The organism is Micromonospora sp. NPDC049204 (assembly GCF_040647935.1).
Classification (GTDB): Bacteria; Actinomycetota; Actinomycetes; order Mycobacteriales; family Micromonosporaceae; genus Micromonospora.
On the sequence record NZ_JBEZDC010000025.1, the window covers coordinates 1 to 56,716 of the forward strand.

Consider the following 56,716-nt stretch of genomic DNA (forward strand, 5'->3'; position numbering starts at 1 on the left):
GTGGTGGGGGCGCCCCGGGACCCCTCCCGGGTTCCAAACTTCTACCCCCCCCCCGGGGGGGTGGAGGGGGTGGGGCGGGACAACAGGCCCCGGCCCCGACTCGACCTCGCCTGGCACAGCCTGGAGACCAACGCATTCGGGCTCGACGAGTTCATGCGCTGGCTCGGCCAGGCCGACCTCGAACCGATCATGGCGGTCAACCTCGGCACCCGCGGCACCGCCGAGGCGGTCGACCTGCTCGAGTACGCCAATCACCGCGGCGGCAGCCACCTCGCCGACCAGCGGCGCGCCAACGGCACGGACGACCCGTACGGCATCCGGCTGTGGTGCCTGGGCAACGAGATGGACGGCCCGTGGCAGGTGGGCCAGCGCAGCGCGACCGAGTACGGCCGCCTGGCGGCACAGACCGCGAAGGCCATGCGCCGTTTCGATCCCGAACTCGAACTCGTGGCCTGCGGCTCGTCCCACCTCGGCATGCCCACGTTCGGTAGCTGGGAACGCGACGTGCTCACCGAGGCGTACGACGACGTCGACCTGATCTCGCTGCACGCCTACTACCAGCCGGTCGACGACGACCTGCCCAGCTTCCTCGCCTCCGGCGAGGACATGGACAGATACATCGACGCCGTCACGGCCATCGCCGACTCGGTCGGGGCGATCCGCCGGTCGACCAAGAAGATCATGATCGCGTTCGACGAGTGGAACGTCTGGTACCAGTCCGCCACCCCGTCGACCCCACCGAGCGGTGACGACTGGCCGGTCGCGCCGCGGCTGTTGGAGGATCACTACAGCGTGGCCGACGCCGTCGTCGTCGGTGGCCTGCTGATCAGCCTGCTCCGCCACAGCGACCGGGTGACGGCGGCGTGCCAGGCCCAACTGGTGAACGTCATCGCACCGATCATGACCGAACCGGGCGGCTCAGCCTGGCGGCAGACCATCTTCCACCCCTTCGCCCGCACCGCCCGGCACGCCCGGGGAGCGGTGCTCGACGTGCTCCGCGACGGCAGCACGACGACCACCGACCGCTACGGTGAGGTGGCCGCGGTCGACGCGGTCTCCACCTGGGACGACGACAGCGGCGAGATCAGCGTGTTCCTCGTCAACCGCGTCACCGACACTCCGGCCGAGGTGACCGTCGACGTCAGCGGCGCCCACCTGACCGGGATCATCGAGTGCGTCACCGTCGGCGGCACCGACCTGGCCGCCAAGAACACCGCCGACGGTCCGGACCACGGCGCACCGCGACCCAACGACACCGCGCGACAGGCCGATGCCGCAGTTCGGCTGACGCTTCCGCCCGCGTCCTGGACCATGCTGCGGATGCGGGCCACGGAAGCAACCCCGTAACCGCCCTGAGCGGGAAGCGCCCGGCCGCCAGGGGTGGCGGCCGGGCCTTTACCCCGCGATCTTGCACTTTCTGTCCCGACATAAGGGTCACATGCCCCCGAATCAACGACAGAAACTGCAAGATCGGCGCACTCCTCGAGCGCGGGGTGGGCTGCGGCACAGCGCGCCGGTCCTAGCGGCGCGAGGGTTTCACGGGTGGCTCCAGCTCTCCGTTGACTCGGCGGGGAATGGCGGTGCAGCCGTCCTGTAGTTCCTCGGGAAGGATCCAGGCCGGGGCGTCCTGCCAGGCCAGCGGGCGCAGGAAACGCCGGATCGAGGTGGCGCCGACGGAGGTGTGCACGGCGTTTGTCGAGGGCCAGGGTCCGCCGTGGTGCTGGGCCCACGAAACCCGGACGCCGGTGGGATAGCCGTCGAAGACGATGCGACCCGACCGACCGGCGAACAGCTCGACCAGCCGGCGTACGACAGCGGCGTCGTCGTCCGGCGCGCTGTGGATGGACCCGGTCAGCGACGGTGGAACGGCCGCCAGCGCCGCGTCCAACTCGGCGACGTCGTCGTAGCGCACCACGACCAGGAGCGGGCCGAAGCACTCGTCGGTGATCTCGGCGGTGAGGCCCGACAGATCGACCTCCAGGAGCGTCGGCGCGACGCGGAAACCCGCCTCGGCGTCGATCCGCGCTCGCGCCGAGACCCGGGCGCCGGCCTGCTCGAAGGCCGCCGCCTGCTGCTCGTACGCGGCCCGGATGCGGTCGTTCAGCATGACCGCACCGCCGGTGGCGGCGACCTTCTCGCGCAGCGCGTCGACCAGGCGCGCGCCGCTCGGATCGGACGGGACGAACGCCAGACCGGGCTTCGTGCACAGCTGGCCGCCCGAGTTGGTGAAGGAGGCGAACAGTCCCTCGGCGATCTGCTCGCCCCGGTCGGCGGCCGCGCCGGGCAGGACGACGATCGGGTTCACGCTGCTCAGCTCGGCGTAGAGGGGAATGGGATCGGGTCGCTCGTCGATGGCCGCCTGGATGCCGCGGGCGGCCCCGACGGAGCCCGTCAACGCGGCGGCGCGGATCGCGGGGTGGCGTACCAGCGAGCGGCCGGCCTGCTCGCCGTACACGGTCGCGATCACACCGTCGGGCCCGCCCAGGTCGCGGACGGCCGCCGCGATGGCCTCGGCCGAGGCGTGTGAGGTCAACGGGTGCGACGGGTGGGCCTTCAGGACCGTGGGACAGCCGGCGGCGAGCGCGGCCGCGGTGTCACCTCCCGCGACCGAGAAGGCGAACGGGAAGTTGCTGGCGCCGAAGACGGCGACCGGCCCGAGGGGTACGAGCATCCGCCGCAGGTCCGGGCCGCGTCCGAGCGGTGTGTCGGCGGCGTGGTCGATGGCGGCCTCGACGTAGCCCCCGTCGCGCAGCACGTCGCCGAACATCCGGAACTGGACCGCCGCCCGGGTGAGTTCCCCGTCGAGTCGCGCGTTGCCGAGGCCGGTCTCCGCCTCCGCCGTCGCCACCAGGTCGCCGCGATGGGACTCCAGGGACGCGGCGATGACGTCCAGCAGGTCCGCTCGGCCGAGTCTGCCCAGGCCGGACAACCACTGCGTGGCGTTGACCGCCTGGCTGGTGATCGCTTCCAGCCGCGGCCCGTCGGTCTCGCGGAGATCCGTCGTACGAGTGTGACCGTCGCGCGGGTCGACCGTGCTGACCATGTTCACAGCAGTCCTCTCCTCACCAGATTGCCCATCAGATCCCGGACGCCGAACTGCCAGGGCTCACACTCCTGGGCGTGTCGCACCCGGTTGACCAGGGTGCCCAGAGCCGGGCAGCCGATCCGTACCACATCATCGATCTTGTGGGTGAAGCCCTCGTCGGGGCGGTCCCGGTCCTGGGTGGGCGCGAACATCGTGCCGAGCATCAGGGCGGCGCCGTCGGGATAGCGGTGGTGCGGCCCGATCAACTGCCGCACCAGTTCCGCCGGGTCGCGCGACATCCGCGTCATCTCCGAGACCGCCTCCAGGTGGAAGCCGTCCACGCCCTCGATGTCCAGGCTCACCTCAAGCTCGCGCACCCGGTCCAGGTCGAACCGTTCGTCGAACAGCCGGATCAGGGGACCGAGGGCGCACGAGGCGTTGTTGTCCTTCGCCAGGGGAAGCAGAAGTGCCGAGCGGCCCTCGACGTCCCGCAGGTTCACGTCGTTGCCGAGGGTGGCGCCGACGATCCGGCCGCTGGACTGGATGATCAGCGTGACCTCGGGTTCCGGGTTGTTCCAGGTCGACGAGGCGAGCACCCCCACCGGGACGGCGGTGCCGACGGCGGAGAGGACCTGGCCCTTGGTGAAGATCTCCGCGTCCGGCCCGATCCCCACCTCCAGGTACTGGCTCCAGATGCCCTCGGCGACGAGCAGGCTCTTGAGCCGGTCGGCCTCGGCCGAACCCGGGGTCAGGCTGTGCAGGTCGGCACCGATGTCGGCGAGCATTCGTTGCCGGATGTCCGCCGCGAGCGCCAGGTCTCCACGGGCCCGTTCCTCGATGACGCGCTCGATGAGCGAGACGGCGAAGGTCACGCCGGCGGCCTTGAGCGCCTGAAGGTCGACCGGGGCGAGCAACCAGGGTCGGCTGTGGTCGCGGGTCGTGGCCGCCGTGTTGGCGAGTATCTCGCCGAAGTCGCCCAGCCGCGGCCCGTCGAGCCCGGCCACCGTCGCGGCGGGGTCGGGCAGCTCGCAGATGTCCCGGACGGTGGGGAACCGCTGGCTGAGGTCGATGACCTGACCGTCTCGGACGGTCACGGGTGACGGGCCGTCGCCGGCCGGATCCCAGATCCGGCCGATGAGGACACTGTCGTCGACGTCGTCGGGCAGCGCCTCGGCGGCGGTCCCGAACCAGTCCGCGCCGTCGGGCTGTCGCCGGGGCTGGGGCACCGTCATGAGCCGCTCTCCAGGTTGAAGAAGGACCGCTCGTCTCGCGGACGGATGTCGTACACGGCGTCCTGGAACATGCGCAGCGGGTGCGGTGTGAACGGGTGCCGCTCGATCGCGGCGAGATCCAACTCGATGCCGAGTCCGACGATGCCGGTCGGGATGAGCACGTCGCCGTCGGCGGTCAGCACCAGCCGTTCGTTGGTGATCTCGGGTCGCCACGGCACGTCCGTCGCCATGATCTCCAGGTAGCGGAAGCTGGGCAGTGTCGCACCGAGTTGCAGCGTGGCGGCCGTACTGAGGGGGCCGCTCGGGTTGTGCGGCGCGAACCCCACGTAACTTGTCGCCGCGAGCGTCGCGATGAAGGCCAGCTCGGCGATCCCGCCGGCATGGGTCACATCGGGTTGGACGAAGTCGACGGCCTGCCGGGCGAGGGCGGGCGCGAAGCCCTGGCGGCCGTACCACCGCTCCCCCGCCGCGATGGGCACCGGCGACGCGCGGCGGATGTCCACAAGCGCATCGAGGTTGTCCGGCGGGCACGGCTCCTCGAACCACACCGGGTCGAACTGGGCGATCTCCTTCGCGACCTTGATCGCGTGGCGGACGTCGAAGCGACCGTGGCCCTCGACGAACAGCTCGACGTCCCGGCCCACCGCGCCCCGGACAGCGTCGATCTGGGCGAGCACCCGATCCAACTGCGCGGTGGTGATGGTCAGGTCGTAGTTCTCGAACGGATCCCACTTGAGGCCGCGGAAGCCGGACTCCACAGTCCGGCGCGCCGCCGCCGCGTAGTCCTCCGGCGTGACGGCACCGGAGAACCAGCCGTTGGCGTACGCGCGCACCCGGTCCCGGGTCGCACCGCCGAGGAGCCGCGAGACGGGGACGCCGAGGTCGCGCGCCGAGATGTCCCACAGGGCCATCTCCAGCGAGCTCAACGCGGTCATGATGACCGGCCCGCCACGCCAGTACCAGTCCCGCGCCAGGTCGTAGAGGATCTTCGAGATGCGTGTGGGGTCCAGGCCCACGACCGCCTCGGCCAGCTCGGCGATGGCCCCCTGGACGGCCCGTTCCTTGCCCTCCAGGGTGGCCTCACCGAGCCCGATGATCCCCGCGTCGGTGTGCACGCGCACGATGACGAGGTTCGTACGGTAGAAGTCGACGACGAGCGTGTCGATGGAGACGATCTTCATTCTTCGGCTCAACCCTTCACCGCGCCGGCGGTCATGCCGGACACCACGTACTTCTGCACCAGCAGGTAGAAGGCGACGGCGGGCAGCGTGAACAGGAATGCGACGGCCATCACCGTCTGGATCGGCGTACCCAGCTCACCGATGAAGTTCGCGATGCCCACGGAGGCCGGTTGCAGGTCCGGGTTGAAGATGAACGTCACCGCGAACACGTACTCGTTCCAGGCGTGGAAGAAGGCGATGACCGCGGTCGCCGCGATCGACGGCGCGATCAGCGGAACGTTGATCCGGGTCAGGGTGGTGAAGGGCCGCGCGCCGTCGGCGCGCGCCGCCTCCTCCAGCTCCTTCGGGATGCCGTCGATCGCCCCCTTGAGGATCAGCGCCACGATCGGCAGGACGAACGCCGAGTTCACCAGGATGAGACCGGTCAGCGAGTCGAGCAACTCGAATCGGCGGAACAGCGCGAACAGCGGCACGACCATGAGCGCCTCGGGAAGCATCTGCGTGAACAGCAGCACGACGGTCAGCACGGCCTTGCCCCCGAACGAGAACCGGGACAGCGCATAACCGAGCGGGATGCCCAGGCCGACCGAGAGGACCATCGTGCCCACGGCGATGATCAGGCTGTTCAGCAGCCACCCGGCTGCCTTGCCCTCGGCCAGCGCGTCGACGAACACCCCGAACTGGCCGAGGTCCGGCGTGAGGCGGGGCTGGTCGGCGAAGAGGTCGCTGTTGCTCGACAGCGCCGTGACGAACATCCAGTACAGCGGGAACACCGCGACACCGAGTACGACGAGCACGGCGACGATCCGTGCGGTGACACCGAAACGGAAGCGCCTCATCGGGCGTGCTCCTTCTCCACGGCACGGGCGACCAGTCGGCTGCCGATGACGACGATGAGTGAGATGACGACGCCGACCATCCCGATGGCCGCCGCCGATCCGAGTTCCTTCGAGTCGAACGCCTGCGAGTAGAGGTCGATGACGAGCGTCTCGGTGGCGCCGACCGGCCCACCCTTGGTCATCAACCAGATCAGCTCGAACCGCCGCAGCGACCAGATCGTCATGAGCAGCGCCAGGAGCCCCACGGTGGGCTTGATGACCTGCCAGGTGACGGCCCGGAAGGTGGCCCATCGCCCCGCGCCGTCCACGGTCGCGGCCTCGTTGAGGTCCTGCGGGACGGACTGCAACGCGGAGAGCAGCACCACCGAGGTGAACGGGAACAGCTGCCAGATGGTCGTGGCGAGCACCGCCGGCAGCGCGTAGCGCGAGCTGTCCAGGATCGCGCCGCCCGGCACACCAAGTCCCACCGCGTCGAGGAACCGGTTCACGATCCCGTACTGGGCGTTGAGCATCCAGGTGGCGATGAGCGCGACCGCGATGCCAGGAGCGGCCCACGGGACGGTGATCAGCGCCCGCGCCACACCGCGGCCCCGGAACTTCCCGTTGAGCAGGAGCGCGACGCCGAGCCCGGCGCCGATCGCGACGACGACGCAGGTGATCACGTAGACGACGGTGATCAGCAGGGTGTGGCGGAATTCCGGATCGCCGAAGATCCGGTTGAAGTTGTCGAACCCGACCCACTCGCTTCTGGTCGGGTTGAGCAGTCTCGTCCGGGTGAAGCTGAGGTACACCTCCTGGACGAGAGGCACCGCCTGGAAGACGAGGATGAACAGTGCGGCGGGTGCCAGGAACAGGTACGGCGTCCACTTGCTCCCCAGTGGGCTGGGTCGACGCCGCGCTCGGGGTGTTGTCTTCGGTGCTCCGGTCTGCTCGACCACAGTCATCGGGTTCGATCCTTCTGAGGAAGGACGCTGCCGGCGCATGTCCGTCGCGCCGGCAGCGTCGCCGTGTCGAGCGGTCAGCGGACCAGGTCGGTCGCCTGCTGCTGGGCGCGGTCCAGTGCCGACTTCAGGTCGGTCTTACCCTGTAGGGCCGCGACCACGTTCTGCACGACCACCTTGCGGATGTCCGGCGTCTTGGCTTCGAACCCGAGGACGATCTGCGGAAGGCTGGTCTCGGTGAGCCCGTCGAAGACGGGCAGGAACGGGGTCGCCTTGAGCGTCTCCGGGCTGCGCTGCGTGGTGGTGGCGACGCTGCTCGCGCCGAGGATCTCCTGCAACTTGACCTGGTTCTGCGGCTCCAGCGCCCACGTGATGAAGGTGCCGGCCTCGTCCTTGCCCTCGCTCGCCTCGTTGATCACGATCGGCGCGAGGATCGCGCCCTGCTTGCGGACCGGGAACGGGATGGGCGCGACGCTGAAGTTCAGCTTGGCGTTCTGGCCGCGCGTGGCGGTCACGTACCCCCCGTTGTTCAGCTCCATCCCGACCTTGCCCTCGGCGAACATCCGCCGGAACGTCGCCGCGTCCGCGCCGCGCGGGATCACGTTCGCGTCGTACAGGTCCTTGAACGCCTGGAGGCCCTTGAGGTTCTCCGGCGAGTTGATCGTCAGGTTCTTGCCGTCGGACCACGCGCCGCCGAAGCCGTAGACGTAGTTGAAGATGTCCTGCCACACGCCGGCCTCCTCGGCCTCCGTCTGGCGGAACGCCAGGCCGAAGACGTCGCCCTTGGTCAGCGACTTCGCGGTGGAGGTGAACTGCTCGTACGTCGTCGGCGGAGTCGGGATCAGGTCCGCGTTGTAGAACATCGCGTAGTTCGACGCCTCGAAGATGACGCCGTGCCGGACACCGTCGTGGACCATGAACTGGTCCGGCTGCTTGAGCAGGTCGTACTTGCCGGCGTCGATCACCTTGTCCAGTGGTGCGACCAGACCGGCGTCCGAGGCGGCCTCGAACTCGGGCATGTCGAAACGGACCAGGTCGGGCCCCTTGCCACTGCCCATCTGCGTGAGCACCGTCTGACCGAAGGTCGGGTACGGGACCGCGGCGGCGGTGACCTGGACCTTGGTCTGGCTCTGGTTGAACTCGTCGAGCCACTTGGTCAGCAGAGGCCCGCGGCCCGGGTCGCCGAAGGTCGAGGCGGCGAACGTCAGTTTGGTGACGCCGTCGCCCGAATCGCCGTCGGAGCCACAGCCGGTCAGAAGAGCGGCGACCACGCCGAGGGCACATGTCGCCCTGGCGATGCCGAAGCGAGCGCGCTGGTTACCCATCGTTACTCCAGTGTTACGAGTCAGAGTCTTCGGGATGAAATTGCAACGATCGTAGCGCCATGCGCAACGGTGTCAAGTGGCGGTTGCGCATGGCGTCGTCTACATTGCACATATTGCAACGCTAGCGACGGGCTCCCCGTCGCTTCGAGGGGGAAGGCACAGCCTTGGCGCAATCGATTCGCCGTGCGATCGACCTCATCCGTCGATCGGCGGAGCACCCGCTGTCGCTCACCGAGGCGGCGGACGTGCTCGGCGTGCACAAGTCCACGGCCCTGCGGATCCTGCAGACGCTGGAATCCGCGCGCTTCGTCCGCCGGACCGGCGCGGGCACCTACGTGCTCGGTAGCGGACTGATCGAGCTGTCGGAGCTCGCGCTCGGCTCGATGGACCTGCGTCAGTTCGCGGCCGCGCACCTACGCGCACTCCAGCGCGAGACCAGCCACACCGTGCACCTGGCACAGCTGACCGGCGACGAGATCATCTACATCGACAAGGTCGACAGTCCGGCGTTCGATGCCGTCAAGCTGCCCTCACGGGTGGGGCGGGCCGTGTCGATCTACGCGAGCGCCGTCGGCAAGACGATCCTGGCGTACCTGCCGTCCGAGGAACGCGACCGCCTGCTCTCCCCCGTCGTCTTCGAGAGATTCACCGACACCACCTTCGCCGACCACGAGTCTCTCGAAGCCGAACTCGTGCGGATTCGTGAGAACGGCTGGGCCACGGACAACGGCGAGCACGACGCCTACGTGATGTGCGTCGCCGCGCCGATCAGGGACTCCCGGGGCCAGGTCATCGCCGCCGTCTCGATCACGGCGATCGAGGTCATCGCCAACCTCGACCAACTGAGGAGCAACCTGCCGCGCCTGCTGGAGACCGCGAACCAGATCTCGCGCGAACTTGGCTACACACCGCCGTCCGTCCCGAGCCCGGCCGCGCCGGAGGACGGCCGATCGATCGACGAGTGAGCCATGGACAACCGCTGGCGTCGGACCGCGTCGGTCAGCGTCCGGTCGACCCGGGCGCGGTCCACCACCACGTCTCGAGCAGCTTCGACTCCCCCAGCCCGTTCACCCTCTCGACCAGGGCGTCGTCGCCGCGGACGTATCCGGCGGACCGGGCGACCCCCTGCGAGGGCACATTGCCCCGCACGATGGCGAGGCGCAGCCGGGAAAGACCGAGCTCTTCGTGGCAGAACTCGGTCATCCGGCGCAGCGACCGCGACGCCAGACCCTGACCACGATGCGCCGGGCCGACGGCGTACCCCAGGACACCGCCTGCCACGTGCAGGGCGACGAGGCCGAGCGGCTCCCCGCCGTCGCGCGTCACGGCCAGGTCGACGATGCGCTGCGTGCGACGCCGCCGGATCCTGGCCAGGAAGGCATCCGCGTCGAACGGAGAGGGAATGTCGGTGTTCGCGGCCACGTCGGCCGCGTCGAAGAGCCCGCGAAGGTACGGCAGATCGGAGTCGGCCCATTCCCGTAACACCACCTCCTCCCCGGTCAGCAGGAGAGGAGAACCGGTCGGATCGACGGCGGACGAAATTGTCGATGCGCAGGTCACACGACATCCTGGCACGGGTGCGACCGCATCCGGCAACGGGTCGGCTCCGTCGATGACTCCGCGCGAGCTTTCGCCAGTGGTGTCTCTTTCCAGCACTGCGTAGAGGTCGCCGACGATGCGGAGGCTCGCCGACAGTGGGATCTTGTACGGGTGATGGAGGCCGCGCGACGTGAACTCGAACGGGCACGACGCTCCTCGGCCGTGTGGCACGAGCTTCGCTACGAGCGCGGCACCGACGCCGACGGCCAGGCCTGCGACACGAATGCGGGCCGGCGGGCGAGCGTGTTGTGGGCACTGCAGTACGGCCGCCGGGCCACGGACCTTCCGCTGGTGCGGTGGCTGGCCAGGCAGGAGGCCCAGTGTCGACGCGAGGCGCCGTTTCAGGGCCTGACTGACGAGACCGAACTGGCCGGCTTTCTGCTCGCAGAGCATCACCAGGTGGAGGACGTGTGGCTGCACTGGGAACTCAAGCGGGCCAACTTCGACACCTGGTGCGGCTACGACGGTGAGCACCTGTTCGCCGCCGGCGCGCCGACCACCGTTGCCTACGTGCGGGACAGCGGGCACGCCGAGCGGGACGACGTGCTGGCGTACCTGTTGGACGAGGAGGGCCAGCCGTGGCTCTCCGAGGAAACGCTTGCGGAATGGTGGCGCGGGAAACGATCGTTCTTCCCGGGTGACCCGGCCGCCGAGGACCCGCTCACCTGGATCACACGCGCCAAAATGGTCGGTGATCAGGGGCTGGCACGCGAGTGGTTGGACCGGTGGGCGGTGGACCGGCCTCGGGACAAGGCCACACTGAGCCGGCTGCGATATGAGTTGGCCGATCTTGGGGCGTTCACTGAGGCCGCTTCGGCACAGCGGGAGAGCCTGGTGTTCGTCGACAACGCCTGGGATGCGGCGTCGGCCTGGCAGTCCCTTGCCGGGCTGGAACGCCAGGCCGGCAACCACGGCGCCGCCTGGGAGGCGTTACGTGAGTGTCGCCGAGCCCTGCACGACGTGTCCGGCTGGACCGAGGTCGGCCTGGGTCGCATGTATGTGGAGGAGCTTTTCCTCCTGGCCGGTTCCGCCGGCGCCGAGCTTGCCGCCGTGGTGTTCGCCGAGGCCGACCGGCAGGCGCGCCAGGTCCCCCGGTTGCCCCTGGTGGTGCTGCGAGTCGCCGCCGAGGCGGCGGACCGGGTCGGTGACCAGGATGCGGCGAGGCTCTACCGGCGACTGCGCGATGCCGAACAGCGGCGCATCGACGGCGAGCGGGGTTGAGGCCGGACACCCCGCGCCCTCGTGCGGGAGCCGGTGGCGCCGCTGTGGAGGGTCACGCGGGGCCGCGTTCTCTCCGACCCGCTCGGCCGAGGTCTGGCGACCGCTTGAGCAGGACGACACCGCCCACGACGAAGATGATGCTGAGGACCAGCCCGGTGACGTTGCCCTGGGCCAGGGTCGCGAAGAGGCCCAGCAGGCCCACGATGACCGCCACCCCGCCGACAAGCCGCATGAAGTAGCCGCCGACGGACTTGACTCGTTCATTCGCCATGGTGATTCTGTGCCCGACGGGCCGGCGCCACAAACACGGGTCGCCGTGGCCTGCACCAAACCTCGCGGCCGGAGCGCTCAGGCGCCGTTGAGCCGATGGTGTTCGTCGGTCTCCATGTCGATGAAGGCCTGGATCATGCCGCGGTAGATCCGCTCGATCAAGTCCGGGTCCGCGCCGGCGTCGTCCGCCAGCGTGCGGACCCGGGCCACCACCTGTGCCACCCGGTCCGGGGCACGGACCGCCTGCCTGTCGCTCTTGAGCGGGGCCGCCCGCCGGACCAGGGCCTCCCGGCGGGCGAGCAGCCCGACGAGCGCCGCGTCCAACTCGTCGATCTGGGCGCGGATGTCGGTGAGCGCCGATGCGGTGTCTGTCATGCCGGAGATCGTCGCACGGTGGGGCCGGCTGCTCGGACCGTCGACATCCGAGCCCGCTCGCCGCTGCGTGGCGACGCCCGGGCCTCGTATAGTCCCGACGGTGCAGAGCGAGACGGTTCGGCAGGCGTACGGGTCCATCGCAGGTCTCTACATCGACCTGTTCGGCACGACCCGAAAGATGAATCCCGAAGACCCGGCCTTCATCGGTCGACACCTGGCCGGTCATCTCGGCCCGGTGCTCGACCTGGGCTGCGGCCCTGGCCACCTCACCGGTTACCTCCGTTCGCTGGGCGTCGACGTCAGGGGGATCGACCTGGTCCCCGAGTTCGTCACCCATGCGCGGGCCGCCTACCCGGACGTCGAGTTCCACCTCGGGTCGTTCGAACACCTCGATGTCGCCACCGGCTCCGTCGACGGCATCCTGGCCTGGTACTCGCTGATCCACCTGCCGCCGGAGGAGTTCGACGGCGTACTCGGTGAGTTCCGCCGGGCAATGGCCCCGGGCGGAAGGCTGGTGCTGGGGTTCTTCGACGCCGACGAGGTCGGTCCCTTCGCGCACAAGGTGGTGACCGCCTACCGTTGGCCACCCGACGAGGTCTCCGAGCGACTCCGCCGGGCCGGCTTCCGAGAGGTCGAACGCGTACAGCGGCCCAGGGAAGGCAGTCAGCGGCCACACGCCGCCATGGCGGCGGTCGCGGAGTAGCGGCGAGCCGGGGCCGTCCGCGCCATGGGTGCCGATCGCGTCAGTCGGCGTCCTCGACGAATGCCGCACGCGGTTCGAGATGCTGGCCCCGCGCGTACTGCGCGGCGAAGCCGGTCGCGCCGAGCGCCTCGACCGCGGCCGCCCGCACGGCGGCCAGGTCGGCCGCGTCATCGGGATCGGGCACCTGGCCCAGCGCCGCGAACGCGGCGTCCGTGACGGCCACCATTCGACCGGCCCGCGCGTGGTCACCGTTGGCCGAGGCGAGCGCGGCGCCCGCCAGGCAGACGTACGGGACGAACTCCGCCCAATCCTCGCGGAAAACCCTCTCCCGACTCGCGGCGAACAACGCCCGCGCCGCGTCGAGGTTGCCGAGACCCAACTCGCAGAACCCGAGGTTGTGGGTCTCCGAGTTGACGAGCTTGGGCTGGCCCAGGGCCTCGTTCAGCGCGATGCTCTCCCGGTAGAGCTGCCGAGCCCGGGTCAGGTCGCCGGACATCCGGGCCACCGCGGCCAGCACGTGGCGGGGCCGCTCCTCCAGACTCCGGTCGCCGGAGCGAAGGGCGACCGCGAGCGCTTCTTGGGCGCGCGCCTCCCCGCCCGGGAGGTCACCGCCACGGATGGCGACCCGGGCGAGGCTGTACCGGGCCTCCACCTCGCCCGACGGATCGCCGGCCGCCCGTGCCCTGTCGATCTCGGCCTCGCTCATGCGCACCACCGCGTCGGTCTCGCCCCGGCGGAAGGCCGCGCGAACGTCGTCGCTGAAACCCACCTCTGTCGTCCCCTCCGCTCCCCCACCAATGATCACGTGGAAGGCCGCAGCCATCGCCCCCGTGGCGGTCGAGCAGACCTGGGCCGGTTTCCACAGCCGGGAAACCGGCCCCAGGTCTGTCGCTCGTGTTCGCTCGGCCCGGTCAAGGCCTCGCGCGCGGTCAGGCGGCGAGCTTGCCGGCGATCGTGACCACCCGCTGAGCCAGGTGGTCGAGGGCGTTGAGCTGCGCGTCACCCAGCGGCGCGTCGTTGCTTCCGCCGGTGACGTGCGAGACGCCGTACGGGTTGCCGTCGGCGAACTTCACCGGGTCGGTGTAGCCGGGGGCGGCGACCAGGCCGCCGAAGTGGTGGATCGTGTTGTAGAGCGCCAGGAGCGTCGACTCCTGCCCACCGTGGGCGGTCATGGTTGCGGTGAAGCCGGCGTACACCTTGTCGGCCAGCAGGCCCTGCCCCCACTGCGGGCCGAGGGTGTCGATGAACTGCTTGAGCTGGCTGGCGACGTTGCCGAACCGGGTGGGGGTGCCGAACAGCACCGCGTCGGCCCAGACGACGTCGTCGGCGGTCGCCTTCGCCTCGTTCTTCGTGGCGTCGAAGTGCTGGCTCCAGGCGGCGTTGGAGGCGATGGCCTCCTGCGGGGCAAGCTCCGGAACCTGGCGCAGCCGTACCTCGGCGCCGGCCTTCTCGCCGGCCTCGGCGAGCCGCTTGGCCATGGCGTGGATGGTGCCGGTCGAGGAGTAGTAGATGACGGCGAGCTTGGTCATCGGAGGGGTCCTTTCGTCGAAGTAGTTGCTGGCGATAAATTTGCGGCAGCAACAATCTGACTCTAGCAACAGCGGCGAGCGGCTGCCACCGGGGCCGTGAGCGCGGCTCGGAAACCGACAAACGGTGCTGCGGGGCGCAGAACCACCGAGGGATTGGTGATGCCCCGGACCGGGACAGCTCACACCGGACCGGACGTGCCATCGCCGGTACGATCGGCCGCGTGGATCTGGACGCCATCGCCGACCGGCTCGGGGTGCCCGTCGAGGACATCGACCGCGTACACCGCCTGGCGGACGGCAGGCCGTCGACTCCGCTACCCGCCAAGGCCGACGCGCCCGCGATCCTCGACCGGCTCCAGGTACGGCCGGACGACGCCGCCGAGGTCATGGCGGGCTGGCCCGATCCCGACTCACCTCTGTGGACCGCCGAGCTGCGCTGGCTGCTCGACCGCTCGACCGCTCTGGTCCTCGCCGATCTCGGGGGCCACGGCTGGCTGCCGCCCGGCCCGGAGCTGCCGCGCGACCGAGGCCCCGCCTGGCGGCACCTCTACGTGTACGCGTACCTGGCCCTGGTCGACCGCGTCCGGAGCTACCACCGCGACCACGGCATCACCGACGAGGTGTCCTGGGCAACCCTCGCGGACCTGGGCCGCAACCTCGCGATCGACAGGCGGATGCACCGCGAGGGTTGGCCGGTCATGCAGAGCTGGCTGACGCTGCACGCGCGCGGCGGCCTCTACGAGTTGGGCCGATTGCAGTACCAGCGCGGCGGCACCGCCATCGACCTGCACATCCCCGAGGCGGGGCCGCTCACCCCGGAGGCCGTCGACGCATCGCTCGACGAGGCCCGCGCGTTCTTCCCACGCCACTTTCCCGACGAGCACTACACCGCGTTCGCCTGCGGCTCCTGGCTGCTGGATCCGCAGTTGCGGGAGTACCTGCCCGCGGATTCCAACATCATCAAGTTCCAGCAGCGCTTCGAGTTGGACCCCTACGAGGAACCGGAAGGGGTGGACGCCGATGTCGAGGTGCGGCGATTCGCGTTCCGCACCCTGACCACACCGCTCGACGAGTTGCCGCGCGGCACCGTGCTCCAGCGTGCGATCGTCGACCACCTGAAGGCCGGCCGGCACTGGCGCTGGCGCCGGGGCCGATTCCCGACCTAGGACGACGGTCGCGTGGCACCTCAGTCGAGGTCGAACTCGTTGCCCTCCACGTCCTGCATCACGAGGCAGGACTCGTTGTCCTCGTCGGCGGTCAGCAGCCGCACGCGGGTCGCACCGAGCGCGACCAGTCGCGTGCATTCGGCCTCCAACGCGGCCAGTCGCTCATCACCCACGAGCCCGGTGCCGACCCGCACGTCGAGGTGCAGCCGATTCTTGACGACCTTGCCTTCGGGCACACGCTGGAAGAACAGACGCGGTCCCACCCCGGTGGGATCGGCGCAGGCGAACGCCGAACCCCGTTGCTCAGGCGGCCGGGCCGACTCGAAATCGTCCCAGGTGGCGAAGCCCTCCACCCGCCGGCGGGCGACCGCTCAGTCAGGGCAGTATCTCGACGTAGCCGTCGCTGCCGTGGACGCGGATCCGCTGTCCGTCGGGGATCAGCCGGGTGGCGTCCACCACGCTGACGACGGCCGGCAGGCCGTACTCCCGGGCGATCACCGCGCCGTGTGTCATCGATCCGCCGACCTCCGTCACCAGGCCTGCGATGCCGACGAAGAGCGGCGTCCAGCTCGGATCCGTGTGCGCCGTGACGAGGATGTCACCCGGTTCGAGGTGAGCCTGTGCCAGGTCGAGGATGACGCGGGCGCGCCCTTCGACGGTCCCGGCGGAGACCGGTAGGCCGACCAGAGCACCGGCCGGCACGTCGTCGCGTCGGTACGCCCCGTTGATGGCGTCGCCCTCGGAGGTCAACACCCGGGGCGGCGTGAGCCCCTGGTACGACCGGAACGCGTCCTTGCGTCGCTGGATCAGCGTGTCGTCCACCCGGTTCGCGCGCACGACGTCGTGCAACTCCTGGAACGTCAGGTAGAAGGCGTCCTCCCGTTCGCGGAGCACGTTGGCCCGCACGAGGCGCTCGGCCTCTCCGAGCAGGGCCTGCTTGTAGAGGAAGTAGCGGCTGATGATGCCGTACTTCGGGTACTCCCGGTAGCCGATGAAGGTCCGGACCCGGTCGATCATGCGCTCGGTCTCGTCGGCCTTCTGCTCCCCGTCCGGCAGTGCCCGCAGGCGCGTCAACACCTCGTGCGCCTTGCGCTGCGCCTCCTGCTGCCCCTGATCGAAGCGCCGCCGGGCGGCACCCGGCGCGAAGTTCGCGACGTTGTCGAGGAGCACGGGCAGGAGCGTGGCGGGTCGCTCGCGCCACCGCGGTCTCGTGATGTCGATCTCGCCGACGCAGCGCATGCCGTACCGGTCGAGGTAGGCCTCGATGGCGTCGCGCGCCTCGGCCCCACCCGCGATCTTCGGCAGCTCGTCCAGGAAGCCGTCGTCCTCGACGCCCCGCAGGAACGCCACCACCTCCGGATGCGGACGGATCACGTCCGCGACGTCGAGCAGCGCGAGCCCCATCTCCGACGTGACGTTGCCGGGGGCGGACAGCGTGAGGGTGTCGGCGGCGTTCGTCTCGCCGAGCCACTCCCCCAGTCGGTCGTTGAGCCACCAGGTGGCCTGCATCCCCGCCATGATCGCCTGCATGCTCAACGGATCACCGAGATCCCGCTTGTGCTGCGCGAAGGCCTCCAGCAGGAAGTCGAACAGCGCTGGTCCGGCCAACGGGGCGATGTCGCGTCGCAGGGCGGCGATGGACGCCTCGCTGCGCTCGATCAGTTGGGTGACGATGGCCGGATCGGTCTCGATCGGGGTGGGCGCGGCACCGCCCGGCGGCCCAACGGGGCCGCTGTCCGGCAGCGCCGGGACGAAGCCGGGGCGGTCGAGGACGGTCTGCAGCGCGTCCCGGGTCAACGGATCGGTCCGGCCGGCCATCTCCAGGAAGCGGGCGCGGCTCGCCGGCGCGGCCAGCATCCGGGTCGCGTCGACGAAGAGTCTGCCGCCGGCCTCGTGCATCGGCGCCATGGCCGTCAGCTGCCACATGGAGAGACCCAGTGGCCGCATGGCGTCGGTCATCATCTGCTGGTGGCCGACGGAGAGGTAGACGTGGTTCTCCGGGTCGTGGGCCGTGGGGATGGGGAAGAGCGTGGTGATCGGCCGGCTCTGCACGATCTGGAAGTCATCGTCGACCAGGCACCACTCGATGTCCTGCGGGCAGCCGAACCGCGCCTCGATCTGTCGCCCGAGTCGCACGAGCCGGACGACCTGCGCGTCCGTCAGCGCCGGCTGCTCCCGCCGCGGCGAGTCGATCACCACCTCGTGCGTTCCGCCACCGGGGAGGGCGTGCACGGCGAGCTGTTTTGCGGCGACCGCCCGGCCGACGACCACACCGTCACGCACCGTGAAGACGTCCGGGTTCACCCGGCCGGAGACCAGGGCCTCGCCGAGGCCGAAGCTGGCGTCCACGGTGGCGACCTTGCGGTTGCCGGTGACGGGGTCGGCCGTGAACAGGACGCCCGCCGACCGCGGGAAGACCATCTGCTGTACGACCACGGCCATGCCGACCTTCCGGTGGTCGATACCGTTGCGGAGGCGGTAGGTCACGGCCCGCTCGGTGAACAGCGACGCCCAGCACCGGCTGACGTGGGCCAGGACCGCCGCCGGACCCACGACGTTCAGGTAGGTGTCCTGCTGGCCCGCGAAGGAGGCCGTCGGCAGGTCCTCCGCTGTCGCGCTGGACCGTACGGCGTAGGCGGACTGCTCGCCGCGCACGAGGAGCGCGCGGGTGATCGCGGCCGCGACATCGCCCGGGATGGCGGCCCCCTCGATGCGCTGGCGGACCTCGGCGCTGAGCGCGCGGATCGCCTCCCGGTCCTCCGGACCCGGGCGCGACAGCCGGTCGAGCAGATCGCCGATCGCCGGCCCTTCCGTCACCACCCGCCGGAAGGCGGCCGTCGTGACGCAGAAGCCGGCCGGCACGCGGAGGCCGTCGATCCGGAACAGCCCGCCCAGGTTCGCGCCCTTGCCGCCGACGAGTGCGACCTGGGTCTGGTCCACCTCTCGAAGATCTACGACGTACTGCTCGATCATCGCCCCACCTCTCCGGCAGCCGCGCTCCGGCGCACCGCTGACCCCACCCGCGGATCGCGGTGGACCCGCCCCCCGTACAACGACCACACACCCACGTCCCGCCCCCGATTTGTCGTCGCCGCCGCGTCCGGCCGCCGATTCTGCGGCACGACCCGGGTCTTGCCGCAAGCCCCCCGGTACGGTATAAGTTAGAAGTGGCAGGGAGTCTGATCTCCCTGCCTTTTGTTGTACTCGCCCGTCGCAGACCCAGGGTCCCGGGCCACACCAACACAGCCATCGACGCCGGGCCGTCGACCGCGAATGCACAACGCCTCGCCGTTCACGAAGAGTCCGAAGAGGACGACAGCGAACGTAAGATTGCATTGGCTGCAACGTTCAGGTTGTAAGATGCAGCGATGACGGGCAACATGGGCCTTCGCGAGCGGAAGAAGGCGCGCACCAGACAGGCGCTCGTCGACGCGGCGATCGCCCTGTTCGCCAGCAGGGGATACGACGAGACCACCATCGCCGACGTGACGGCCGCCGCCGACGTCTCGCCCCGCACCTTCTTCGTCCACTTCGCCAGCAAAGAGGACGTGCTGTTCGACGACCCCCCGCTCAAGCTGGAGCTGCTCACCACCGTGCTGGCGCACCCCGGTCCGGACGAGACCCCCGCGCAACTGCTGATCCGGGCGTTCCACACGGTGCTGCACTCCGACAGCGACCTCATGCGCCAGTCCGAGCGCGTTCGCGCCGACCTGATCCTCCAGACGCCGGCACTGCGGGCCGGTGCCGTACGCAAGGTGTTGGAGGGTCAACACGAGATCGTCCGGGCGCTGCTCGACGCCTATCCCGACACACTGGACCCGGTAGCCGCCTCGGCGCTTGTCGGCGCCATGGTGGGCACCCTGATCGGCGCGGTCACCATGCTCTACTCCGATGCCACGGTCGCGGCCCGGCTGGCCGCCGATCCGCAGCAGATGCGCGCCGAGCTGGAAACCGCCATCACGTCGACCTGGCGACACATCGGCGCCACCGGCTGACCCGCGAGGTACGACGAGAAGGGTCCATGCTTGTGCTGCTGCGGTGGTTGCTCTCGTCCGGCGACGAGCGTCCGGATGCGATCCGGATCGACGACCAGGCGACGTCGTGGGTCCGGTTGCGACGGCTCGCCGCGGCGGTGGCCGACGACCTGCGCGGGGTGGACCGTGTCGCCATCGACGCGACCGCCAGCCTGCACACGGTGGTCGGTGTCGTCGGCGCGCTGCTGGCCGGGTCGGCGGTGATACCGGTGCCGCCGGACGCCGGCCCGATGGAACGTGAGCACATCCTGCGTGACTCGGCGCCCGGAGCGATGCTCGTGCCGGCTCCTGGTGAGCGCCGGGACCCACCCGGCGGGCTACCGACCATTCCAATCGACCTGGGACGAGGCTCGGACACCGACCATCCGGAGCCGGATCCGGCCGGCATCGCGCTGATTCTCTACACCAGCGGCACCACCGGCGCACCGAAGGGCGTGACGCTCTCCCGCCGCGCCATTGCCGCCTGCCTCGACGGGCTCGCCGCGGCCTGGCAGTGGACACCCGACGACCTGCTCGTGCACGGCCTGCCGCTGTTCCACGTACACGGTCTGGTGCTCGGGATGCTCGGCCCCCTGCGGGTGGGTAGCCGACTGCACCACGTGGGCCAACCCCGCCCCCAGCGGTACGCGGCGGCGGGCGGCTCCCTCTATTTCGGCGTCCCCACCATCTGGTCCCGGATCGCCGCCGACGAGACCTCGGCCCGAGCCCTACGCGGCGCGCGGCTGCTGGTGTCGGGCAGCGCCGCCCTGCCCGCGACCGTCTTCGCCGACCTGACCAGGCTCACCGGCCACCAGATCGTCGAGCGCTACGGGATGACCGAAACGTTGATCACGGTGAGCGCCACCGCCGACGGCCCCCGTCGCCCCGGCGCCGTCGGTCTGCCGTTGCCGGGAGTACGCACCCGCATCGTGGACGAGCAGGGCCGCTCCCTGCCCACCGACGGGGTGGCGATGGGCGAGCTGGAGGTGTGCGGCCCGACCCTCTTCGACGGGTACCTGAACCGGCCCGACGCGGATGCCGCCACCCGTACCGCGGACGGCTGGTTCCGCACCGGCGACGTGGCCACGATCGGTCCGGACGGCTGGCATCGCATCGTCGGCCGGGCGGCCACCGACCTGATCAAGAGCGGCGGCTACCGGATCGGCGCCGGGGAGGTGGAGGACGCGCTGCTGGCGCATCCGGGGGTCCGGGAGGCCGCGGTGGTGGGCACTCCGCACCCCGACCTCGGCCAACAGGTGACGGCGTACGTCGTGGGTGACGGGATCGACGAGGCGCAACTGATCGAGTTCGTGGCCCGCCAGCTGTCGACCCACAAGCGTCCCCGGCAGGTGCGGGTGGTCGAGGCCCTGCCCCGCAACGCGCTCGGCAAGGTGCAGAAGAGCCGGCTCCGGGCGGACTGATCCCCCACCGGCCGCCGCGAGATCGAGGCGTTCCGGGCCGAAAAGTGGGAACGCCGAGTCGCGCACCTCGCCCGGACGACCGCGGGTGCCACCGGAGACCAGGGAGAGCACCATGAACGAGCTGACCGTACGCGCCATTGGCGGGCCGACGGCCGTCCTCGACTACGCGGGCTCGCGCGTCGTGCTGGATCCGACCTTCGACGATCCGCAGACGTACCACTACGGGACGGTCACCGCGACCAAGCTTGTCGGCCCGAGCGTCTCGCCCGCGGACCTCGGCCAGGCCGACCTGGTGCTCGTGTCGCACGAGCACCACCTCGACAACCTCGACATCTCCGGCCGGGAGTACGCGCGGCAGGCCCGCCGGGTGCTCACCACGGCCGCGGGGGCGCCGAAGCTCGGCCCCGACGCGGTCGGTCTTCGGCCGTTCGAGCACGCCGACGTCGGCGACCTGCGCGTCACGGCGGTTCCGGCGCTGCACGGCACGCCGGAGATCGGTGTGGTCAACGGCCCGGTGATCGGCTTCGTGCTGGAGGCGAGTGGCTGGCCGACGGTCTACGTCAGCGGTGACAACGCGTCGGTGGACGTCGTGGCGGTGATCGCGGAGCGGTTCCCGGCGATCGAGGTCGCGATCCTCAACCTGGGCGCGGCCTACATCGCGGCCCGCGGCGAGGGGTTCCTCACCCTGACCGCGGAACTGGCGGCCCGGGCGGCGGCCCTGCTCGGTGTGCGGGCGGTGGTCCCGGTCCACCAGCACGGCTGGGCGCACTACACCCAGGGCGCCGACGACGTGGTGCGTGCCTTCGAGGAGGCGGGGTCGCGCCAACTGCTCGTCGACCTGCGACCCGGCGACACGGCCACCATCTGAGTCCCCGGCGTGGGCGGGTGACCGCCGCTCACGGACGGGTTCCGTGAGCGGCGGCTTCCTTCCGTCACTCGGTCCGCAGTGCCACCGCGACCCGGGTCCTCGCCGCCCAGCCGGCCGGCAGCAGGGCACCGATCACGGCGATGACCAGCCCGCCGAGCCCGAAGAGCAGCAGGTCGACCGACCCGTACACGTCCAGGACCGCGCCCGGCAGGCGGAAGCCCACGCTGCTCGCCATCTCGGTGATGACCGTGCGTTGCAGCAGCACGCCGACCCCCGCACCGACCGCGCCGCCGACCAGGCCGGTGACCACGACCGAGGCGATGACCATCGCCGTGGTCTGCCGGGGCGTCATCCCGAGCGCCTTGTGTACGCCCAGGTCGTGGACGCGTTCCCGGGTCTCCAGGACGACCGTGTTCAGCACGCCGAGACCGGCGACGACCATCAGCAGGAGGCTGAGCAGTCCGGTCAACGCGTTGATGATGATGATCATCTCGTCGGGCTCGTGGCTGAGGCCGTCCGCCACCGCGCCGAGCGGCTCCAGAGCCGCCGTCAACGCCGTGGCGTACGCCCGGGCGTCGGTGCCGGACGCCACCGTGACGTAGTACATCGACGGCGCCAGCTCCGGCTCGGCCGCCCGCAGGGTGGCGATATCGGTGACGACCTGCATACCGTCGTCGTCGATGTTGAACGCCTCACCGACGATCGTGACGGGGATGTCGACGCCCTTGTCGGTCAGCACGATGCGGTCACCCACCTGTTTGCCGGCAGCGGTCAGGAACGGCGTCGAGACGACGATCTGCGCCGGGCCGGTCAGCCAGGTGCCCGACACCATCCGGTAGTAGCGCGCCGCGTCCGGCCCGGTGACGGCGACCGCCTCCAGCTCACCGGTGATCCCCCCGGCGGTGATGTCGCTGCGGGCCATGCCCAGGTACCCGTCGGTGCCCGTCTGGTCGGTGATCACCCGCTCGATGGCGGCCGGGTCGCCGAACGACTGCGGCTGCACCGGACCCCGCGGTTGCCCCGGACCCGGCGGCGGCCCTCCCCTCGGCCCTTGGTGTGGCTGCCCGACCTGGACGTCGGCGATGTCCTCGACCTCCTGGATCCGGTTGAGCGACGTACCGAGACCGACCGCGAAGGTGACCGCGGCCGCGCCGAACGCGATCGCGGCGACGATGCTCACCGCTCGTACCGGTCGGGCGAAGGGGTGGGCCAGGCCGAGTGACACCGGCCGGGAGATCGGCAGCCGGCTGGTCAGGCGGGCCGCCCATCGACCGCGGCCGGGCCGGGGGGTACGCCCGACGGCGAGCGCGTCGACGCTGCGCAACCGGCCGGCCCGCGCCGCGGCGGCCAGGGCGGTCACCGCCACGAGGGCGAGCGCGCCGCCGGCCACGACCGCGTCGACCCAGAGCGCGACCCCGTTGTCGCTCGTGCCGTAGATCTGATTGGTCTGGGCGAGGATCGGCACGGTCAGGAGGTTGCCGGCGACCACACCGAGCGCCGCACCGACCGTGGCCGGAATGAGCGCCTGCCCCACGTACGCCCGGACCACCTGGGCTGGCGTGAAGCCGAGCGCCTTGAGGATGCCGATCCGGCGGGTGGCGGTGGAGACCGCGCCGGCGATGACGTTGCCGATGATCAGCACCGCCATGACCACGCCCAGCATGCCGAAGGCGATCAGGAACGGCACCAGCAGGACGGTCTCGCCGGTCGCCTCCCGGCGGATGTCGAGCCACGACACGGCACTGTCGAGCGCGGCGGCCGGGACGGACGCCTGCACCGCGGTCCGACCGGCCTGGACCTGTGCCGCCGTGCCGGCCTCGGTGAAGCGGTAGAGCATCTGGTAGGCGCGGGGGCCGTCGGGACCGGTCCAGGCCGCCAGCTGCGCCGGGGTGGTCCAGGCGTCGGCGGTCTGGCTGGCCGACCGGGCGAGCCCGACGACGGTCACCGTCGGGCTGCCCGGCGCGTCGGACACCGTCCACCGCTGGCCGAGCACCTGCGGTGGCAACCGCAGGCGCTCCCCCGTGGCCAGCACGATCTCCCCCGGCCCGGTCGCCCACCGGCCGTGGATGACGTCGACCCGGTCGACCGCGCCGCCCGGCTCGGCACGCCCGACGACGGTCAGCGGCGGCACCGGGTTACCCATCGGGCTGCTCAGGTTCAGCTCCGCGTTCGTGAACGGTCCCGCCGACCCGGCGACCCCGGCGGCGCTCGCGGAGGCGGCCAACTGCGCCTCGGTGACCGCGTCCGCGTCGAACTGGGCGGCGAGGTGCGCGCCCTGCTGCTGGCTGAAGGCCCTGTCGAAGGGTCCCCGGGAGGCCACCATCAGCGAACCGCCGAGGACGGCCGAGGTCACCGCGATCATCACCACCAGACCGATCACGACCGTCTGTACGCGTCGCCGCCCGACCCCGGCGCGGACCACCCGAGCCAGCGCGCTCATCGGGTCCGCTCCAGCGCGGTGTCGGCGGCGACCTGCCCGTCGAGGAGCTGGACGGTCCGGGTGGCGCACCTCTCGGCGAGGACCAGGTCGTGGGTGACCAGGATGATGGTCTGGCCGTCGGCGTGCAGTTCGGTCAGCAGCCGCATGACCTCCTCGCCGGAGGCGGTGTCCAACGCCCCGGTCGGCTCGTCGGCCAGCAGCAGCGGCGGCCGGTTCATCAGCGCGCGGGCGACGGCGACGCGCTGCCGTTCACCGCCGGAGAGCCTCCCGGGGTACGCCCCGGCGTGTCGGTCGACGCCGAGCCGGCCGAGCAGCTCGGTCGCCCGACGCTGGGCGGTGCCACGGCCCATCCCGGCGAGCTGTGCCGGCAGCATGACGTTGTCGGCGACGGTCAGGTCGTCGAGGAGGTTGAAGAACTGGAACACCAGGCCGATCCGGGTCCTCCGGTACCGGGCGGAGGCCGCCTCGCCGAGCTGGTCGACGCGCACCCCGTCGACGGTGACCGTGCCGGCGCTCGGCCGGTCCAGCCCGGCCACCAGGTTCAACATCGTCGACTTGCCGCTGCCGGACGGGCCGAGGATCGCCACCGCCTCGCCGGGCGCGACGCTCAACGACACCTCGCGCAGCGCCGGTGGCCCTTCGTCGTACCGGCGTGTCACCTCGTGCAACTCGATAAGCGGTGTGGTCATGTCCCCGTCTCCTCAGGTGATGGTGAGCTGGCGAGGCTGACGCTAGGGGCGGGGACGAGTCGGACACATCGGCAGCGAGAGGCATCTTCGGTACCGCGTCGGGATGAGCGGCGGCGGCGTCATCCCTGCGACGTAGGCGTGCGATGTAGCGACACCGCTCGCCAGGCGGATAGGCAGCGGCGCGGTCGGCACCGAGAATGAACCGATGACGTGGCGTGCGGTGGTGATCCGGCTGTGGTCGCACATCCGGTCCCTGGCGCGTCCGGTCGGCCAGCTGCCGCTGTTGTCGCGCCGGGGGCAGCTGTTCGACGCGCTGTTGGCGCTCGGGCTCGGTCTCCTCGCCATCCAGGCGGACAGGGGTGTCGATGACCGGCCGGCGGAGCACCGCATCGTGTTCGAGCGGGGCGAGCTCTGGCCGGGTCCGCCGGTGCCACCCGACCCGGTGTGGCCACCCTTCCTGCCGGTCGAGGACGACGGCACCGGCTGGACGGCGGCGCTGCTCATGCTCGTCGTCCTGCCGTTGCTGTTTCGCCGCCGGTACCCGCTGGGGACGCTCTGGGTGGTGCTGGCCAGCGCCGGGCTGGTCGACGACAATCCGGCCGCGCTGCGGCTGTCCTTCTTCGCCTGCGTGGTGGCCGGCTACAGCGCCGCGGTCTTCAGTCCGTACAAGATCCTGGCGTTGGCCAGCCTGCCGGCGGCCGCGATTCTGCACGCCGGGTTGCAGTCGGACGCCAGCTCGGTGTCCGACAGCGCCGTGCCGTTTCTGATCCTGCTGCCGATCGCGGTGGCGGCCGACGGGCTACGCCGGTGGAAGGAGCACGCCGACGAGGGCCGGGCGCGGATGTCGGCCATGGAGCATGAGCAGGTCGAGGCGCTGCGCCGGGCGACGGAGGTCGAACGTGCCCGGATCGCCCGGGAGCTGCACGACGTGGTGACCCACAACGTCAGCGTGATGGTGATCCAGGCCGGCGCGGCCCGCAAGGTGATGGAGTCCAGGCCCGAGGACGCCCGGGCGGCGCTGCTCGCGGTCGAAGCCGGCGGCCGGGCGGCGATGACCGAGCTGCGGCACGTGATGGGGCTGCTCACGATGGACGGCGACGTCCTGGGGCAGGAGGGCGCCGCCGACCTGGCTCCGCAGCCCGGCCTCGATGGGCTGGACGCACTGGTGCGGCGGGTGCGCGACTCGGGTGTCGAGGTCGAGCTGGTGGTGCGCGGGCAGCGGGGGCCGCTGCCGTCCGGCATCGAGCTGACCGTGTACCGACTGGTGCAGGAGGCGTTGACGAACGCCGTCAAACACGCTGCCGGCGCATCCGTGCGCGTGCTCGTCGACTATGCCGGGACGCACCTGCGGGTCGAGGTGACCGACACCGGCGGCCGAGCCGGCGTGACCGCCGGCACCGGCACCGGGCGCGGGCTGATCGGTCTGCGCGAGCGACTGGCGGTCTACGGGGGCACGGTGCAGGCGGGTCCACGACTCACCGGCGGATACCGGGTCCAGGCCCTGATCCCGGTGGACAATGCCCTGATCGACGACGTCGCGGGCGACGGCCGGGCGGGCACACCTCTGGGGGGCACGGCATGACCGCAGCGCTGCGGGTGGTGGTCGCTGACGACCAGGCGTTGGTCCGGGCCGGGTTCCGGATGATCCTGACCGCCGACGGGATCGACGTGGTCGCCGAGGCGACGACCGGGGTCGAGGCCGTCGAGGCGGTCCACCGGCACCGGCCCGACGTGGTCCTGATGGACATCCGAATGCCCGACCTGGACGGTCTCGCGGCCGCCCGCCAGATCCTCGCCGGCGTCGGCGAGGCACCGCGCATCATCATGCTCACGACATTCGACCTCGACCAGTACGTGTACGCGGCCCTCACCGCGGGAGCGAGCGGCTTCCTGCTCAAGGACGTCACCCCGGAGCATCTGGTGGGTGCGGTCCGGCTGGTCCGCACCGGTGACGCGCTGCTGGCGCCGGCGATCACCAGGCGGCTGGTGCAACGGTTCGCCCAGCGCGACACCGACCCGCCGGCCATCCACCGGGACCTGGCCGCTCTGACCCCGCGTGAGATGGAGGTGCTGGGTCTGCTGGCGCACGGCCTGAGCAACGCCGAACTCGCCGGCCGCCTGCACCTGTCGGAGGCGACAGTGAAGACGCATGTCGCCCGGATCCTGGCCAAGTTGGGCCTCCGCGACCGGGTCCAGGCCGTCGTCGTGGCGTACCGGACCGGCCTGGTCGCCCCCTGACCGTGGCCGCCCGGTCGACGCTCGATCGACCCGGTGGGACGGACACCGTCCGACTCTCGGCGGGACGCTGGGCAGGTCAACGGCACGGTTTCCTTGACACTCATCAATGTTAACGCCAACATTATGGCGCTACCTGGACGCAACACCACCGTCACGCCGCCGACACACGGGTCGCTCACGAACCGCACGGAGGACAGATGCCGCTGCCACTCCCCCGCACCGAGCCGGCGACCCACTGCGCCATCGGTCCGGCGCGCGCCGACCGCCGGGGCCGCCGACGCCGACGGTCGGTCGTGGCCGCCGTGCTGGTGCTGCTCGCCGTCTCCGCCGGACTGCCGGCCGCGGGGCCGGCGCAGGCCGCGCCGGCCGTCAACTACACCAACCCACTGGTGAACCAGCGGGCCGACCCGCACATCTTCCGGCACACCGACGGCTACTACTACCTGACCGCCACGGTGCCGCAGTACGACCGGATCGTGCTGCGACGTGCGACCACCCTGCCGGGGCTGGCGACGGCGGCGGAGACGACGATCTGGAGTCGCCACACCAGCGGAGAGATGGGCGCCCACATCTGGGCACCGGAGATCCACTTCATCAACAACAGGTGGTACATCTACTTCGCCGCGGGCCGCACCGACGACGTGTGGCGGATCCGGATGTACGCGCTGGAGAACGCCAACGCCAATCCGCTCACCGGCTCGTGGACCGAACGGGGACGGATCACGACCCCCTGGGACACCTTCAGCCTGGACGCGTCGACATTCGTCGCGAACGGGGTGCGCTATCTGACCTGGGCCCAGCAGGAACCGGGCATCTCCAACAACTCCAACGTGTACCTGGCCCGGATGGGTGCCAACCCCTGGCAGATCACGGGCACCGTGACCCGGCTGGTCGTGCCGACGTACGACTGGGAGACCCGCGGCTACCGGGTCGCCGAGGGACCGGCGGTGATCCAACGCAACGGCCGGATCTTCCTGACCTACTCGGCCAGCGCCACGGACGCCAACTACTGCCTGGGGATGTTGAGCGCCTCCGCCACCGCGAACCTGCTCGACGCCGCCTCCTGGAGCAAGAGCCCCAACCCGGTGTTCGTCAGCAACGCGGCCACCGGCCAGTACGGCCCCGGCCACAACTCGTTCACCGTCTCCGAGGATGGGCAGAGCGACATCCTGGTCTATCACGACCGCAACTACCGCGACATCAGCGGTGATCCGCTCAACGACCCGAACCGGCGGACCCGGCTCCAGAAGGTGTACTGGAACGCCGACGGCACCCCGAACTTCGGCATTCCCGTGCCCGACGGGGCCACCCCGGTCCGGCTGCGCTCCCACGACCTGGCCACCAGCTACATCCGGCACTGGGAGTACCGGGCCCGGATCGAGCCGAACGTGACAAATCTGGCCGACTCGCAGTTCCGGATCGTCACCGGGCTCGCCGGCGGTGGATCGGTGTCGCTGGAGTCGACGAACTTCCCCGGGTACTACCTGCGCCACCGGGGCTACGCCCTGTACGTCGAGAAGAACGACGGCTCCGCCCTCTTCGGCGGCGACGCGAGCTTCCGCCGCCAGTCCGGCCTCGCCGACAGCGCCGGGATCTCTCTGGAGTCCCACAACTTCCCGGGCCGACACGTGCGCCACCGCGGCGGACTGCTCTACGTCGAGCCGGTGAGTTCGAGCGCCGACCGCGCCACGGCCACCTTCCACCTGGAATAGCCGCCCACCGGCTGCGACGACCGCGGCCGTCGACACCGTCCCGGCTCGCCCGGAGCCGATCCAGCCCAGGAGGAGCGATGCGCTTCACTCTCAGGACAAGACCGTCCGGCGGCGGATCGATCCGTCGGGGCCGGCGTACGGCCCTGGTCCTCGCCATGATCACCACGCTGGTCGGCGCGGCCGCCGCCGTCCTGGTCGGCGCACCGCCGGCGACGGCGGCGAGCATCGACACCAACGCCTCCTACGTCCTGGTCAACCGATACAGCGGCAAGGTGCTCGACGTGCGGGACACCTCGACGGCGGACGGCGCGGTGCTCCAGCAGTGGTCCCGTAACGACGGCGCGTGGCAGCAGTTCCAGTTCGTCTCCTCCGGCGGCGGTTACTACCGGCTCAAGGCCCGGCACAGCGGCAAGGTCGTCGACCTCTGGGAGTGGAACACCGCCGACGGCGCGGAGTACCGCCAGTGGTCCGACGTCAATGGCACCAACCAGCAGTTCCAGGTACTCGACTCCGACGGTGGCCACGTCCGGCTGATCAACCGTCACTCCGCCAAGGCCCTCGAGGTCTGGGAACGGTCCACGGTCGACGGCGGCCGGATCAGTCAGTACGCCGACGTCAACGGACCCAACCAGCAGTGGCAGTTGGTGCAGATGGGCGGCGGGGGTACCGGGTGTGGCAGCGGGTCGAGCAACGCCGAGGCCGTGCTGAGCGGGGGCACCTGGACATCCCGTAACGGCTCGTCGACCGTCTACTCGGGCGCGGACATGCTGTCGGCGATGCAGGCGGCGGTCAACTCGCTCTCGGCGGGTCGAACGTCGAAGCAGCGGGTGGTGGTTCGCGGCTCCGGTTCGATGAGCGCGGGGTCCCGGTTGTCGCTGCCGTCGTACACGACCCTGGCCGTGTGCGGCACGATAAACGTGACCGGGTCGGGCTCGGGCGACCAGGCGCCGGTGTACTCGCGGGGGACAACTGACGTCGAGGTGCAGAACCTCACGCTCACCGGCTCCCCGTTGTACGGGATCTTCATGCGCAACGTGAACAACCTGACCCTCGGGCAGATCGACATGCGACTCTCCGCCGGTCTGGGCGTCCGCATCGACAACCACGGTGGAGATCGAGCGGTCAAGGTGCGCAACGTCCGCATCGACACCGTGTACGTGTCCGGGACCGGCACCCACGGGGTGGAGACGTACGGCGTGGACGGTCTCACGATCGGCACGGTCACGGCCCGGAACACCCGCGACTCCGGCCTGCTGCTCAACGACACGATCAACGCCACGGTGGGCACCGTCGACGCGCAGGGCGCCGGGGCCGGCACCGGGTACGCGGCGTTCCGGATGGCCAACCGCAACGGCCGGGTGGGCAACGCGTACCCGACGAACATCCGGGTCGGCACCGTGCTCGCGTCCGGGGGTGGCCGGGGGATCTTCTGCGTGTCCGAGTCCGGCGGCGCGGTCATCGACCGGGTCACGATCTCGAACACCGGCAACAACGCGATCCTGGTGGAGAACTGCTACAACGTCGTCATCGCCGGGGTCTCCGGGACGGTGACGGGCGGCGGTGAGATACGGATCGCGGCGCGGAGCGAGTTTCCGATCTCGTCCGGCATCCGGTTCCAGAATCTGACGGTCAGCGGCACCAACATCACCCAGAGCCCCTGCGGTGGAGCGAGCAACACGATCAGCAACGTCACGCGGGTCAACTCGACTCTCACCTGGTGTTGAGCCGAGGGGGTGCGGCCGCCCGGGTTCGGACGGCCGCACTCGCCGCGCTCACCGACGGCGGCGGGCCATCCACTGCCAGATGTGGGTGCCGTTGCGGCTCGGGTCGTTGCGGGCCACGTAGATCCAGGACCAGTGGCCGGGGAACCGGTAGCCGTTCCAGACGACCTGGTCGTACAGGGTGATCAGCGATCCCGGGATGAGGTCGTGGGCGTGGATCGTGTTGGTCTCCGGTGGCACGGTGTCGTCGTCACGCGAGGTGACCAGCCAGGTCGGGGTCCGAATCGCCGCCAGTTCCGCGTCGGTGATCAGCGGCGGGCCGTCCCCGCCGAGCGGCTCGACGACGCCGCAGATCGGCACCGACGCGGCGAACAGGTCGGGATAGGTGACGGTCATCTCCAGGGACATGTAGCCGCCGTTGCTGCAACCGACCACGTAGATCCGGTCGGGGTCGACGCGCTTGCGGCGCACGAGGTCCTGGACGATCTCGCGGATCAGCGGGGCGAACCGGGGGCCGTCCTCCATCCAGTAGGAGGTGCTCTGCGGAGCCACGACGTACGCGCCGGAGAAGATCCGCTGCGCCTGGGGAGTGGCGAAGCCGAGCGCCCCGCGGTTGGCGCGCAGGGTGGTCTCGTTGTCGTAGTAGTCGTCCGGCAACGAGGCGCCCTCGCCGGCGCCGTGCAGCCAGACGATCAGCGGTCGTCGACCGTGCCCAGCCGAGTGGTCGGGTGAATACAGCCGGTACTTCATACCCGAGCCCGAGACGTGGTAGCTGAAGGCGTCCACCTCGGGGTTCGACAGCCGTCCCTGCACGAAGCGCGTGATGGTGACCGGCGAGCCGTGGCGCCGGGCGATCGGGGCGTTCTGCGTGATGGTGTAGACGAGGTCCAGCCGCACGTTGCGGCCCTTGCTCAGGATGTAGCCCAGGGTGCCACCGCCGGGTTGACCTTCGGCGTGGCTCAGCTCCAGCACGATGTTGCCGTGGCGGTCGAGGCGGGCCGCGGTGACCGTGCGGTCCAGGTCGTACTCGCTGAAGATCTGGTCGCCGGGAGCGATCGGGAGTGGACTCGTGGCCTTGGCGTGCACGCTGAACGTGCCGGGGGTCAGCCCGGCCGGGTCGATCGGCCCGAGTCGGCCGCTGTCGAGGGTGACCGAGGTGACCTGCTCACCACCGTCGAGCGTTGTCGCGTCGAGGGTGAAGCGCACGGTCGTGGGATGGCGGCCGCCGGCGTGGGCGGCGAGGCCGGGCACCGCCAGGCCGATGGCCGCACCGGCTCCACCGGCCAGAACAGTGCGACGAGTGACAGGCGTGGACATGCGGCCCCCGTACGTTGCGACGTCGACGTGCGTCGATGAGATCTCAACGTAACGCTGCCGAGATCCGCTGGCAACCGTCGCCGGCACGAGCGATCCGGGCATTCCACGCGTGGGTCCGGACCGTTGCGGAGGTGGAGTTCGAGCGATCGTCTCAGCGCACGGGTCCGGCGCGCAGGGGGTAGATCACGCCTGTCGCCTCCTCGGACATCGTCCACAGCTGACGTCGCGCGGCCGGGTCACCGGCGCGTCGTGGGGCCTGTTGCCGTTTCGGGGCGCCCCTGAAGCGGCCGGGACCGCCCGGCCCGTAGTACTCACCGCCGGTGACCTGTGGGTCGGTGGCGGCCCGTAGCACTGGCAACGCGCCAGCCTGAGGCGACTGGGTGAACAGCCGTCCGATCGTCGCGTTGGCCACCCGGAATCCCGGCGACGCGTCGCGAAACAGGTCGGTGCGCGCCGCGCCGGGGTGGGCCGCCAGGCTGATCGTCGAGGCGCCGGCCGCGGTGAGCTGATGGTGCAGCTCGAACGCGAAGAGCAGATTCGCGAGCTTCGAGGTGTTGTAGGCGGTGGTTGGCCGATATCCGTCGAGACTTCTCAGGTCGAGACGAGTGATGGAGCCTGCGCCTGCTGCGATGCTGCTGACGGTGACGACCCGACCGGCCGGCGATCGCTCGACCAGGTCGAGGAGCAGTCCGGTCAACGCGAAGTGGCCAAGGTGGTTGACGCCGATCTGGGACTCGAAGCCGTCCTTGGTGCGCCGGGCCGGCTGCCACCACAGACCGGCGTTGTTGATCAGAATGTCGAGTCGATCGACGCGTTCGTGGAGGTCGGTTGCCGCCTGCCGCACCGATTCGAGGCAGGCCAGGTCGAGTGAGAGCACGCTGCCCCTGCCGGGCAACTGGCGTATGGCGTCCGCGCCGCGGTCCGTGTCGCGTGCGCCGATCACGACGTGGACTCCGTGCGCGCTCAGGGCTTTCGCTGTTTCCAGGCCGATGCCGCCGGTGGCTCCGGTCACCAACGCGGTGGCGCCATCGAGGCGGGACATGTCGCGCGTGCTCCACATGACGTCTCCTATAATCGGAACGGTCGCCCCGTTTAACTATACGGAACGACCGCCCCGCTTGTCGACAGGGAGGGTTTCGTGCGCGCCGACGCTCGCCGCAATCGCCAACGCATCCTGGACACCGCCTACGTGGTCCTGGCCACCGAAGGGGCGGGCGTACCCGTCGACGACATCGCCCGGCGCGCAGGCGTCGGCGCGGGAACCATGTATCGGCACTTCCCGACAAAGGAATCGCTGATCGAGGCCGTGGTGCTCGACCGCGTCCAGGCGCTGACCGCCAAGGCCCGATCCGGTATCGACTTCACCGAGTTCTTCACCGTCATGGTCGACGCCGGCCTCGCCAACCGCGCCGTCGCCGACGCACTGTCCAGCGGCGGCTACCAGATTCCCGCCGACGCCGACGCCGCCCTCAACACCGCCTTCGCCGAACTCCTACACGAAGCGCAGCAACGCGGATCCGTACGCCCAGACATCACACCCGATGACGTCCAGTCCCTCGTCGTCGGCTGCGTCGCGACCGCACGACACCGCGGCGACACCGACCTCGTTCAGATCGTCGTCACCGGCCTACGACCCTGACACCACCGCCCGACGGTTCGGCAGCAAGCGGGCTCCGGCGCCCGACCCGCCCGCGAAGGTGCCGTCGCGGGCAGGGCCTGCGGGGTCGACCGTCCGCACTCCCATCCCTATAGTGAGTTCCATCATGGAACTAACCGCTTTCTGGCGTTGGTGGTTGGCCAGCACGACCAGCCACCTCGGTTCGGCCGTCGGCGGGCTGGCCCTGCCGATGACCGCGTTGGTCGTGCTGCACGCGTCAGCCTTCGACATGGGTCTGATCACGGCGGCCGGCTATCTCGCGTATCTCCTGATCAGCCTGCCGGCGGGGGTGATCGTGCAGCGCCTGCCGCTGCGCGGCATGCAGGTCGTCCTGGACCTGATCCGGGCCCTCGCCATCGCGTCCGTCCCCCTGGCCTGGTGGTACGACACCCTGACGGTGGCCCAACTGGTCGTGGTCGCCCTGGTCGTGAGCTTCGCCAACGTGCTGTTCGACGTGGCGAACCAGACCTACCTGCCCGAGATCGTGCCGGCCGCGCAGTTGCAGGCGCGCAACAGTCTCAACTCCGGCACCCTCGCCGCCACCCAGTTGGGCGGGCCGTCCCTGGGCGGGCTCGTGGTGCAACTGCTGGGTGCGGTGCCGACGCTCTTCGTGGACGCCGTCAGTTATCTGGTCTCCGCCGTGCTGCTGCGCACCCTGCCGGCCCGGCGGGTGCGGCGACCGGACCAGCGGCCACCGATGGTCACGATGATCCGCGAGGGCTGGCACTACGTGCTGCGACACCCGATCATCGGACCGGCCATGTGGGACGCCACCGCGACGAACTTCGTCAACGGCGCCATGCTGGCCCTCTTTCCGTTCTATCTGGTGCGCGAGCTGCACGCATCGCCGCTCCTGGTCGGGCTGCTGATCGCCGCCGACGGGCTCGGCACGCTCATCGGCGCCGCGCTGACCACCCGCTTCACCGCTCGGTTCGGCACCGCACGTGGCCTGATCATCTCGGCCTTCGTCGGCGTGGTCGGCGCGCTCATCATCCCGCTGGGCACCGGCACCGCCGGCTACCTCGCCTTCGCCGTCGGGAATCTCATCTTCGCCGGATCCACTGTGGTGCTCAGCGTAACCACCCGCACGTACCGGATGCTCGCCAGCCCGCCGGAGCTGCTGTCGCGGGTGATCGCCACGGTCAAGTTCGTCTCCTGGGGTGCCATCCCGCTCGGCGGTCTGCTCGCCGGCGTCCTGGCCGGGCCGCTCGGCGCCCGCACCACCCTGCTGATCTTCGGGGCGCTCACCGTGCTCTCCCCGATCATCTATCTCTCGACGCCGATCCGCCGGATGCGTGACCTGCCGCTCGACCCCGCTCCGGCACCCGCGGAAGCCCGGGTGTGATCCGCCCGCTCGATCAGTGACGTCGATCGCCCGGGTCCAGGTCGTTCACGCGAGCCAACCACCCAGACATTGACGAAAGGTGTAGCCCGGGGAATCCCGGGGCAAGAACCCGCACATGGAGGGAACGGCAGGACGCGTCGGGCATCCGCTCGGCCAGCGGCAGCGCACCGGTGAATCGCACCGGGCCGGGCTCGCGGCGCACCTGTCGAGGGCCGCCGTCTGATGCGCTTGAGGCACAGCCTTCCAGCGGCGGCGCTCGGGGCCGCGGCGCTCGGGGCGACCCTGTGCGCCAACCCCGCCCACGCCGACACGCCGCTACCGTTGCCGACGAGTCTCCAGCCGGTGGAGGTCAACTCCTCGCCAGGCACCATCACGGTACGGGTGCCCGACCTCGTCGAGGTGCAGGTGTCCGTCCCCCTGCCGTTGCCGACCGCACTCCCCCTGCCCCTGCCGTCGGCAATTCCCCTGCCACTGCCGTCGGCAATTCCCCTGCCACTGCCGTCGGCCGTCCCTCTGCCGACCCTGCCGGCCGATCCGCTGCCGACCCTGCCGGCCGATCCGCTGCCGACGTTGTCGGGTGATCCCTCTGCCGTCGTACCGACGCGGCCGGCCCGTACGTCGTCGTCGTCTTCGCCGCAGGCCACGCCCCCACCCCCGAACTCGGCCTCCACCGAGGCACGCGCCGCCTCGCGGTCGGCGCCGGCACCGTCGACGCCCGTGCCGGCGACGGTGTTCCGCGTCGGGCACCACACCTCCGACGGCCGAACACCGGATCGGGCGCGGGTGGCGATGGCCGCGGGCATCGACGAGCCGTCCCGACCACCCGTCCGTCCGGCGTCGGGGCCACCGGCGCTCGTGCTGGCGCTCGCGTCGGCGCCCGCCGGTGTCGGCACCGGCGGTGCCGATCCGCCCACGTCGGCAGCTGAGGCGGTGCCGCCCAGCGCGCCGCTGGGTCCAGGGCGCACCGTTACCGCGGTCGACAGGCGCGCTGCCAGCCGACCGGTGGAGCGGGGTCCCCCGCCACCACAGCAACTCCTGATCACCCACTCGCGTCCACGACGTTGATCAGGAGAAGACCATGGAGATAGCCGTCATCTGGATTCCCGCCCACATCGAGCCGGCGGAGCACGCCGTCGCGACGTGTCTTGCGCACCTTCGCCGACACTCGTACCGATTCGCGGGAATCATGCGGGCATCGTGGGAGACCATCGAGCAGGCCATGATCGACGGAGAGGTGGACGTCGTCGTCATCGCCGACCGTGCCCACCTCCCGCCGGACCGGTCCCCCCGGATCGAGCTGGCCACCGCGACCGACGCCGACGGGGACCGCACGGTTTCCTACCCACCGCTCGGCTGACACCACGAAGCGCCCCGTCCGACGCGGACGGGGCGCTTCGTCGACTCTCGACCGAGCCGGAGGAGCGCTCACGGGCCACGATGGAGAGCTACTGCGCCGTCGCGTCGTCGTACGGGTCCCAGTGCGCCGCGTAGCGCAGCAACGAACGGGCCAGGGCCGGGTGTGCCGCCGCCCACCTGGTGTCGAAGAGGAACCACTGGTCGAACCCGAAGAAGTCGTCGATGTATCGGGCGACCTGCGCGATGTGCGGATCCGACCGGACCAGCGACCCGACGGACGGTTGCGGGGCCAGCAGCCGCACCACCTCCGGGTGGATCGCGTGGTGTGCCGATGCCAGCTCGAGGCTGGCGGGCGACGGGTCGTACCCGGACAGCCGAACGTAGCGCTCCAGCGCCGCGCCGGCGTCCGTCTCGTCGGGCGCGACCAGGGCCCGCAACAGCTGGGCATCGTGGGGCCATCGGCGGGTGCCGGGCGCGTCGACGGCACGCAGACGAGTGGCGAGGTCCGGCAGGGTGAGCCCGGGAAAGGCGATGGCGCCAGCCAGGTCCAGGGTCCGGTCGGCGTCGTGCGAGCCCCAACCCAGACGGACCGAGAACACGGCCTCCGGCCCGGGTGGGGCGATGCGCACGGTACGGACCGGCAGCCCGTGGTCGAAGATCGCGCCCGGCGCGGCGGCGACGGCCGGCAGTGGCCAGGTGTCGTACAGCAGGAAGGCGAGCCGGTCCGGCGACGCGACGGCGGCGGCCTCCTCGACGAAGTAGTAGGCCAGATCCACCTCGTCGTCGTCGGTACGCACGCGCAGGGCGCCCTCGCCGAGCCGGATGAACGTGCCGTCGTCGTCGCCCTCCACGTAGAGGTGCTCGTTCAGCAGCTCGCGTAGGTCGTCGAGGGTCTCCGGCAGCGGCAGGTGCCGCTCCCCCTCGAAGATCGAGTCCAGGCCGTACACGTCATCGCCCAGCTCGCTCTCGATCCAGCCCTGCGGGTTGGCACGGCCCCAGCCCCGGCGGAACCAGTCGAGAATCGTCGCGTCGGGCAGGGTGACCACCCGCTTACTGAACGGCGATTCCTCGCGCCACCGGCACACGAAGTACATGCCGCGAACCCTAGGCGAGCGGCCCGACAGAAAGTCCGTGCCCGGGTCTGTCCCCGTGCCAGGGCGGGACGGTCAGGCCGCGACGGCCGCCCGCACGTCGTCGTCGGCGGCGCGCAGTCGCGCAGCGGCCTCCTCGGCGGTGCAGTTCGCGAGCAGCAGCACGATTGCCGTCTTGGCGTGCCCGTGCGCCGCCGCGAGGGCCCGCGCGGCGCTGTCGAGATCCGTGTCGGCGGCCTCGGCGACGATCCGCCGCGCCCGGTCGACGAGCTTCTCGTTCGTGGCGTTCATGTCCACCATCAGATTGCCGTAGACCTTGCCGAGCCGGGCCATCGTGGCGGTCGAGAGCATGTTGCAGACGAGCTTCTCGGCGGTGCCGGCCTTGAGCCGGGTGGAGCCGGTGAGCACCTCGGGACCGGTGGGCACCTCGATGGCGACGTCGGCGTACCTGCTGATCACCGCGTCGGAGTTGCAGGCCACCGAGACTGTCGACGCGCCGAGCGCGCGGGCGTGCTCCAGCCCGCCCACCACGTACGGGGTGCGGCCGCTGGCGGCGAGCCCGACCACCGTGTCGCGGGCGGTCAGGCCGACCGCGTCGAGATCGGCGACGGCACGTTTCGGGTCGTCCTCCGCGCCCTCGACGGCGACACCGAAGGCTCGCGCTCCCCCGGCGAGCAGGCCGAGAACCCGGTCGGGCGACGTACCGAAGGTGGGTGGGATCTCGACGGCGTCGAGCATGCCGATCCGGCCGCTGGTGCCGGCACCGAGGTAGATGAGTCGCCCGCCCTGGCGGAGCGACGCCACGACGACGTCGACGGCGGCCGCGATGTCCGGCACGGCCCGCCGGACCGCCTGGGCCACCGTCTGGTCCTCGTCGTTCATCGCGAGGAGCAGCTCGGTGGGGGACATCAGGTCGAGGTCGCTGGTCTTGTCGTTGCGGGTCTCGGTGCCGAGGGTGCTGAGGTCCACGGGGTTACTCGTTCCTCTCGCTGTGTTCAGTCGCCGGTCGAACGACGGGCTGCGGCTCGTCGAGCGCCGCGTCCGCAATGTGCCGTTCCGGCCGTGCCAGCCTGGTCGGCACGGTGGGGGGTGGGCCACTCCGCTGGACCCCCCGCCTCCCCGTAACCGCAGGCCGGGACCACAGCGTAGCCAGCCCGGACGCGGACTGGCAAAAAGTTTCGCGATACGCTAGACATGCGTCACTTATTGACAACCCCTGGTTGGGAGCGAGCCGTGCGTCAACTCGACCTTGTCGTGATCGTGCTGTACCTCGTGGTGATCGCCTACGTGGGACTACGCCTGTCCGGCAAACAGAAGTCCGCCAAGGACTACTTCGTGGGCGAGGGTCGACTGCCGTGGTGGACCGTCTCGTTCTCCGTCGTCGCCACCGAAACCAGCGTCCTGACCGTGATCAGCGTGCCCGGTGGCGCCTACAGCGGGCAGGGGTTCGGCAACGTCGAACTGGCCCTCGGCTACGTGATCGGTCGCGTCATCGTGGCGGCGGTGCTCATCCCGCTCTACAAGCGGGGCGGCTTCGTCAGCGCCTACCAGTACCTCGGTGAGCGGTTCGGCCTGAAACTCCAGGGTCTGGCGTCGGTCACGTTCGTCTTCACCCGCCTGCTCGCCGAGGGCGTACGGCTGTTCGCCTCGGCCATCCCCATCAAGCTGCTCCTCGACGAGTTCGGGCTGAATGTCGGCTATCAGGCGATCATCATCGTCCTGACGCTGATCACGGTGGTGTACACCTACCTCGGTGGCATCAAGGCGGTCATCTGGACCGACGCCATCCAGATGGGGCTCTACCTGGGCGGGGCGATCCTGGCCATCGGGGTGCTCAGCCACGCCGTCGGCTTCGACGGCTACTCGCAGGCGCTGGACGCCGGCAAGTTCCAGCTCTTCGACACCAACTTCACGCTCGCGCACGTGCTCACCAGCCCGTTCGCCCTGCCGACGGCGATCATCGGTGGTGCGATCTTCGCGATGGCCAGCCACGGGTCGGACCAGCTGATCGTCCAGCGCATCCTGTCCACCCGCACGCTGCGCGAGGGACAGAAGGCGATGATCTCCTCGGGCATCTTCGTGGTCATCCAGTTCGCGGCGTTCTCCCTGGTCGGCGCGCTGCTGTGGTCGTACAACAAGGGTCAGACCTTCAAGGAGCTGGGCCTGGCCAGCAGCGACAACCTCTACCCGAGCTTCATCCTGCACGCCCTGCCGGTGGGCATCTCGGGCCTGCTGGTCGCCGGCATCCTCGGCGCCGCGATGGGTTCGCTGTCCTCGGCGCTCAACTCGATGTCGAACTCCACGGTCGCGGACTTCATCCACAGCTTCTTCCGGAAGGTCCCCTCCGACGACGCGATGCTGCGGCTCGCCCGGGTGATGACCCTGGTCTGGGCGGTGCTGATGGCGGTCTTCGCCTGCGCGTTCAGCTCCAGCACCGGAAACGTCTACCTGACCGGTCTGACCATCGCCGGCTACACCTACGGGGCGCTGCTCGGCGCCTTCCTGCTCGGCCGCCTGGTCAGCCGGGCCAACCAGGTCGACGCGTTCATCGCCTTCCTCGTCACCGTGGCGGTGATGACCTACATCGTCCGCTACGTCAAGATCGACGTCACGACGGCCGGGCACACCGTCCCCACCGCCATCGCCGCGCAGTGGCTGGTGCCGATCGGCGTCCTGATCACCCTGCTGGTCGGCGCGGTGTCGAGCCGGTTCCACGCGGCCCCGGCGACGCCGTACGACCATGGACGCGCCGACGAGATCGACGACGCGGCAGAGCCCGCCGCCCGGGCCTGAAGGAGGACGTGATGCGTGTCATCGGCCTGATGTCCGGCACCTCCTACGACGGCATCGAAGCCGCCGCCGCCGAGTTCGACCTCAGCGGCGACACCCTGCGGATGCGGCCACTGGGCCGGCTCAGCCACCCGTACCCGGAGGAGCTGCGCACCCGGATCGCCGCCGCCCTACCGCCCGCGCCGACCAGCACCGAGGCGATCACGGTGTTGGACACCGGTATCGGCCAGGCCTTCGCCGAGGCCGCTGCGCGGGCGCTCGTGGAGCTGTGCGGCGGAGACGCCGACCTGGTCGTCTCGCACGGGCAGACCATGCACCACTGGGTCGACGGCGGTGTGGTCCGGGGCACCCTGCAACTGGGTCAGCCGGCCTGGATCGCGGAGGCCACCGGCCTTCCGGTCGTGGCCGACCTGCGTACCCGTGACGTCGCGGCGGGCGGCCAGGGCGCTCCCCTGGTCGCCCTCTTCGACACGCTGCTGCTGCGGGGCCTGCCCGGCGTCCCCGCCGCGCTCAACCTGGGCGGCATCGCCAACATCACCGTCGTGGCGCCGGACGCGGACCCGCTCGCGTTCGACACCGGCCCGGCCAACGCGCTCCTCGACGCCGCCGCGCGCCACTTCAGCGGCGGCACCGAGGAGTACGACCGGGACGGGCGCGGGGCGGCGGCCGGGCAGGTGGACCAGGCCCTGCTGCGGCGGCTGCTCGACGAGCCGTACTACCGGCAGCCCGGCCCGAAGAGCACCGGCAAGGAGCTGTTCCACCTGCCGTACCTGCTCGCCGCACTCGCCGACGCGCCCACGCCGGATCCGCAGGACGTCCTGGCCACGCTCACCCGGCTGACGGCGGTCACGGTGGCCGGCGCCTGCCGCGACCACGGCGTCACCCGGCTCGTCGTCTCCGGCGGCGGCGCACACAACCCGACGCTGATGCGCATGATCGCCGAGGAGCTGTCGGACGTCGACCTGTCGTCCAGCGACGACCTGGGTGTCGCGTCGGACGCCAAGGAGGCACTGGCCTTCGCGCTGCTCGGCTACCTGACCGTGCACGGGCTGCCGGGCACCCTGCCCTCGGGCACCGGCGCGCGGCACGCCTCCGTGCTCGGCAGCATCACGCCCGGCCGGCAGGCGCTGCGGCTGCCGGCGCCTGTCGACACCGCTCCGGACCGGCTGATCGTCGCCTACTGACCGCCCCTCCCGGGAGGATCCGCCCATGAGACCCGTCGTAGGAGTACCCGCGCCGACCACGGCCGGCGTCCGCGCCCGCGAGGTCGCCGAGCTGTTGCGCTCACGCCTCGATGATCCGAGCCGGGCCAGCACCGAGCTGCCCCGCAGGCTGGCGGCGGCGCACGACGCCTCGCCGTACCTGTTCGAGCCGCAGGCCGTGGTGCGCGCCGCCTCGGCGGCCGAGGTGGGGGCGCTGATGGCGGGTGCCCGGGAGGCTCGTGTCCCGCTGACCCTGCGCGGCGGCGGCACCAGCCTCGCCGGGCAGGCCGGCGGGGCGGGCGTGCTCGTCGACGTCCGGACCGACTGGCGGCACGCCGAGGTGCTCGACGACGGCCGCCGCATCCGGCTCCAGCCGGGCCTCACGATCCGGCAGGCCAACGCCCGGCTGGCCCGCTACGGCCGCCGGCTCGGCCCGGACCCGGCCAGCGAGGCCGCCTGCACGGTGGGTGGCATGGTGGCCAACAACTCCAGCGGGATGACCTGCGGCACCACCGACAACGCGTACCGCACCATGGAGTCGTTGCGCTTCGTCCTGCCCTCCGGCACCGTCGTCGACTCCGCCGCGCGCGACGCCGACGACCGGCTGCGGGCCGACGAGCCGGAGCTGTACGCCGGGCTGCTGCGCCTGCGCGACCGGGTGCGCTCGGCGCCGGACTCCCGCGCCACGATCGAGCGGCTGTTCGCCATGAAGAACACCATGGGGTACGGGCTGAACTCCCTGCTCGACCACGACAGCCCGGCCGACATGCTCGCCCACCTGATGATCGGCAGCGAGGGCACCCTGGGCTTCGTGGCCGAGGCCGTCTTCCGGACCGTCGAGATCCACAAACACGCCGCCACCGGACTGCTGATCCTGCCGGGTCTCAGCGCCGCCACCGACGCGCTGCCCGCCCTGCTCGCCGTGGGTGCGCGTACCGCCGAACTGCTCGACGCGGCCGCGTTGCGGGTCAGCCAGCGCGACCCCGACGCGAGCGCGGCCCTGCGCGGGCTGACGGTCGCCGGGCATGCCGCGCTGCTCGTGGAGTTCGCCGAGGACAGCGCGGAACGCCTGGCCGCGACCCTTGCCGAGGCCCAGCCCGTGCTCGACCGGCTGCCCGCCGTCACCGGCACCGCACTGACCCACGACCCCCGCGAACGGGCCAAGCTCTGGCACCTGCGCAAGGGCCTCTACACGGCGGTCGCCGGTGCCCGCGAGCCCGGCACCACGGCCCTGCTGGAGGACATCGCGGTGCCGATGCCGCGCCTGACCGGCACCTGCGACGGGCTGATCGACCTGTTCGACAGGCACGGCTACCCGGACGCGGTGATCTTCGGACACGCCCGCGACGGCAACCTGCACTTCATGCTGACCCAGTCCTTCGACACACCTGCCGAGATCGACCGCTACGCCCGGTTCACCGACGACATGGTCGACCTCGTGCTCGGCGAGGGGGGCACCCTCAAGGCCGAGCACGGCACCGGCCGGGCCATGGCCCCCTTCGTCCGCCGCCAGTACGGCGACGAGCTGTACGACGTGATGCGCGACCTCAAGCGGCTGTGCGACCCCAGCGGCCTACTCAACCCCGGTGTGCTGCTCAACGACGACCCGACCGTGCACCTGCGGCAGCTCAAGGCCGTCCCGACGGTCGACCCCGAGCTGGACGCCTGCGTCGAGTGCGGCTACTGCGAGCCGGTCTGCCCCACCGCCGACGTCACCACCACGCCCCGGCAGCGCATCGTCCTGCAACGGCAGATCGCCCTCGCCACCGCCGCCGGCGACGAGGAGCGCCGCCGGGAGTTGACGGCCGACTACGCGTACGCGGCGGTGGACAGTTGCGCCGCGGACAGCCTCTGCGTCACCGCCTGCCCGGTCGGCATCGACACCGGCGCGGCGATGAAGCGGCTGCGCGCCGAACGGCACAGCCCTGCCGCCCAGCGCACCGCCCGCGGCGTCGCCCGGCACTGGAAGGGTGCCGTGACCGGTGTCCGCCTGGGGCTGACCGCCGCACACGCCGTGCCGACACCGTTGACCCGCGCCGCCACCGGGGTGATCCGTGGGCTCGGCGCCACCGAGCTGGTGCCACAGTGGAGCGACGACATGCCGCGTGCCGGCGCTCCCCGCCCCCGACCCCGCAACGCGCCGGACGCCCAGGCGGTGTTCTTCGCGGCCTGCGTGGGCAGCCTCTTCGCGCCGGAGGACGGTCCGGCCGGCGGCGCGGCGGCGGCGTTCCTGCGCCTGTGCGAGCTGGCCGGCGTGCCGGTCGTCGTGCCGGCCGGCACGGCGGGCCTGTGCTGCGGAACGCCGTGGCAGTCCAAGGGCTATCCGGCCGGTCACCGCGAGATGGCCGAGCGGACCCTCGCCACGCTGTGGGAGGCCAGCGACCAGGGCCGCCTGCCCGTCGTGTGTGACGCGTCGTCCTGCACGCACGGGCTGACGCAGCTGACCGCCGCCCTGGCCGAGGAGGACCGGGCGCGGTACGACGCCCTGCGGTTCGTCGACAGCGTCACGTTCACCGCCGAGCACCTCCTGCCAGCGCTGCCGGAACCCCGCCGGCTGGGCTCGCTGGCCCTGCACCCCACCTGCTCCACGGTGCACCTGGGCGGCAGCGACGACCTGCACACGGTGGCCCAGGCCGTCGCCGACACGGTGACCGTGCCGGACAGTTGGGGATGCTGTGCCTTCGCCGGCGACCGGGGAATGCTGCATCCCGAGGTGACCGCGAGCGCCACCGCCGCCCAGGCCGCCGAGGTCAACGAGCGCGACCACGACGCGTACGCCTCCTGCAACCGCACCTGCGAGATGGGCATGAGCCGGGCCACCGGGCAGCCGTACCGGCACGTGCTCCAGGTCCTCGTCGAGGCGGTCGAGCCGCCCGCGTAGCCGCGGTCGGGTCAGCCGCCCACGCCCCGGACCGCCTCGATGATCGTCTCGGTGACCTCGCTCGGCCGGGCCACCACCATGGCGTGCGAACCGCCGGCGACCTCACGCTGGCCCCGCGGTTGGGCGCGCTCGGCCATGAACCGGTGCGCGGCGACCGGGATGTTGTTGTCGGAGTCCCCGAACACGAACCAGCTGGGCAGCGATCGCCACGCCGGGTCGCCGGCGAGCCCGTCACCCAGCGCCTTCTCGGTGATCGGCCGCTGCGTGCGGGCCATCTGCGCGGCGACGTCGGCCGACACGTCCGCGACGAACTGCTGGTGGTAGGCGTCCTGGCCGATCGCCACCTCGTTGCCGCCGGACGAGAGCGGGTACTTCACCAGCGTGTCCGCGAGCGTGCTGCCGGGGAACTGCCCGGACAGCGACAGCCCCGACTCGCCGGTGTCCGGGGCGAACGCGTTGACGTACACGAGGGCTCGCACCAGTGGTTCGTCGGCAGCGGCCTGCGTGATCACCATGCCACCGTAGGAGTGTCCGACGAGGATGACCGGGCCGCCGATCCCGCGTACCACGTCCCGTAGGTAGGCGGCGTCGCCGGCGACCTCCCGCAGCGGGACGGCGGCGGCCACCGAGTCGTACGCGGCACCCAGCCGCTCGATCACGCCGTTCCAGCTCGCCGACTCGGCGAACGCCCCGTGGGCGAGAACGATTGTGGGCTGCGGATCAGACATAACACGCACTCCCTTACTCCGTGACGCTGTTCCACCCACGGCCGCGCCGGTGCGCCTGAATACCCGTCCCGCGAGGCCGAAACATCCGGCCCTCTCACCCGTCCGCGGGCTGCTCCTTCGTCAGGTGCAGCAGCCACCCCTCGGCCGTGCGGATGAGCGCGTACCGCCGTCGACCGGCGCGGCCGTGCAACGTGAACAGCAGTCGGCGGTCGTCGCGGTCGTGCTCCTCCCAGGTGCCGATGTCGGCGATCGACTTGTCCGCGTCCTCGTAGGTGAGGTGATCAAGGTGGTGGTCCGCCACGGCGATCGCGAGCCGGTTGGCGCGGGGACTGTCCGGCAGGCCGCGGGGCACCGCCCAGGAACGCAGCACGCCGGCCTCCTCGAGCCGCAGGTCGAAGTGCGGTCGGGGCCGGCGGTGGTGGTGCAGCACGAAGGCAGGTGGCACGCCGACAATTGTCGCCGCCCAGGCGCGCTCCCGGTGCCGTGATCTACCCGGCGACGGCGGTCGCCATCCGGCGTACCGCCTCGGTGATCAGCTCCGGTGCGGTGGCCAGGTTCAGCCGGACGTGCCCGTCGCCGCCGCTGCCGAAGGCCGGACCCGAGTTGAGCGCCACCCGGCCACGGTCGAGGAACACGGCGGCGGGATCGTCGCCGAGGCCGAGGGCGCGGCAGTCCAGCCAGGCGAGGTACGTGGCCTGCCCGGGTCGGTAACGGATGGCCGGCAGGTGCTCGCTGAGCAGCGCGGCGAGAAGCCGGCGGTTGTCGTCCAGGCCGGTCAGCAGGGCGTCGAGCCACTCGCCGCCGTCGCGGAAGGCGGCGGTGTGCGCGATCACGCCGAGGTGGCTGGTGCTGACGCTGGCATCGAACGGGACGCGGACGAGATCGGTGGCCGCGGCCGGGCCGGCGATGAGCAGCGCACCGCGCAGGCCGGCCAGGTTCCATCCCTTGGAGGCCGACATGAGCGACAGGCCGTTCTCCGCGCCGGGCACCGAGAGGTACGGCACGAACCGCGCTCCCCCACCCACCACGGGAGCGTGGATCTCGTCGGCGACCACCCGCACCCCGTGTCGCTCGGCCAGGCTGGCGACGGCGGCCAGCTCGTCGGCGGTGTGCAGGACGCCGGTCGGGTTGTGCGGGCTGCACAGCAGGTACGCGGCCGGTCGCCCCCCGGCCCGGGCCTGGCGGAACGCGTCCTCCAGCGTGCCGAGGTCGAGCCGCAGGTCAGCGCCGAGCGGCGCCTCCACGATCCGACGGTCGGCGTGCGCCACGAACTCGTAGAACGGCGGGTAGACCGGGCAGTTGACGACCACGGCGTCGCCCGGCCCGGTGACCAGCCGCAGCGCCTCCACGACACCGTGCATCACGTCGGGCACCAGCGCGGTGCGCTCCACCGCCAGCCCGTCCCACCCCCACCGCCGCCGGGCGAACTCCGCCAGCGCCTGCGGGTACGCCGTCCCGGCGGTGTAGCCGGTGTCGCCGCGCGCGACCGCGTCGGTGATCGCCGCCGCGACCGGCTCGGCCAGTGGCACGTCCATCTCCGCGACCCAGAGCGGCAGCACGTCGTCGGGGTACTCCCGCCACTTGAGGCTCGTCCGTTCGCGGAGCTGATCGATCGTGAGCTGGCGAAGGGGGTTCATCGAGTCTCGGGTACCGCTCAGCACGCCGCTCATCGCCGAAGCCTATTCCGCTCCCCGCGTGCCGGCGGGCCGCGGACCCTCCTGGTAGGGCGGAGCGACCCCCCAGCCCCAGCGTGGTACCGGTGCCTGCCGGATCGGGTCCGCGCCCGGTTGGGAGTTGCGTACCGCCAACCGGGTTCCCCATTCGAGGTAGCCCGTGAAGGCGGCGCGGAACTCCGGGTCGTCGGGCAGGCCGACCTCGTCGGCGGCGTCCATCATGAGGTTGACCCACCGCCGACGCTGGGCCTCGCTGATCGCCCGGCCCAGGTGCTGGCCGAGCATGTGGCGGTAGCCGCCGCGCTCGGCGGTGTAGGTGGCCGGGCCGCCGAAGACCTCGGCCAGCCACATCGCCACATGGTGGGCGTGCGCCGGATCCATGCGCGCGAAGATCGGTGCGAGCAGGTCGTCGGAGCGGACCAGGCGGTAGAAGGCAGCGCAGAGCCGCCCGAACGCGTCGACACCACCGGCCCACTCGTACAGGCTCGGCGGTGCGGCGCCACCAGACCCGGAAATCCCGGTCGGGCGGTAGTGCCGCATCTCCTCGATGTCCTCGACGTACGGCCTGATCGCGGCGAAGAACCGCCCGAACACCGGGCCACCCCGAAACCCCCTGAGGTGCTCGTCCACCGACGTCCAGCGGATGCGCAGCACGTAGGTGGCAGGGTCGTCCAGGCAGCGGCTCAACTCGTAGTCCACGCACTGCGGCGCGGCGCGGAGCGCGACCGCGGCCCGCTCGTACGCCGCCTCGAAGCCGTCCAGCCGCTCCTGCGGCACGCGGTACCTGATGTACTCGATGACCATGGGCACAGCCCAACACCCGCAGCGACGGCGATCAAGTACGCACCATCTGGTGCGTGCCCCGAGGGAGGCCACGATGCCCAAGCGTTACCACTGCCCGGTGGAGTTCGCCGTCGACGTCATCGGCGGCAAGTGGCGGCCGGTGATCCTGGCCCACCTCAAGGAGGGCGTACACCGCTATGGCGAACTGCGCCGCCGGATGCCGGGGGTCAGCGAGAAGATGCTGACCCAGCGTCTGCGCGAGTTGGAGGCCGACGGGCTCATCCTGCGGCACGACCGCGAGACCAACCCGCCGCACGTCGAGTACCGGCTCACCGAGGAAGGACTCAGCCTCGCCCCGGTGTTGCAGGCCCTCTACGACTGGGGCACCGCACGGGCCGCCCGCACCGGCACCGCCATCGACGAACCCGCTGCCGGTGCCGTCAGTCGCTGAGACCGAGGTGCAGCAGCCACACCCGGTCGTCGCGACGGACGACGAGGTCGACGTAGACGCCTTCGTACCACTGTCTGGTGTCGACGGTGAGCTCCCAGGACTGCACGGAGCCCGGCCAGAGTCGCCGCAGCAGCGCCACGACCCAGCCGGCGACCGCCTCGGCCAACTGCCGGGCCGGCATCTTCTCGGCCCACGCGTACGCCGGCTCCCCGGGGAGGAACAGTCCGGGTAGCGCCGCGTCGACAAGCGCGGGCCAGGAGCTGACCGGCGCCAGCCGGGATACCGCGCAGTCCTTCGGCAACAGGGCGTTCACCCCGGTGGTCACGTCGCCCAGCAGCGGTCCGCTGGTGAGGGTGAACGTGCAGACGTGGTTGATCCCGACCAGCAGATCCTCCAGAAACCGCAACGCGCGGTCGACCATCTCCGGGATCTCGTCCGCTGTCGCGTCCCTCACCGCCTGCAGCGCGGTCCAGTCGAATGCCGTCACGTCGGCCAAGGTTAGTGAATCCGACACCGGTCCTCGATCCGGAGTGGCCGAGCCTTCGCACGTGCCACGGTTCCGCCCGTCGGAGCGGGTACTCGCGCGGCGTCGTCAGCTGAGAGCCTGACCGGGATGGTGCAACCCACGGGGAGGGTCAATGGCACGGCACGCGGTCCGGGCGGCGCGGATGTTCGACGGTGAGCGGCTCGTGGACGGAGGGGTGCTCGTCCTACTGGACGACGGCCGCGTCGTCGACGTGCACCGGGGTTGGGCCGAGGCGCCGGAAGGCTGGCCGGTGCGTGAGGGGCCGGACGCCACGGTGCTGCCCGGCCTGGTCGACGCGCACGTGCACCTGTGCGCCGACGCCGGGCCCGACGCGCTCGGCCGGCTCGCCGAGCGTCCCGAGCCGGACCTCGACGGGGTCGTCGAGGCATCCCTGCGTGCGCACCTGGCGGCGGGCGTCACCACCGTCCGCGACCTGGGTGACCGCCGGGACGCCGTGCTGCGCTGGCGGGACCGGGAGGGACGCGACGACCTGCCGACGGTGGTGGGGTCGGGCGCGCCCGTCACCAGCGTCGGCGGACACTGCTGGTCACTGGGAGGCGAAGCGAGCGGCGTCGACGGGATCCGCGAGGCCGTGCGCCTGCGGGCGGAGGCCGGCGCCGACCTGGTGAAGGTCATGGCCAGCGGCGGGGTGTTCACTCCCGGCACCGACACGACCCGGCCGCAGTTCAGCGACCAGGAGCTGACCGCCGCGCTGACCCAGGCACACGATCTCGGCCTGCCGGTGACCGCGCACGCCCACGCGCTCGGCGCGGTCGAGCAGGCGGTGCGCGTCGGCGTCGACGGCATCGAGCACTGCACGTGCGTCACCACGACCGGCGCCCACGTCCCCGACGAGCTCGCGGACCGCCTGGCCGCGTCCGGCGTGGCGGTCTGCGCCACGCTCGGCACGGACCCGGCCGTGGTGACACCGCCGGAGGTGGTGGCGATGGCGGCGCGCGCCGGGCTCAGCGAGGCCATACTGCGCGACGGCGTCGCCACCCTGCATCGGGCCGGGGTCCGCCTGGTGGCCGGCTCGGACGCGGGTCTCGGCCCCGCCAAGCCGCACGGGATCCTCCCGGAGACGCTCATCGAGTACGTCGGGTGCGGCATCCCCGCCGCCACCGCACTGACCGCGGCCACCTCGGTCGGCGCCGAGGTGTGTGGCCTGGGGCGGCGCAAGGGCCGTATCCGCGTCGGATTCGAGGCTGATCTGCTGGTCGTGGACGGCGATCCGACGGACGACATCACCGTGCTGCGCCGCCCGCTGGCCGTGTACCGCGCCGGCGTTCCGCTGGGCGGCTGAGCGAATCCGTCGATGGGTTGGCGTCGCAGCCGTCGTGTCCCAGCGCGTGAAATCCTAGTTGACACATAGGAATTGTGGGTTAGCGTCGTATCCATGACCAGCCAGCACACCCTGCTTCGGGGCACCGCCATCGCGGTGTCGCGGGGATGCTGCCGTGGCTGGACCGCCGCCTGCGGCTGCTGCCGCTGAGCGAGCGTTACCCGCTTCTTCCATCCGCGGCGCCGCCGGCTCGACGACGACCGGCAGCCGTTCCCTCCACCCGATCAACGGATGCGCGCCGAGCCGGTCACCTGGCTTCTGTCGCGTCACCCAGCGCTGCCCGCTGGTGGCCACGCGATCGTGCTCGCCGAGCCGCTGATCGGCAGTCCCGGCGACGACGCCGCCCCTCGAGCACGTGGGGTGCTGCCCCCGTCCCGCAACCAGCCACGAAGGAGTCGTACGTGAGATCACCATCCCTCCTGGATCGACGGGCGTTCCTGTCCGCCACCCTCGGCGCGGTCACGCTGGGCCTGACCGCCTGCGCCGGCGACGAGACACCCGCCGTGGCCCTGGCCGCCGGCGAGCCACTGCCGGAGGTCGTGCCGAAGGGCACCAAGCTCGTCATCGGGGACAAGGAGCACCAGAAGGCGATCGAGTTCTCCGGGGAGGCGGAGAAGCTGTCCTTCACCGTGGAGTGGGCGAACATCAGCGGCGGCCCGCAGACCCTGGAGGCGTTCCGCGCGAAGGCGGTGGACCTCGGCTCGGTGGCGGACATCCCCCCGATCCACTCGCACTGGACCGGCATCCCCACGAAGATCGTCGCCTCGAAGTACCGCCAGGACCCGCTCAACCACGCCATCTACCGCCTCGGCATCGCACCCGGCGTCACGGTCGCCACCCTCGCTGACCTCCGTGGGAAGAAGATCGCGTACAGCCCGGGGCAGGCGCAGGGAGCGCTGGTGCTGCGGGTACTCCACAAGGCCGGCCTCAGCAAGAAGGACGTCAAGCTGGTCGAGCTGCCGAGCACGGGCGACGTCTACGGGACAGCGCTCGCCAGCCGCCAGGTCGAGGTGGCCCCGATCGGCGGCGTGCAGATCAAACGCTACGAAAGCAAGTACGGCCGGGACGGCGCGACCGCGATCTCGCACGGACTGCGCGACGACCCCGGACACCTGTACGCGCCGGTCACCGTGCTCGGCGACCCGGCCAAGGCGGCGGCGATCCGCGAGTACGTGCAGGCGTGGGCGCGGGCCTGGCGGTGGCGCGAGGCCAACCCGGACGAGTGGATCGAGCGGTACTACGTCAAGGACCAGGGCCTGACCACCGACGACGGCAGGTGGCTGGTCGAGAACGGCGGCGTGGCCGACATCCCGTCCAGCTGGACGGAGGCCATCGGCCGGCACCAGGAAACCATCGATCTGCTGGCCAAGGAGACGGGCAACAAGCCCCTCCGGGCCGAGGACCTGTACGACCGACGGTACGAAGCCGTGGGCGCGCAGGCACTGACCGTGGGAGGTGCCAAGTGACAGTCCTGACACTGATCCGGCCTCGGCCGCCCGCCACCGTCGCCGCCCGGCGCCCGCGGCGTCGGCTGAAGCCGGGTCGCCCCATCCCGTACGGGGCGGCGATCGGTCCGTTCCTGCTCCTGGCGGTGTGGGCGGCCGGTTCGGCAGGCGGGTGGATCGATCCCCGTACCCTCTCGGCGCCCTGGACCGTGGTGACGACGGCGGGTGACCTCATCGCCGACGGGCGTCTTCAGGACAACCTGGTCGTCTCGGCGCAGCGCGCCGGCCTGGGCCTCGCCCTCGGCACCGTCATCGGCACCGTGCTGGCGGTGCTCGCGGGCCTGAGCCGGTGGGGTGAGGCCATCCTCGACGGCCCGATCCAGATCAAGCGGGCCATCCCGGCCCTCGCGCTGATCCCGCTGCTCGTCCTCTGGTTCGGCATCGGCGAGCAGATGAAGGTCATCACCATCACGCTCGGCGTGTTCGTCCCCGTCTACATACATACCCACAACGGGCTGCGCACCATCGACAGCCGGTACGTCGAGCTGGGCGAGTCGCTGCGACTGCGGCGGACCGCCTTCATCCGCCGGATCGTGCTGCCCGGAGCGCTGCCCGGCTTCCTGCTGGGCATGCGGTTCGCGGTCGTCGGGGCGTGGCTGTCCCTGGTGGTCGTCGAGCAGATCAACTCGACGAGCGGCATCGGCTACATGATGGAACTGGCCCGCGAGTACGGCCAGACCGACGTGATCATCGTCGGACTCGTGCTGTACGGACTGCTCGGGTTGCTGTCCGACGGTGCCGTCCGACTCGTGCAGAGGAGGGCCCTGTCGTGGCGACGCACCATGGCGGACTGACCGCCACCCGTACCGTCCGGGTCGAGGGGTTGATCCGCGGCTTCGGGGATCGGGCCGTCCTGGACGGGTTCGACCTGGAGATCGAAGAGGGCGAGTTCGTCGCGCTGCTGGGCCGCAGCGGCTCGGGCAAGAGCACCCTGCTGCGGGCGCTCGCCGGCCTGGACGGCGACGCCACCGGCACGGGCCTGGTCGACGTACCGGAGAACTCCTCGGTCGTCTTCCAGGACGCCCGGCTGCTGCCCTGGCAGCGGGTGCTGGACAACGTCGTGCTCGGCCTGCGCGGGCCGGACGCCCACCAGCGCGGCCAGGCGGCACTGGCCGAGGTCGGCCTGGCGGGGCGGGAGCGGGCCTGGCCGAACGAGCTTTCCGGTGGCGAGCAGCAGCGGGTGGCCCTGGCCCGGGCGCTGGTGTCCGAGCCGAACCTGCTGCTCGCCGACGAGCCGTTCGGTGCGCTGGACGCGCTGACCCGCCTACGCATGCACGGACTGCTGCGTGAGTTGTGCGCCCGGCACCGGCCCACGGTCCTGCTCGTCACCCACGACGTGGACGAGGCGATCACGCTGGCCGACCGGGTGCTGCTGCTCGACGCCGGCCGGATCGCCGTCGACCTCGCCATCGACCTGCCGGCGCCCCGCTCGTACCGGCAACCGCAATTCCTCGCGTACCGCGAGACCCTGCTCCGCGCACTCGGCGTCGACCCGACGGAGGGATGACCATGCTGCACCTCAACGCGTTCCTGATGGGCGTCGGCCACCACGAGGCGGCCTGGCGGCTGCCGGAGAGCGACCCGTTCGCGCAGACCGACGTCGAACACTTCACCCGCCTGGCGCGCATCGCCGAGCGCGGCAAACTCGACTCGCTCTTCCTCGCCGACAGCCCGGTGCTTTGGAACAGCATCGGCCGGCGGCCGGCGGGCACGCTCGAACCGACCGTGCTGCTCACCGCGCTGGCCGGCGCGACCCGCCACATCGGGCTGATCGCGACCGCCTCGACGACGTACAACGAGCCGTTCAACCTGGCCCGCCGGTTCGCGTCGCTGGACCACATCAGCGGCGGCCGCGCGGGGTGGAACGTCGTCACCACCGCCGGCGTGGATGCCGCCCGCAACTTCAACCTGGACGAGCTGCCCGCCCACCGGGACCGGTACGAGCGAGCCGCCGAGTTCCTGGAGGTCTCGCTGAAACTCTGGGACAGCTGGGACGACGACGCCCCACTCGGCGACAAGGACGCCGGCCGGTGGGGCGACGACGACCTGCTCTACCCGCCCCGCCACGTCGGACGGCACTTCCGGGTGGCCGGCCCGCTCAACGTGCCCCGCTCACCGCAGGGCTACCCGCTGCTGGTGCAGGCCGGGTCGTCCGAGGACGGCAAGGAGTTGGCCGCCCGGTATGCCGAGGCCGTCTTCACCGCCCAGCAGACACTCGCTGAGGCGCAGGAGTTCTACCGCGACCTCAAGCGACGTGCCGCGCAGGTCGGCCGCGACCCGGACAGCGTCAAGATCCTGCCCGGCATCGTGCCGGCGGTCGCCCCCACCGAGGCGGAGGCCCGCGCGCTGGAGGAGGAGCTGGATCGGCTGATCAGACCCGAGTACGCGAGAGCCCAGCTCGCCACCACGCTGCGGGTCGCCCCGGAGGACCTCGACCTGGACAAGGAACTGCCCGCCGACCTGCCCAGCGAGGACGAGATCCAGGGTGCCAAGAGCAGGTACACGCTCATCGTCACCCTGGCCCGGCGGGAACGCCTGACCGTACGCCAGCTCATCGGCCGACTCGGCGGCGGACGCGGGCACCGCACCTTCGCCGGCACGCCGGAGCAGGTCGCCGACGCCATCGAGGAGTGGTACCGCAGCGGCGCCGCCGACGGCTTCAACATCATGCCGCCGGTGCTGCCGTCCGGGCTGGAGACGTTCGTCGACCACGTCGTGCCGATCCTCCAGCGCCGGGGCCTGTTCCGCACCGAGTACACCGGCACCACCCTGCGCGACCACTACGGGCTGCCCCGCCCGGTCAACCAGTCCGCACGGCGGCTCGCCGCCGCTTCCCACTGACCACCTGGAGAGGACGAACGATGGTGGAGCAACGACCCTTCGGGCGCACCGGCGTACGAATCAGCTCGCTGACGCTGGGCGCGATGAACTTCGGTCAACGGGGGAACCCCGACCACGAGGACGGCATCCGGATCATCCATCGAGCCCTCGACGCGGGCATCAACGCCATCGACACCGCCGACGTCTACTCGCACGGCGAGTCGGAGGAGATCGTCGGCAAGGCGCTCGCCGGTGGGCGTCGTGACGAGGTCTTCCTCGCCACCAAGTTCCACGGCCAGGTGGGCGACAACCCGCAGCACCGGGGCAACTCCCGCCGCTGGATCGTCCAGGCGGTGGAGCACAGCCTGCGTCGGCTGGGCACCGACTGGATCGACCTGTACCAGGTGCACCGGCCGGAGCCGGACACCGACTTCGACGAGACCCTGGGCGCGCTCACCGACCTGGTCCGCCAGGGCAAGATCCGCTACATCGGCTCCTCCACGTTCGAGCCGTCGGCCATCGTGGAAGGTCAGTGGCTCGCGGAGCGGCGCGGCCGGGAGCGGGTGGTCAGCGAGCAGCCGCCGTACTCGATCCTGGCCCGCGGGATCGAGCGCGAGGTGCTGCCGGTGGCGCAGCGCTACGGGCTGGCGGTGATCCCGTGGAGCCCGCTGGCCGGCGGTTGGCTCTCCGGGCGCTACCACGGCAAGCTCGACGCCCCGATCTCCCGCCGGGCCGACCGGCTCCCCGCGCGGTTCGACCCGACCCGCCCGGCCAACGCCGCCAAGCTCACCGCCGTCGACAAGCTGGCCGCCCTCGCCGACGAGGCCGGGTTGTCGTTGATCCACCTGGCTGTCGCGTTCGTCCTGGAGCACCCGGCCGTCACGTCGGCGATCATCGGCCCGCGCACGCTCACCCATCTGGAGTCACAGCTCGGCGCGGCCAAGGTGACCCTGTCCCGCGACGTGCTGGACCGCATCGACGCCATCGTGCCGCCGGGCACCACCCTGAACCCCGCCGACGCCGGCTACCAACCACCGTCGCTGACCGACCCGGCACAACGGCGTCGCGGCGGAGGGAACGGCTGATGAGCGCGAAGTTTCTCTGGTACATCCCCAACCAGGTCGAACCCGGCCACCGCGGGGACGACGTCGTCCAGCACCACAACAGTCTGGACACCCTGACCGGTCACGCCCGGGCCATCGAGCAGCACGGGTGGGCCGGTGCGCTCATCGGCACCGGCTGGAGTCGCCCCGACACCTTCACCGTCGCCGCCGCGCTGGCCGCCCGCACGACGACATTCCAACCACTGATCGCGATCCGGCCCGGCTACTGGCGTCCGGCCCACTTCGCCGCTGCCGCCGCGACGCTGGACCACCTCACCCAGGGGCGGGTGCTGATCAACATCGTGTCGGGCAAGGACAACCTGGCCGCGTACGGCGACACCGACGGCGACCAGGCCGCACGGTACGCCCGGACCAGGGAGTTCATCCAGATCGTGCGCCGCCTGTGGACCGACGACACCGTCACCTACCGCGGCGAGCACTTCAGCGTCACCGACTCGACGCTCGGGCCCCGACCGGTCGTCCGGGGCGAGCGCCGGCACCCACCGCTGTACTTCGGCGGTGCCTCGGCCGCCGCCGAGGAGGTGGCCGCCACCGAGGCCGACGTCCAGCTCTTCTGGGGCGAGCCGCTCGACGGCGTGGCCGAGCGGATCGATCGGCTGCGGCAGCTCAGCGACAAGCTGGGGCGCGAGCACGCCCCGTTGGAGTTCGGGCTGCGGGTCACCACGCTGGTCCGGGACACCACCGACCAGGCGTGGGCCGACGCCGAGGCGAAGGTTGCCCAGCTGGCAAGCCGCAACGGCGGCATCGAACGCAACCCGCACTGGCAGGCCGCAGTAGGCCAGCGGCGGTTGCTCGACCTCGCCGCGCGCGGCGAGGTGCTCGACGACAACCTGTACACCGCTCCCGGCAGGTACGGCGGCGGCGGGGCCGGCACCACCTGGTTGGTCGGGTCGGCCGAGGACGTGGCGCAATCACTGCGCAGGTACCAGCGTCTCGGCATCACGCACTTCGTGCTCTCCGACACGCCCTACCTCCCGGAGATCGACCGCCAGGGCACGCAGCTCCTGCCCCTGCTGCGGGAAGGGGCGATCGACGCCCGCCGGACCAGCACGCGGGACCGGGGCGCGGTACCGGCGGTCAGCTGAACCCGATCACCCGCAGTGCGGCCCGGTCGGCCCGGCAGGCAGCGTGTAGAGCCGGGCGGCCGGGCACCCTCTGGCGTGGCGGCACGGTCCGTCGTCCCTCGGTCCTGCTCAGACCGAAAGGAGCCGCTCGCGGAGCCAGGCCCGGTCGGGGTTCACCACAGCCTGATCACCGAGTACGACAGTGGGCACCGTCTCGTTGCCACCGGCTACCGCCCGGACCGCGGCAGCACCCGCCGGGTACCGCCAGATGTCCACCCAGTGCGCCCGCCCGGCGAGCCGGCCAAGCGCGAACCGGAGCTGGAGGCAGTATGGACACCCCGGGCGCCAGTACACGATCGGCCGCCCGTCCGCCGCGCTGGCCCGTTGCGCCTCGGCGGCATCCACCGAGCGGGGAAAGGCCCACGGCGACAGCACCAGTGCCAACGCCAGGAAGATCACCAGCTCGACGCCGCCGACGGCGGGCAGACCGTCGGCCAGTTGTGTCACCAGGACCAGCACGCCGCACGCCGCCATCACGATCGCCAGGATCCAC

Annotated in this window: 53 protein-coding genes (1 of these 53 cut by a window edge); 28 read left to right on the plus strand and 25 right to left on the minus strand. The window is 71.2% G+C overall.

Annotated elements, in window-relative coordinates; translation table 11 throughout:
• Positions 1-1,347, plus strand: a 1,347-nt coding sequence (locus AB0A90_RS32325) for an alpha-L-arabinofuranosidase C-terminal domain-containing protein (RefSeq protein ID WP_357255320.1), incomplete at its 5' end; no start/stop codon positions are given.
• Between the two features lie 172 nt (positions 1,348-1,519).
• Here AB0A90_RS32325 and AB0A90_RS32330 read toward each other — a convergent pair.
• From AB0A90_RS32330 to AB0A90_RS32355, 6 genes are all read right to left on the minus strand, one after another.
• Complete coding sequence (locus tag AB0A90_RS32330; protein WP_357255474.1) at positions 1,520-3,043, minus strand: aldehyde dehydrogenase (NADP(+)); 1,524 nt, start codon at positions 3,041-3,043, stop codon at positions 1,520-1,522.
• Between the two features lie 2 nt (positions 3,044-3,045).
• Positions 3,046-4,257: a fumarylacetoacetate hydrolase family protein gene (locus AB0A90_RS32335; RefSeq protein ID WP_357255323.1), complete on the minus strand. Its 1,212-nt coding sequence runs from the start codon at positions 4,255-4,257 to the stop codon at positions 3,046-3,048.
• Positions 4,254-5,438, minus strand: coding sequence for a mandelate racemase/muconate lactonizing enzyme family protein (locus tag AB0A90_RS32340; RefSeq protein ID WP_357255326.1), 1,185 nt, complete (start codon positions 5,436-5,438; stop codon positions 4,254-4,256). Before AB0A90_RS32340 ends, AB0A90_RS32335 begins: the two co-directional genes overlap by 4 nt.
• An 8-nt stretch (positions 5,439-5,446) precedes the next feature.
• Positions 5,447-6,277, minus strand: coding sequence for a carbohydrate ABC transporter permease (locus AB0A90_RS32345; protein ID WP_355033267.1), 831 nt, complete (start codon positions 6,275-6,277; stop codon positions 5,447-5,449).
• Positions 6,274-7,221 carry a sugar ABC transporter permease gene (locus AB0A90_RS32350; RefSeq protein ID WP_357255329.1) on the minus strand — a complete coding sequence of 316 codons (948 nt, stop codon included), beginning with the start codon at positions 7,219-7,221 and terminating at the stop codon, positions 6,274-6,276. Before AB0A90_RS32350 ends, AB0A90_RS32345 begins: the two co-directional genes overlap by 4 nt.
• Before the next feature lie 74 nt (positions 7,222-7,295).
• Positions 7,296-8,543, minus strand: a complete 1,248-nt coding sequence (locus AB0A90_RS32355) for a sugar ABC transporter substrate-binding protein (RefSeq protein WP_357255334.1) — start codon at positions 8,541-8,543, stop codon at positions 7,296-7,298.
• A gap of 164 nt (positions 8,544-8,707) precedes the next feature.
• Here AB0A90_RS32355 and AB0A90_RS32360 point away from each other — a divergent pair, with 164 nt between their 5' ends.
• Positions 8,708-9,508 (plus strand): IclR family transcriptional regulator, encoded by an 801-nt coding sequence (locus AB0A90_RS32360; RefSeq protein ID WP_357255336.1) that lies wholly within the window; start codon positions 8,708-8,710, stop codon positions 9,506-9,508.
• 34 nt (positions 9,509-9,542) lie between these two features.
• Here AB0A90_RS32360 and AB0A90_RS32365 read toward each other — a convergent pair whose 3' ends face one another.
• Positions 9,543-10,028: a GNAT family N-acetyltransferase gene (locus AB0A90_RS32365; protein ID WP_357255339.1), complete on the minus strand. Its 486-nt coding sequence runs from the start codon at positions 10,026-10,028 to the stop codon at positions 9,543-9,545.
• A 276-nt stretch (positions 10,029-10,304) separates the two neighbouring features.
• Here AB0A90_RS32365 and AB0A90_RS32370 point away from each other — a divergent pair, with 276 nt between their 5' ends.
• A complete protein-coding gene (locus AB0A90_RS32370) occupies positions 10,305-11,363 on the plus strand; it encodes a hypothetical protein (protein ID WP_357255342.1) in 1,059 nt (352 codons plus the stop codon).
• A gap of 52 nt (positions 11,364-11,415) precedes the next feature.
• On the opposite strand, the gene AB0A90_RS32375 is transcribed toward AB0A90_RS32370, so the two are convergent.
• A complete protein-coding gene (locus AB0A90_RS32375; protein WP_357255345.1) occupies positions 11,416-11,634 on the minus strand; it encodes a hypothetical protein in 219 nt (72 codons plus the stop codon).
• Positions 11,635-11,711: 77 nt separating this feature from the next.
• The gene (locus AB0A90_RS32380) at positions 11,712-12,008 is read right to left on the minus strand and encodes a chorismate mutase (protein ID WP_357255348.1); all 297 of its coding nucleotides are present in this window, start codon (positions 12,006-12,008) and stop codon (positions 11,712-11,714) included.
• A gap of 100 nt (positions 12,009-12,108) precedes the next feature.
• On the opposite strand from AB0A90_RS32380, the gene AB0A90_RS32385 reads away from it, so the two are divergent.
• Entirely contained in the window at positions 12,109-12,711 is a 603-nt protein-coding gene (locus AB0A90_RS32385; protein WP_357255351.1) for a methyltransferase domain-containing protein, read from the plus strand.
• 40 nt (positions 12,712-12,751) lie between these two features.
• Here AB0A90_RS32385 and AB0A90_RS32390 read toward each other — a convergent pair whose 3' ends face one another.
• The gene (locus tag AB0A90_RS32390) at positions 12,752-13,480 is read right to left on the minus strand and encodes a tetratricopeptide repeat protein (protein WP_357255354.1); all 729 of its coding nucleotides are present in this window, start codon (positions 13,478-13,480) and stop codon (positions 12,752-12,754) included.
• Between the two features lie 160 nt (positions 13,481-13,640).
• Positions 13,641-14,240 (minus strand): NAD(P)H:quinone oxidoreductase, encoded by a 600-nt coding sequence (wrbA, locus tag AB0A90_RS32395; protein WP_357255357.1) that lies wholly within the window; start codon positions 14,238-14,240, stop codon positions 13,641-13,643.
• 221 nt (positions 14,241-14,461) lie between these two features.
• Here wrbA and AB0A90_RS32400 point away from each other — a divergent pair, with 221 nt between their 5' ends.
• Positions 14,462-15,406, plus strand: a complete 945-nt coding sequence (locus AB0A90_RS32400; RefSeq protein ID WP_357255360.1) for an acyltransferase domain-containing protein — start codon at positions 14,462-14,464, stop codon at positions 15,404-15,406.
• Between the two features lie 20 nt (positions 15,407-15,426).
• Here AB0A90_RS32400 and AB0A90_RS32405 read toward each other — a convergent pair whose 3' ends face one another.
• Positions 15,427-15,759 carry a VOC family protein gene (locus tag AB0A90_RS32405; protein WP_357255363.1) on the minus strand — a complete coding sequence of 111 codons (333 nt, stop codon included), beginning with the start codon at positions 15,757-15,759 and terminating at the stop codon, positions 15,427-15,429.
• Between the two features lie 22 nt (positions 15,760-15,781).
• Positions 15,782-18,379 (minus strand): rifamycin-inactivating phosphotransferase, encoded by a 2,598-nt coding sequence (rph, locus tag AB0A90_RS32410; RefSeq protein WP_357255366.1) that lies wholly within the window; start codon positions 18,377-18,379, stop codon positions 15,782-15,784.
• Positions 18,380-18,774: 395 nt separating this feature from the next.
• On the opposite strand from rph, the gene AB0A90_RS32415 reads away from it, so the two are divergent.
• From AB0A90_RS32415 to AB0A90_RS32425, 3 genes are all read left to right on the plus strand, one after another.
• Complete coding sequence (locus tag AB0A90_RS32415) at positions 18,775-19,401, plus strand: TetR/AcrR family transcriptional regulator (protein ID WP_357255369.1); 627 nt, start codon at positions 18,775-18,777, stop codon at positions 19,399-19,401.
• Positions 19,402-19,427: 26 nt separating this feature from the next.
• On the plus strand, positions 19,428-20,840 hold the full coding sequence (locus AB0A90_RS32420) for an acyl-CoA synthetase (RefSeq protein WP_357255372.1): 1,413 nt from the start codon (positions 19,428-19,430) through the stop codon (positions 20,838-20,840).
• Between the two features lie 112 nt (positions 20,841-20,952).
• Positions 20,953-21,708, plus strand: a complete 756-nt coding sequence (locus AB0A90_RS32425; RefSeq protein WP_357255374.1) for an MBL fold metallo-hydrolase — start codon at positions 20,953-20,955, stop codon at positions 21,706-21,708.
• 64 nt (positions 21,709-21,772) lie between these two features.
• Here the strand turns inward: AB0A90_RS32425 and AB0A90_RS32430 are convergent, their stop codons facing one another.
• Positions 21,773-24,148: an FtsX-like permease family protein gene (locus AB0A90_RS32430; protein WP_357255377.1), complete on the minus strand. Its 2,376-nt coding sequence runs from the start codon at positions 24,146-24,148 to the stop codon at positions 21,773-21,775.
• Entirely contained in the window at positions 24,145-24,837 is a 693-nt protein-coding gene (locus AB0A90_RS32435; protein WP_357255380.1) for an ABC transporter ATP-binding protein, read from the minus strand. The genes AB0A90_RS32430 and AB0A90_RS32435 overlap by 4 nt, the downstream gene beginning before the upstream one ends.
• A gap of 205 nt (positions 24,838-25,042) precedes the next feature.
• Here AB0A90_RS32435 and AB0A90_RS32440 point away from each other — a divergent pair, with 205 nt between their 5' ends.
• From AB0A90_RS32440 to AB0A90_RS32455, 4 genes are all read left to right on the plus strand, one after another.
• Positions 25,043-26,419 carry a histidine kinase gene (locus AB0A90_RS32440; protein WP_357255383.1) on the plus strand — a complete coding sequence of 459 codons (1,377 nt, stop codon included), beginning with the start codon at positions 25,043-25,045 and terminating at the stop codon, positions 26,417-26,419.
• The gene (locus tag AB0A90_RS32445; protein ID WP_357255386.1) at positions 26,416-27,075 is read left to right on the plus strand and encodes a response regulator transcription factor; all 660 of its coding nucleotides are present in this window, start codon (positions 26,416-26,418) and stop codon (positions 27,073-27,075) included. Before AB0A90_RS32440 ends, AB0A90_RS32445 begins: the two co-directional genes overlap by 4 nt.
• A gap of 197 nt (positions 27,076-27,272) precedes the next feature.
• A complete protein-coding gene (locus tag AB0A90_RS32450) occupies positions 27,273-28,787 on the plus strand; it encodes a family 43 glycosylhydrolase (RefSeq protein ID WP_357255389.1) in 1,515 nt (504 codons plus the stop codon).
• A 155-nt stretch (positions 28,788-28,942) separates the two neighbouring features.
• The gene (locus AB0A90_RS32455; protein WP_357255476.1) at positions 28,943-30,511 is read left to right on the plus strand and encodes an RICIN domain-containing protein; all 1,569 of its coding nucleotides are present in this window, start codon (positions 28,943-28,945) and stop codon (positions 30,509-30,511) included.
• A 48-nt stretch (positions 30,512-30,559) separates the two neighbouring features.
• Here AB0A90_RS32455 and AB0A90_RS32460 read toward each other — a convergent pair whose 3' ends face one another.
• On the minus strand, positions 30,560-31,825 hold the full coding sequence (locus tag AB0A90_RS32460; protein WP_357255392.1) for a PHB depolymerase family esterase: 1,266 nt from the start codon (positions 31,823-31,825) through the stop codon (positions 30,560-30,562).
• 151 nt (positions 31,826-31,976) lie between these two features.
• Complete coding sequence (locus AB0A90_RS32465) at positions 31,977-32,885, minus strand: oxidoreductase (protein ID WP_357255395.1); 909 nt, start codon at positions 32,883-32,885, stop codon at positions 31,977-31,979.
• Between the two features lie 78 nt (positions 32,886-32,963).
• Between AB0A90_RS32465 and AB0A90_RS32470 the strand changes: the two genes are divergently transcribed.
• From AB0A90_RS32470 to AB0A90_RS32485, 4 genes are all read left to right on the plus strand, one after another.
• The gene (locus AB0A90_RS32470) at positions 32,964-33,464 is read left to right on the plus strand and encodes a helix-turn-helix domain-containing protein (RefSeq protein WP_357255398.1); all 501 of its coding nucleotides are present in this window, start codon (positions 32,964-32,966) and stop codon (positions 33,462-33,464) included.
• Between the two features lie 124 nt (positions 33,465-33,588).
• Entirely contained in the window at positions 33,589-34,827 is a 1,239-nt protein-coding gene (locus AB0A90_RS32475; RefSeq protein WP_357255400.1) for an MFS transporter, read from the plus strand.
• A gap of 222 nt (positions 34,828-35,049) precedes the next feature.
• Positions 35,050-35,892 (plus strand): hypothetical protein, encoded by an 843-nt coding sequence (locus AB0A90_RS32480; protein WP_357255402.1) that lies wholly within the window; start codon positions 35,050-35,052, stop codon positions 35,890-35,892.
• A 13-nt stretch (positions 35,893-35,905) separates the two neighbouring features.
• Positions 35,906-36,184, plus strand: coding sequence for a hypothetical protein (locus AB0A90_RS32485; RefSeq protein ID WP_357255405.1), 279 nt, complete (start codon positions 35,906-35,908; stop codon positions 36,182-36,184).
• 88 nt (positions 36,185-36,272) lie between these two features.
• On the opposite strand, the gene AB0A90_RS32490 is transcribed toward AB0A90_RS32485, so the two are convergent.
• Together AB0A90_RS32490 and murQ are read right to left on the minus strand one after the other, a co-directional pair.
• On the minus strand, positions 36,273-37,277 hold the full coding sequence (locus AB0A90_RS32490) for a hypothetical protein (RefSeq protein WP_357255407.1): 1,005 nt from the start codon (positions 37,275-37,277) through the stop codon (positions 36,273-36,275).
• A gap of 72 nt (positions 37,278-37,349) precedes the next feature.
• Positions 37,350-38,243 (minus strand): N-acetylmuramic acid 6-phosphate etherase, encoded by an 894-nt coding sequence (gene murQ / locus AB0A90_RS32495; protein WP_357255410.1) that lies wholly within the window; start codon positions 38,241-38,243, stop codon positions 37,350-37,352.
• 264 nt (positions 38,244-38,507) lie between these two features.
• On the opposite strand from murQ, the gene AB0A90_RS32500 reads away from it, so the two are divergent.
• From AB0A90_RS32500 to AB0A90_RS32510, 3 genes are read left to right on the plus strand one after another with little or no spacing between them, the layout of a single operon-like run.
• Complete coding sequence (locus AB0A90_RS32500; protein ID WP_357255411.1) at positions 38,508-40,067, plus strand: sodium:solute symporter; 1,560 nt, start codon at positions 38,508-38,510, stop codon at positions 40,065-40,067.
• An 11-nt stretch (positions 40,068-40,078) separates the two neighbouring features.
• Positions 40,079-41,248, plus strand: coding sequence for an anhydro-N-acetylmuramic acid kinase (locus AB0A90_RS32505; RefSeq protein WP_357255413.1), 1,170 nt, complete (start codon positions 40,079-40,081; stop codon positions 41,246-41,248).
• A gap of 25 nt (positions 41,249-41,273) precedes the next feature.
• Positions 41,274-44,147, plus strand: coding sequence for an FAD-binding and (Fe-S)-binding domain-containing protein (locus tag AB0A90_RS32510; protein ID WP_357255416.1), 2,874 nt, complete (start codon positions 41,274-41,276; stop codon positions 44,145-44,147).
• Positions 44,148-44,158: 11 nt separating this feature from the next.
• On the opposite strand, the gene AB0A90_RS32515 is transcribed toward AB0A90_RS32510, so the two are convergent.
• From AB0A90_RS32515 to AB0A90_RS32530, 4 genes are all read right to left on the minus strand, one after another.
• The gene (locus AB0A90_RS32515) at positions 44,159-44,875 is read right to left on the minus strand and encodes an alpha/beta hydrolase (protein ID WP_357255419.1); all 717 of its coding nucleotides are present in this window, start codon (positions 44,873-44,875) and stop codon (positions 44,159-44,161) included.
• A 94-nt stretch (positions 44,876-44,969) separates the two neighbouring features.
• A complete protein-coding gene (locus tag AB0A90_RS32520) occupies positions 44,970-45,320 on the minus strand; it encodes a DNA polymerase ligase N-terminal domain-containing protein (RefSeq protein WP_357255422.1) in 351 nt (116 codons plus the stop codon).
• A 43-nt stretch (positions 45,321-45,363) separates the two neighbouring features.
• On the minus strand, positions 45,364-46,545 hold the full coding sequence (locus AB0A90_RS32525; RefSeq protein WP_357255425.1) for a MalY/PatB family protein: 1,182 nt from the start codon (positions 46,543-46,545) through the stop codon (positions 45,364-45,366).
• A 9-nt stretch (positions 46,546-46,554) separates the two neighbouring features.
• A complete protein-coding gene (locus AB0A90_RS32530) occupies positions 46,555-47,352 on the minus strand; it encodes an antibiotic biosynthesis monooxygenase (protein ID WP_357255428.1) in 798 nt (265 codons plus the stop codon).
• A 73-nt stretch (positions 47,353-47,425) separates the two neighbouring features.
• Here AB0A90_RS32530 and AB0A90_RS32535 point away from each other — a divergent pair, with 73 nt between their 5' ends.
• Positions 47,426-47,782 (plus strand): helix-turn-helix domain-containing protein, encoded by a 357-nt coding sequence (locus tag AB0A90_RS32535; protein ID WP_357255431.1) that lies wholly within the window; start codon positions 47,426-47,428, stop codon positions 47,780-47,782.
• Here AB0A90_RS32535 and AB0A90_RS32540 read toward each other — a convergent pair.
• A complete protein-coding gene (locus AB0A90_RS32540) occupies positions 47,772-48,269 on the minus strand; it encodes a hypothetical protein (RefSeq protein ID WP_357255433.1) in 498 nt (165 codons plus the stop codon). The genes AB0A90_RS32535 and AB0A90_RS32540 overlap by 11 nt on opposite strands.
• A gap of 151 nt (positions 48,270-48,420) precedes the next feature.
• Here AB0A90_RS32540 and AB0A90_RS32545 point away from each other — a divergent pair, with 151 nt between their 5' ends.
• The 8 genes from AB0A90_RS32545 (at position 48,421) to AB0A90_RS32580 (ending at position 56,184) form a co-directional block, all read left to right on the plus strand.
• Positions 48,421-49,611 carry an amidohydrolase family protein gene (locus AB0A90_RS32545; RefSeq protein WP_357255436.1) on the plus strand — a complete coding sequence of 397 codons (1,191 nt, stop codon included), beginning with the start codon at positions 48,421-48,423 and terminating at the stop codon, positions 49,609-49,611.
• Between the two features lie 270 nt (positions 49,612-49,881).
• Entirely contained in the window at positions 49,882-50,055 is a 174-nt protein-coding gene (locus tag AB0A90_RS32550) for a hypothetical protein (protein ID WP_357255439.1), read from the plus strand.
• The gene (locus AB0A90_RS32555; RefSeq protein WP_357255441.1) at positions 50,052-51,116 is read left to right on the plus strand and encodes an ABC transporter substrate-binding protein; all 1,065 of its coding nucleotides are present in this window, start codon (positions 50,052-50,054) and stop codon (positions 51,114-51,116) included. Before AB0A90_RS32550 ends, AB0A90_RS32555 begins: the two co-directional genes overlap by 4 nt.
• On the plus strand, positions 51,113-51,949 hold the full coding sequence (locus AB0A90_RS32560; RefSeq protein WP_357255444.1) for an ABC transporter permease: 837 nt from the start codon (positions 51,113-51,115) through the stop codon (positions 51,947-51,949). The genes AB0A90_RS32555 and AB0A90_RS32560 overlap by 4 nt, the downstream gene beginning before the upstream one ends.
• 29 nt (positions 51,950-51,978) lie before the next feature.
• The gene (locus AB0A90_RS32565; protein ID WP_357255478.1) at positions 51,979-52,662 is read left to right on the plus strand and encodes an ABC transporter ATP-binding protein; all 684 of its coding nucleotides are present in this window, start codon (positions 51,979-51,981) and stop codon (positions 52,660-52,662) included.
• Positions 52,659-53,996, plus strand: coding sequence for an LLM class flavin-dependent oxidoreductase (locus AB0A90_RS32570; protein WP_357255447.1), 1,338 nt, complete (start codon positions 52,659-52,661; stop codon positions 53,994-53,996). Before AB0A90_RS32565 ends, AB0A90_RS32570 begins: the two co-directional genes overlap by 4 nt.
• 20 nt (positions 53,997-54,016) lie before the next feature.
• The gene (locus tag AB0A90_RS32575) at positions 54,017-55,060 is read left to right on the plus strand and encodes an aldo/keto reductase (protein WP_357255450.1); all 1,044 of its coding nucleotides are present in this window, start codon (positions 54,017-54,019) and stop codon (positions 55,058-55,060) included.
• On the plus strand, positions 55,060-56,184 hold the full coding sequence (locus AB0A90_RS32580) for an LLM class flavin-dependent oxidoreductase (RefSeq protein WP_357255452.1): 1,125 nt from the start codon (positions 55,060-55,062) through the stop codon (positions 56,182-56,184). Before AB0A90_RS32575 ends, AB0A90_RS32580 begins: the two co-directional genes overlap by 1 nt.
• A 108-nt stretch (positions 56,185-56,292) precedes the next feature.
• Here the strand turns inward: AB0A90_RS32580 and AB0A90_RS32585 are convergent, their stop codons facing one another.
• Positions 56,293-56,716, minus strand: partial view of a glutaredoxin domain-containing protein gene (locus tag AB0A90_RS32585; RefSeq protein WP_357255454.1) — the 3' portion only. The gene runs 23 nt beyond the window's last position; the window shows 424 of its 447 coding nt (coding positions 24-447); the start codon falls outside the window, past its right edge; it ends in the stop codon at positions 56,293-56,295.

Coding starts and splice junctions, on each gene's coding strand:
- AB0A90_RS32330 (WP_357255474.1), bottom strand. CDS start 3,043: ATGGTCAGCACGGTCGACCCGCGCGACGGTCACACTCGTACGACGGAT.
- AB0A90_RS32335 (WP_357255323.1), bottom strand. CDS start 4,257: ATGACGGTGCCCCAGCCCCGGCGACAGCCCGACGGCGCGGACTGGTTC.
- AB0A90_RS32340 (WP_357255326.1), bottom strand. CDS start 5,438: ATGAAGATCGTCTCCATCGACACGCTCGTCGTCGACTTCTACCGTACG.
- AB0A90_RS32345 (WP_355033267.1), bottom strand. CDS start 6,277: ATGAGGCGCTTCCGTTTCGGTGTCACCGCACGGATCGTCGCCGTGCTC.
- AB0A90_RS32350 (WP_357255329.1), bottom strand. CDS start 7,221: ATGACTGTGGTCGAGCAGACCGGAGCACCGAAGACAACACCCCGAGCG.
- AB0A90_RS32355 (WP_357255334.1), bottom strand. CDS start 8,543: ATGGGTAACCAGCGCGCTCGCTTCGGCATCGCCAGGGCGACATGTGCC.
- AB0A90_RS32375 (WP_357255345.1), bottom strand. CDS start 11,634: ATGGCGAATGAACGAGTCAAGTCCGTCGGCGGCTACTTCATGCGGCTT.
- AB0A90_RS32380 (WP_357255348.1), bottom strand. CDS start 12,008: ATGACAGACACCGCATCGGCGCTCACCGACATCCGCGCCCAGATCGAC.
- wrbA (WP_357255357.1), bottom strand. CDS start 14,240: ATGACCAAGCTCGCCGTCATCTACTACTCCTCGACCGGCACCATCCAC.
- rph (WP_357255366.1), bottom strand. CDS start 18,379: ATGATCGAGCAGTACGTCGTAGATCTTCGAGAGGTGGACCAGACCCAG.
- AB0A90_RS32415 (WP_357255369.1), top strand. CDS start 18,775: ATGACGGGCAACATGGGCCTTCGCGAGCGGAAGAAGGCGCGCACCAGA.
- AB0A90_RS32420 (WP_357255372.1), top strand. CDS start 19,428: ATGCTTGTGCTGCTGCGGTGGTTGCTCTCGTCCGGCGACGAGCGTCCG.
- AB0A90_RS32425 (WP_357255374.1), top strand. CDS start 20,953: ATGAACGAGCTGACCGTACGCGCCATTGGCGGGCCGACGGCCGTCCTC.
- AB0A90_RS32430 (WP_357255377.1), bottom strand. CDS start 24,148: ATGAGCGCGCTGGCTCGGGTGGTCCGCGCCGGGGTCGGGCGGCGACGC.
- AB0A90_RS32435 (WP_357255380.1), bottom strand. CDS start 24,837: ATGACCACACCGCTTATCGAGTTGCACGAGGTGACACGCCGGTACGAC.
- AB0A90_RS32440 (WP_357255383.1), top strand. CDS start 25,043: ATGACGTGGCGTGCGGTGGTGATCCGGCTGTGGTCGCACATCCGGTCC.
- AB0A90_RS32445 (WP_357255386.1), top strand. CDS start 26,416: ATGACCGCAGCGCTGCGGGTGGTGGTCGCTGACGACCAGGCGTTGGTC.
- AB0A90_RS32450 (WP_357255389.1), top strand. CDS start 27,273: ATGCCGCTGCCACTCCCCCGCACCGAGCCGGCGACCCACTGCGCCATC.
- AB0A90_RS32455 (WP_357255476.1), top strand. CDS start 28,943: ATGATCACCACGCTGGTCGGCGCGGCCGCCGCCGTCCTGGTCGGCGCA.
- AB0A90_RS32460 (WP_357255392.1), bottom strand. CDS start 31,825: ATGTCCACGCCTGTCACTCGTCGCACTGTTCTGGCCGGTGGAGCCGGT.
- AB0A90_RS32465 (WP_357255395.1), bottom strand. CDS start 32,885: ATGTGGAGCACGCGCGACATGTCCCGCCTCGATGGCGCCACCGCGTTG.
- AB0A90_RS32475 (WP_357255400.1), top strand. CDS start 33,589: ATGGAACTAACCGCTTTCTGGCGTTGGTGGTTGGCCAGCACGACCAGC.
- AB0A90_RS32480 (WP_357255402.1), top strand. CDS start 35,050: ATGCGCTTGAGGCACAGCCTTCCAGCGGCGGCGCTCGGGGCCGCGGCG.
- AB0A90_RS32485 (WP_357255405.1), top strand. CDS start 35,906: ATGGAGATAGCCGTCATCTGGATTCCCGCCCACATCGAGCCGGCGGAG.
- AB0A90_RS32490 (WP_357255407.1), bottom strand. CDS start 37,277: ATGTACTTCGTGTGCCGGTGGCGCGAGGAATCGCCGTTCAGTAAGCGG.
- AB0A90_RS32505 (WP_357255413.1), top strand. CDS start 40,079: ATGCGTGTCATCGGCCTGATGTCCGGCACCTCCTACGACGGCATCGAA.
- AB0A90_RS32510 (WP_357255416.1), top strand. CDS start 41,274: ATGAGACCCGTCGTAGGAGTACCCGCGCCGACCACGGCCGGCGTCCGC.
- AB0A90_RS32515 (WP_357255419.1), bottom strand. CDS start 44,875: ATGTCTGATCCGCAGCCCACAATCGTTCTCGCCCACGGGGCGTTCGCC.
- AB0A90_RS32525 (WP_357255425.1), bottom strand. CDS start 46,545: ATGAGCGGCGTGCTGAGCGGTACCCGAGACTCGATGAACCCCCTTCGC.
- AB0A90_RS32530 (WP_357255428.1), bottom strand. CDS start 47,352: ATGGTCATCGAGTACATCAGGTACCGCGTGCCGCAGGAGCGGCTGGAC.
- AB0A90_RS32535 (WP_357255431.1), top strand. CDS start 47,426: ATGCCCAAGCGTTACCACTGCCCGGTGGAGTTCGCCGTCGACGTCATC.
- AB0A90_RS32545 (WP_357255436.1), top strand. CDS start 48,421: ATGGCACGGCACGCGGTCCGGGCGGCGCGGATGTTCGACGGTGAGCGG.
- AB0A90_RS32550 (WP_357255439.1), top strand. CDS start 49,882: ATGCGCGCCGAGCCGGTCACCTGGCTTCTGTCGCGTCACCCAGCGCTG.
- AB0A90_RS32570 (WP_357255447.1), top strand. CDS start 52,659: ATGACCATGCTGCACCTCAACGCGTTCCTGATGGGCGTCGGCCACCAC.
- AB0A90_RS32575 (WP_357255450.1), top strand. CDS start 54,017: ATGGTGGAGCAACGACCCTTCGGGCGCACCGGCGTACGAATCAGCTCG.
- AB0A90_RS32580 (WP_357255452.1), top strand. CDS start 55,060: ATGAGCGCGAAGTTTCTCTGGTACATCCCCAACCAGGTCGAACCCGGC.